At 60.0% G+C, this 57,671-nt stretch carries 52 protein-coding genes (2 of these 52 running past the window's edge); 39 read left to right on the top strand and 13 right to left on the bottom strand.

Annotated elements, in window-relative coordinates:
• On the bottom strand, positions 1-644 hold the 5' portion of the coding sequence (gene dapE / locus MKZ87_RS10725) for a succinyl-diaminopimelate desuccinylase (RefSeq protein WP_085697321.1). It extends 508 nt beyond the left edge of the window; 644 of the gene's 1,152 nt are visible here — the first part of the coding sequence; its start codon is at positions 642-644; its stop codon lies beyond the left edge, outside the window.
• Positions 645-856: 212 nt separating this feature from the next.
• Positions 857-3,448: a glycosyltransferase gene (locus MKZ87_RS10720; RefSeq protein ID WP_234204573.1), complete on the bottom strand. Its 2,592-nt coding sequence runs from the start codon at positions 3,446-3,448 to the stop codon at positions 857-859.
• Between the two features lie 274 nt (positions 3,449-3,722).
• Between MKZ87_RS10720 and tcdA the strand changes: the two genes are divergently transcribed.
• A complete protein-coding gene (tcdA, locus tag MKZ87_RS10715; RefSeq protein ID WP_039769652.1) occupies positions 3,723-4,541 on the top strand; it encodes a tRNA cyclic N6-threonylcarbamoyladenosine(37) synthase TcdA in 819 nt (272 codons plus the stop codon).
• Between the two features lie 135 nt (positions 4,542-4,676).
• Here the strand turns inward: tcdA and MKZ87_RS10710 are convergent, their stop codons facing one another.
• From MKZ87_RS10710 to MKZ87_RS10695, 4 genes are all read right to left on the bottom strand, one after another.
• Entirely contained in the window at positions 4,677-5,084 is a 408-nt protein-coding gene (locus MKZ87_RS10710; protein ID WP_227234579.1) for a SufE family protein, read from the bottom strand.
• Complete coding sequence (locus MKZ87_RS10705) at positions 5,081-6,286, bottom strand: aminotransferase class V-fold PLP-dependent enzyme (RefSeq protein ID WP_085697475.1); 1,206 nt, start codon at positions 6,284-6,286, stop codon at positions 5,081-5,083. The genes MKZ87_RS10710 and MKZ87_RS10705 overlap by 4 nt, the downstream gene beginning before the upstream one ends.
• A 108-nt stretch (positions 6,287-6,394) precedes the next feature.
• The gene (dapD, locus tag MKZ87_RS10700; RefSeq protein ID WP_085697324.1) at positions 6,395-7,429 is read right to left on the bottom strand and encodes a 2,3,4,5-tetrahydropyridine-2,6-dicarboxylate N-succinyltransferase; all 1,035 of its coding nucleotides are present in this window, start codon (positions 7,427-7,429) and stop codon (positions 6,395-6,397) included.
• Positions 7,430-7,460: 31 nt separating this feature from the next.
• Entirely contained in the window at positions 7,461-7,823 is a 363-nt protein-coding gene (locus MKZ87_RS10695; protein WP_003222107.1) for an ArsC family reductase, read from the bottom strand.
• A gap of 182 nt (positions 7,824-8,005) precedes the next feature.
• Here MKZ87_RS10695 and MKZ87_RS10690 point away from each other — a divergent pair, with 182 nt between their 5' ends.
• On the top strand, positions 8,006-9,637 hold the full coding sequence (locus MKZ87_RS10690; protein WP_266200841.1) for a Na+/H+ antiporter: 1,632 nt from the start codon (positions 8,006-8,008) through the stop codon (positions 9,635-9,637).
• A 114-nt stretch (positions 9,638-9,751) separates the two neighbouring features.
• On the opposite strand, the gene MKZ87_RS10685 is transcribed toward MKZ87_RS10690, so the two are convergent.
• The 4 genes from MKZ87_RS10685 to map form a co-directional block, all read right to left on the bottom strand.
• Positions 9,752-10,486, bottom strand: coding sequence for a M12 family metallopeptidase (locus MKZ87_RS10685; protein ID WP_266200840.1), 735 nt, complete (start codon positions 10,484-10,486; stop codon positions 9,752-9,754).
• Between the two features lie 164 nt (positions 10,487-10,650).
• On the bottom strand, positions 10,651-11,850 hold the full coding sequence (gene dapC, locus MKZ87_RS10680) for a succinyldiaminopimelate transaminase (protein ID WP_085688736.1): 1,200 nt from the start codon (positions 11,848-11,850) through the stop codon (positions 10,651-10,653).
• A 43-nt stretch (positions 11,851-11,893) separates the two neighbouring features.
• The gene (locus MKZ87_RS10675) at positions 11,894-14,596 is read right to left on the bottom strand and encodes a [protein-PII] uridylyltransferase (protein WP_085697327.1); all 2,703 of its coding nucleotides are present in this window, start codon (positions 14,594-14,596) and stop codon (positions 11,894-11,896) included.
• A gap of 40 nt (positions 14,597-14,636) precedes the next feature.
• Positions 14,637-15,419 carry a type I methionyl aminopeptidase gene (gene map / locus MKZ87_RS10670; RefSeq protein WP_039769663.1) on the bottom strand — a complete coding sequence of 261 codons (783 nt, stop codon included), beginning with the start codon at positions 15,417-15,419 and terminating at the stop codon, positions 14,637-14,639.
• 374 nt (positions 15,420-15,793) lie between these two features.
• On the opposite strand from map, the gene rpsB reads away from it, so the two are divergent.
• From rpsB to ispD, 23 genes are all read left to right on the top strand, one after another.
• Positions 15,794-16,531: a 30S ribosomal protein S2 gene (gene rpsB / locus MKZ87_RS10665; RefSeq protein ID WP_008052780.1), complete on the top strand. Its 738-nt coding sequence runs from the start codon at positions 15,794-15,796 to the stop codon at positions 16,529-16,531.
• Between the two features lie 190 nt (positions 16,532-16,721).
• Positions 16,722-17,585, top strand: coding sequence for a translation elongation factor Ts (gene tsf, locus MKZ87_RS10660; RefSeq protein WP_085688730.1), 864 nt, complete (start codon positions 16,722-16,724; stop codon positions 17,583-17,585).
• A 210-nt stretch (positions 17,586-17,795) separates the two neighbouring features.
• Entirely contained in the window at positions 17,796-18,539 is a 744-nt protein-coding gene (pyrH, locus tag MKZ87_RS10655) for a UMP kinase (RefSeq protein ID WP_011332683.1), read from the top strand.
• Positions 18,536-19,093, top strand: a complete 558-nt coding sequence (frr, locus tag MKZ87_RS10650) for a ribosome recycling factor (RefSeq protein WP_065259188.1) — start codon at positions 18,536-18,538, stop codon at positions 19,091-19,093. Before pyrH ends, frr begins: the two co-directional genes overlap by 4 nt.
• Before the next feature lie 14 nt (positions 19,094-19,107).
• Positions 19,108-19,863 carry a polyprenyl diphosphate synthase gene (gene uppS / locus MKZ87_RS10645; protein WP_085697328.1) on the top strand — a complete coding sequence of 252 codons (756 nt, stop codon included), beginning with the start codon at positions 19,108-19,110 and terminating at the stop codon, positions 19,861-19,863.
• Positions 19,863-20,669 carry a phosphatidate cytidylyltransferase gene (locus MKZ87_RS10640; protein ID WP_007954781.1) on the top strand — a complete coding sequence of 269 codons (807 nt, stop codon included), beginning with the start codon at positions 19,863-19,865 and terminating at the stop codon, positions 20,667-20,669. The genes uppS and MKZ87_RS10640 overlap by 1 nt, the downstream gene beginning before the upstream one ends.
• Positions 20,666-21,856 carry a 1-deoxy-D-xylulose-5-phosphate reductoisomerase gene (gene ispC / locus MKZ87_RS10635; RefSeq protein WP_266200834.1) on the top strand — a complete coding sequence of 397 codons (1,191 nt, stop codon included), beginning with the start codon at positions 20,666-20,668 and terminating at the stop codon, positions 21,854-21,856. Before MKZ87_RS10640 ends, ispC begins: the two co-directional genes overlap by 4 nt.
• A gap of 53 nt (positions 21,857-21,909) precedes the next feature.
• A complete protein-coding gene (gene rseP, locus MKZ87_RS10630; RefSeq protein WP_266200833.1) occupies positions 21,910-23,262 on the top strand; it encodes a sigma E protease regulator RseP in 1,353 nt (450 codons plus the stop codon).
• Positions 23,263-23,336: 74 nt separating this feature from the next.
• Positions 23,337-25,712, top strand: coding sequence for an outer membrane protein assembly factor BamA (gene bamA, locus MKZ87_RS10625; RefSeq protein WP_085702585.1), 2,376 nt, complete (start codon positions 23,337-23,339; stop codon positions 25,710-25,712).
• A gap of 45 nt (positions 25,713-25,757) precedes the next feature.
• Positions 25,758-26,261, top strand: a complete 504-nt coding sequence (locus MKZ87_RS10620) for an OmpH family outer membrane protein (protein ID WP_003222140.1) — start codon at positions 25,758-25,760, stop codon at positions 26,259-26,261.
• A gap of 3 nt (positions 26,262-26,264) precedes the next feature.
• On the top strand, positions 26,265-27,320 hold the full coding sequence (gene lpxD, locus MKZ87_RS10615; RefSeq protein WP_085697332.1) for a UDP-3-O-(3-hydroxymyristoyl)glucosamine N-acyltransferase: 1,056 nt from the start codon (positions 26,265-26,267) through the stop codon (positions 27,318-27,320).
• 106 nt (positions 27,321-27,426) lie between these two features.
• A complete protein-coding gene (gene fabZ, locus MKZ87_RS10610; protein WP_003222142.1) occupies positions 27,427-27,867 on the top strand; it encodes a 3-hydroxyacyl-ACP dehydratase FabZ in 441 nt (146 codons plus the stop codon).
• Positions 27,864-28,640 (top strand): acyl-ACP--UDP-N-acetylglucosamine O-acyltransferase, encoded by a 777-nt coding sequence (gene lpxA / locus MKZ87_RS10605; protein ID WP_085697333.1) that lies wholly within the window; start codon positions 27,864-27,866, stop codon positions 28,638-28,640. Before fabZ ends, lpxA begins: the two co-directional genes overlap by 4 nt.
• A 2-nt stretch (positions 28,641-28,642) precedes the next feature.
• Positions 28,643-29,773 (top strand): lipid-A-disaccharide synthase, encoded by a 1,131-nt coding sequence (gene lpxB, locus MKZ87_RS10600; protein ID WP_085697334.1) that lies wholly within the window; start codon positions 28,643-28,645, stop codon positions 29,771-29,773.
• A gap of 11 nt (positions 29,774-29,784) precedes the next feature.
• Complete coding sequence (gene rnhB, locus MKZ87_RS10595; RefSeq protein WP_139834830.1) at positions 29,785-30,411, top strand: ribonuclease HII; 627 nt, start codon at positions 29,785-29,787, stop codon at positions 30,409-30,411.
• 76 nt (positions 30,412-30,487) lie between these two features.
• On the top strand, positions 30,488-34,009 hold the full coding sequence (gene dnaE, locus MKZ87_RS10590; protein ID WP_085702588.1) for a DNA polymerase III subunit alpha: 3,522 nt from the start codon (positions 30,488-30,490) through the stop codon (positions 34,007-34,009).
• Positions 34,010-34,148: 139 nt separating this feature from the next.
• The gene (locus tag MKZ87_RS10585) at positions 34,149-35,096 is read left to right on the top strand and encodes an acetyl-CoA carboxylase carboxyltransferase subunit alpha (protein ID WP_064379018.1); all 948 of its coding nucleotides are present in this window, start codon (positions 34,149-34,151) and stop codon (positions 35,094-35,096) included.
• Positions 35,097-35,243: 147 nt separating this feature from the next.
• Positions 35,244-36,572, top strand: a complete 1,329-nt coding sequence (gene tilS / locus MKZ87_RS10580; protein WP_085702589.1) for a tRNA lysidine(34) synthetase TilS — start codon at positions 35,244-35,246, stop codon at positions 36,570-36,572.
• A gap of 274 nt (positions 36,573-36,846) precedes the next feature.
• A complete protein-coding gene (locus tag MKZ87_RS10575) occupies positions 36,847-38,478 on the top strand; it encodes a CTP synthase (protein ID WP_085697338.1) in 1,632 nt (543 codons plus the stop codon).
• Between the two features lie 5 nt (positions 38,479-38,483).
• Complete coding sequence (gene kdsA, locus MKZ87_RS10570; protein WP_085697339.1) at positions 38,484-39,329, top strand: 3-deoxy-8-phosphooctulonate synthase; 846 nt, start codon at positions 38,484-38,486, stop codon at positions 39,327-39,329.
• 156 nt (positions 39,330-39,485) lie between these two features.
• Positions 39,486-40,775, top strand: coding sequence for a phosphopyruvate hydratase (gene eno, locus MKZ87_RS10565; RefSeq protein ID WP_085702590.1), 1,290 nt, complete (start codon positions 39,486-39,488; stop codon positions 40,773-40,775).
• A gap of 171 nt (positions 40,776-40,946) precedes the next feature.
• On the top strand, positions 40,947-41,225 hold the full coding sequence (gene ftsB / locus MKZ87_RS10560) for a cell division protein FtsB (RefSeq protein WP_085697341.1): 279 nt from the start codon (positions 40,947-40,949) through the stop codon (positions 41,223-41,225).
• Positions 41,222-41,929 carry a 2-C-methyl-D-erythritol 4-phosphate cytidylyltransferase gene (gene ispD / locus MKZ87_RS10555; RefSeq protein ID WP_085702591.1) on the top strand — a complete coding sequence of 236 codons (708 nt, stop codon included), beginning with the start codon at positions 41,222-41,224 and terminating at the stop codon, positions 41,927-41,929. Before ftsB ends, ispD begins: the two co-directional genes overlap by 4 nt.
• Here the strand turns inward: ispD and MKZ87_RS10550 are convergent.
• Positions 41,926-42,822 carry a LysR substrate-binding domain-containing protein gene (locus tag MKZ87_RS10550; protein ID WP_007954817.1) on the bottom strand — a complete coding sequence of 299 codons (897 nt, stop codon included), beginning with the start codon at positions 42,820-42,822 and terminating at the stop codon, positions 41,926-41,928. The genes ispD and MKZ87_RS10550 overlap by 4 nt on opposite strands.
• Before the next feature lie 115 nt (positions 42,823-42,937).
• Between MKZ87_RS10550 and MKZ87_RS10545 the strand changes: the two genes are divergently transcribed.
• The 8 genes from MKZ87_RS10545 to rpoS all read left to right on the top strand — a co-directional run bounded on the left by MKZ87_RS10545 (position 42,938) and on the right by rpoS (position 50,144).
• A complete protein-coding gene (locus MKZ87_RS10545) occupies positions 42,938-44,050 on the top strand; it encodes an S-(hydroxymethyl)glutathione dehydrogenase/class III alcohol dehydrogenase (protein WP_085702592.1) in 1,113 nt (370 codons plus the stop codon).
• 55 nt (positions 44,051-44,105) lie between these two features.
• Complete coding sequence (gene fghA, locus MKZ87_RS10540) at positions 44,106-44,951, top strand: S-formylglutathione hydrolase (protein WP_085697344.1); 846 nt, start codon at positions 44,106-44,108, stop codon at positions 44,949-44,951.
• A 43-nt stretch (positions 44,952-44,994) separates the two neighbouring features.
• Positions 44,995-45,468 carry a 2-C-methyl-D-erythritol 2,4-cyclodiphosphate synthase gene (gene ispF, locus MKZ87_RS10535; protein ID WP_085702593.1) on the top strand — a complete coding sequence of 158 codons (474 nt, stop codon included), beginning with the start codon at positions 44,995-44,997 and terminating at the stop codon, positions 45,466-45,468.
• The gene (gene truD, locus MKZ87_RS10530) at positions 45,465-46,523 is read left to right on the top strand and encodes a tRNA pseudouridine(13) synthase TruD (RefSeq protein ID WP_011332702.1); all 1,059 of its coding nucleotides are present in this window, start codon (positions 45,465-45,467) and stop codon (positions 46,521-46,523) included. Before ispF ends, truD begins: the two co-directional genes overlap by 4 nt.
• Entirely contained in the window at positions 46,511-47,260 is a 750-nt protein-coding gene (gene surE / locus MKZ87_RS10525) for a 5'/3'-nucleotidase SurE (protein ID WP_085702594.1), read from the top strand. Before truD ends, surE begins: the two co-directional genes overlap by 13 nt.
• 41 nt (positions 47,261-47,301) lie before the next feature.
• On the top strand, positions 47,302-47,937 hold the full coding sequence (locus MKZ87_RS10520; RefSeq protein WP_170844894.1) for a protein-L-isoaspartate(D-aspartate) O-methyltransferase: 636 nt from the start codon (positions 47,302-47,304) through the stop codon (positions 47,935-47,937).
• 211 nt (positions 47,938-48,148) lie between these two features.
• A complete protein-coding gene (locus MKZ87_RS10515) occupies positions 48,149-49,030 on the top strand; it encodes a peptidoglycan DD-metalloendopeptidase family protein (RefSeq protein ID WP_085702595.1) in 882 nt (293 codons plus the stop codon).
• A 106-nt stretch (positions 49,031-49,136) separates the two neighbouring features.
• Positions 49,137-50,144, top strand: a complete 1,008-nt coding sequence (rpoS, locus tag MKZ87_RS10510; RefSeq protein ID WP_007954831.1) for an RNA polymerase sigma factor RpoS — start codon at positions 49,137-49,139, stop codon at positions 50,142-50,144.
• A gap of 488 nt (positions 50,145-50,632) precedes the next feature.
• Here the strand turns inward: rpoS and fdxA are convergent, their stop codons facing one another.
• Together fdxA and mutS are read right to left on the bottom strand one after the other, a co-directional pair.
• The gene (fdxA, locus tag MKZ87_RS10505) at positions 50,633-50,956 is read right to left on the bottom strand and encodes a ferredoxin FdxA (RefSeq protein WP_007908827.1); all 324 of its coding nucleotides are present in this window, start codon (positions 50,954-50,956) and stop codon (positions 50,633-50,635) included.
• A 163-nt stretch (positions 50,957-51,119) separates the two neighbouring features.
• Positions 51,120-53,702, bottom strand: a complete 2,583-nt coding sequence (gene mutS, locus MKZ87_RS10500) for a DNA mismatch repair protein MutS (protein ID WP_085702596.1) — start codon at positions 53,700-53,702, stop codon at positions 51,120-51,122.
• Between the two features lie 210 nt (positions 53,703-53,912).
• Here mutS and MKZ87_RS10495 point away from each other — a divergent pair, with 210 nt between their 5' ends.
• The 6 genes from MKZ87_RS10495 to MKZ87_RS10470 form a co-directional block, all read left to right on the top strand.
• A complete protein-coding gene (locus MKZ87_RS10495; protein ID WP_085702597.1) occupies positions 53,913-54,647 on the top strand; it encodes an XRE family transcriptional regulator in 735 nt (244 codons plus the stop codon).
• Positions 54,648-55,169: 522 nt separating this feature from the next.
• Positions 55,170-55,508 carry a phage holin family protein gene (locus tag MKZ87_RS10490; protein ID WP_085647806.1) on the top strand — a complete coding sequence of 113 codons (339 nt, stop codon included), beginning with the start codon at positions 55,170-55,172 and terminating at the stop codon, positions 55,506-55,508.
• Positions 55,509-55,580: 72 nt separating this feature from the next.
• Entirely contained in the window at positions 55,581-56,102 is a 522-nt protein-coding gene (locus MKZ87_RS10485) for a hypothetical protein (RefSeq protein ID WP_085702598.1), read from the top strand.
• Positions 56,103-56,105: 3 nt separating this feature from the next.
• Positions 56,106-56,714, top strand: coding sequence for a phage baseplate assembly protein V (locus tag MKZ87_RS10480; RefSeq protein ID WP_085702599.1), 609 nt, complete (start codon positions 56,106-56,108; stop codon positions 56,712-56,714).
• Positions 56,715-56,728: 14 nt separating this feature from the next.
• Entirely contained in the window at positions 56,729-57,061 is a 333-nt protein-coding gene (locus tag MKZ87_RS10475; protein WP_085702600.1) for a phage baseplate protein, read from the top strand.
• A protein-coding gene (locus MKZ87_RS10470; RefSeq protein ID WP_085702601.1) for a baseplate J/gp47 family protein crosses the window boundary here: on the top strand, positions 57,058-57,671 show its 5' portion. Its footprint extends 382 nt past the window's final position; the window shows 614 of its 996 coding nt (coding positions 1-614); it begins with the start codon at positions 57,058-57,060; its stop codon lies off the right edge, out of view. Before MKZ87_RS10475 ends, MKZ87_RS10470 begins: the two co-directional genes overlap by 4 nt.

Raw genomic sequence — 57,671 nt, 5'->3', positions numbered from 1 at the left:
GCGAGGTGGATCGGGTTCTTCGCCAGGTGCGGATAGGCCACGTGGCCCTGCACGCCGCGCACGGTCAGTTTGGCGCCGAGGGAGCCGCGACGACCGTTCTTCACCACGTCGCCCACCAGCGTGGTGCTCGATGGCTCGCCGACGATGCACCAGTCCAGTCGCTCGTTACGGGCTGCCAGACGTTCCACCACCGCCTTGGTGCCGTGATGCGCCGGGCCTTCTTCGTCGCTGGTGATCAGGAACGCGACCTTGCCCTTGTGATCCGGGTAGTCGGCGACAAAACGCTCGGCTGCCACAGTCATCGAGGCCAGGCTGCCTTTCATGTCCGCCGCGCCACGACCGCAAAGCATGCCGTGCTCGTCGATCACCGCGTTGAACGGGTCGATCTGCCAGGCGGTCACCGGGCCGGTCGGCACCACATCGGTGTGACCGGCGAAGCACAGCACCGGGCCGTCGCCTGTGCCGTGAGTCGCCCAGAAGTTATCCACATCTTCGATGCGCATCGGTTCCAGCTGGAAACCGGCATCGCCCAGGCGCTGCATCATCTGCTTCTGGCAATCGGCGTCGACCGGCGTCACGGACGGACGGCGGATCAGGTCGATGGCGAGTTGGAGGGTCGGCGAAAGGTCGGCGTGGGCCGTCATGGAAAACTCCGGATGCTGTAAATGTGGGAGCGAGCTTGCTCGCGATGACGATGTCCTGTTCAACATAAGTGTTGAATGTGACGGACTCATCGCGAGCAAGCTCGCTCCCACAGGTCTAGTGGCAGGCCATCGGGGCCTTGGCCCTGCAAAATGGCGGTTATCTTAAAGCAAAACGGCGACCATTGGCCGCCGTTTAGTGCATCCGCAAGGATTTAGACCACCGGTGCCGGTTCAGGCGCAGCCGCAGGTTTTGGCAGCGACGACAGGAACGCCATGATCAGCGCCGCCACGTACGGCAGCGACTGCACCAGCAGCATGGCCACCCAGAAGCGCATGTCGTTGCTCGGAATGCCCTGCACCAGGTAGATCCCCAGCGCCGCGCCCCACAACAGCAGCATGATGAACAGCTCTTCCCGGGCCTCGGAAATCGCCACCCAGAAGCCATGGTTGTCAGCGTTTTTCGGGGTGCGGAAGAACGGAATGCTGCTGGTGAAGAAGCCATACAGCACCGCTTTGGCGATGGTGTGCGACAACGCCAGACCTGCCAGTGCCGCGCAGAACGCATCCTTCAGGTTCACGCCCACGGCGCGACGGTAGAGGAAGATGATCTTGCCGACCTTGAACACGAACAGCGCCAGCGGCGGAATCGCGAAGATCAGCAGCGGCGGGTCGACCCGTTGCGGCACGATGATCATCGCCGCCGACCACAACAGTGCGCCGACGGTGAAGAAGATGTTCATGCCGTCCGCGACCCATGGCAGCCAGCCCGCGAGGAAGTGGTAGCGCTGGCCGCGAGTCAGTTCGGTGTCCTTGCCGCGCAGCAGGCTGCGGGTGTGACGCTTGATGATCTGGATCGCACCATAGGCCCAGCGGAAACGCTGCTTCTTGAAGTCAATGAAGGTGTCCGGCATCAGACCCTTGCCGTAACTGTCGTGGTAGTACGCCGCCGACAGGCCTTTTTCGAATACCCGCAGACCGAGTTCGGCGTCTTCGCAGATGCACCAGTCGGCCCAGCCCAGTTCTTCCAGAACCGAACGACGGGTCATGGTCATGGTGCCGTGCTGGATGATCGCGTCGCGATCGTTGCGAGTGACCATGCCGATGTGGAAGAAGCCTTTGTATTCGGCATAGCAGAGCTTCTTGAAGGTGCTTTCGTTCTGGTCGCGGTAATCTTGCGGCGACTGCACCACGGCGATTTTCGGGTCGGCGAAGTGCGGCACCATGTGCTTGAGCCAGTTCGGGTGCACGCAGTAGTCGGAGTCGATCACCGCGATCACTTCGGCGTCCTTGGCAGTGTGCGGAATCAGGTAGTTCAGCGCGCCGCCCTTGAAACCGGCCAGGGGCGAGACGTGGAAGAACTTGAAGCGCGGGCCGAGGGTTTCGCAGTAGTCGCGCACCGGTTCCCAGACCGCCGGGTCCTTGGTGTTGTTGTCGATGATCAGGACTTCAAAGTCCGGATAGTCGAGGTTGGCCAGGGCGTCGAGGGTCTGTTTGACCATCTCCGGCGGCTCGTTGTAGCACGGCACGTGGATCGAGACTTTCGGGCGGTAGTCCGAATCGCCGACCACCGGCAGGAATTCACGGCGACGCTTGTGAATCCACACCGCCTCGGCCAGTTCGTGGGCCTCGGTCAACAGCACGATGAACACCCCGAGCGCACCGAGCGCCAGCAGGAAGCCCACCGTCAGGCTGAACCACGTGCTGTATTGCTGACTGTAGTCGTAACCGATCCACACCAGCACCGAACCGCAGAGGAACGCGATAAAGGTCAGGAAGGTACGGCCGCGCTGGCGCAGGGCCGAGCCGTCGATCATCAGCAGAGTCAGCGACAACAGCGCCAGCACCACCGAACCGATGGCCAGCACGCGCCATTGCGGGATCGCCACCACCGGGCCTTCGAAGTTGAATTTCTGCTGACGCGCGGCGTTGAATACGCCCCAGTAAGCGCCGACCGAACCTTCGTCGCTGGCCTTCCAGGGTTGGTCAAACGCTTCGATCACGAAGTAGTTGAAGCCCTGGCGGTTGAGCTTGTTGACCAGCGTGCGCAGGTAGATCGCCTGATCCGCCGGCGACGCATCGGCGCCACCGCGCATGCGGCCGTTGCTCGGCCAGCCCACCTCGGACAGCAGCAGCGGTTTTTTCGGGAACATCTTTTTCAGGTCGCGGGCGCGGTCGAAAACGAACTGCCCGGCCTTGTCCACCGGGATGAATTCCCAGTAGGGCAGAACGTGCGCGGCGATCAGGTCGACGTGCTTGGCCAGCTCCGGGTGTTCTTCCCAGACGTGCCACTGTTCGGAGGTGGTCACCGGCACTTTCACGGCCGCGCGCACCCGGTCGAGCAGTACGCTGAGTTCTTTGGCGGTGATTTCCTTGCGGAAGATCGCCTCGTTGCCGACCACTACGCGAACCACGCTGCGTGAGGTATTGGCCAGTTCGATGGCGCGGGTGATTTCCCGCTCGTTGCGTTCCTGGTCGGGGCTGATCCAGATCCCCAGGGTCACGCGCAGTCCGAATTCTTCCGCCAGTTTCGGGATGTCCTGCAGGGAACCGTCGACCGAGTAGATACGGATGTTGTCCGTCAGCTTGCTCATGATCTCCAGGTCGCGGCGCATTTCATCGTCGGACGGATACTGATCTTTCTGTGGGAACTGTCCCTGCTGGAACGGTGAATAGGAGAAACCGGAGATCTGCTCCGGCCAGTTCGGCGCGGAGACGGGGCGATTGATTAGCGCCCAGAAACCGGTGAACAGGGCGGCGATTGCCAGAACCACCACCAGGTTGAGTCCAAATTTACGCGATGACATAGCTGTGTCGGGTTCCAAAGGCTGTGGAACGAAGGGTCGGCTGGTTGACGCCAAGAGGGCGCGCATCCTACACCGGCAGTTCGCCGAGTCCTACAAAAGACAGGGAAATGCCGGATGTTGGGCAATCCAACCCGACTTAAGTTCTTTCGTTTCAGCGTGTAAGACAAATCTTTGTTACGTACAGCGTTAATTAAAGCAGGCGTGTTCGCCGTTCATAGCGCAAAGATGCTCTTGGCCGCCGACGGCCCTATAATGCGCGCCGGTTTTCAGGGTAATGGTCATGAGTACAGAAGATCCGCGGTTTGCAGGCATCGCCCGTTTGTATGGCATCGAGGGTCTTGAGCGCCTGCGTGCAGCCCATGTGGCGATAGTCGGCGTTGGCGGCGTCGGTTCCTGGGCGGCGGAAGCGATGGCCCGCTGTGGGGTGGGCGAGATTTCGCTGTTCGACCTCGACGACGTCTGCGTCAGCAACGCCAACCGTCAGTTGCACGCGCTGGACAGCACCGTCGGCAAGCCCAAGGTCGAAGTGATGGCCGAGCGTCTGCGCGGTATCAACCCGGACTGCAAGGTGCACGCGGTGGCGGACTTCGTCACCCGCGACACCATGGCCGAATACATCACGCCGAACATCGACTGCGTGATCGACTGCATCGACGCCGTCAACGCCAAGGCTGCGCTGATCGCCTGGTGCAAGCGCCGCAAGATCCAGATCATCACCACCGGCGGCGCTGGCGGGCAGATCGATCCGACGCTGATTCAGGTCTGCGACCTCAACCGCACCTTCAACGATCCGCTGGCCTCGAAAGTGCGCTCAACGTTGCGCCGCGACTACGGCTTCTCGCGTACCGTGACCCGTCACTACAGCGTGCCGTGTGTGTTCTCCACCGAACAACTGCGCTATCCGAAGCCGGACGGCAGCATTTGCCTGCAGAAGAGTTTTGTCGGTGACGGCGTGAAGCTGGACTGCGCCGGCGGGTTTGGTGCGGTGATGATGGTGACGGCGACATTCGGCATGGTCGCGGCGACCAAGGCGGTGGACAAGATTGTGGCGGGTGTCCGGCGCCCGGCGGATCGAGTCAAGCCTCAGGCCTGACCAGTGACCGATCGTTCCCACGCTCCGCGTGGGAATGCAGCCCGGGACGCTCCGCGTCCCAAATCAAGAGCCGAGCGCGGAGCGTCCGTTGAGGCATTCCCACGCAGACGGTTCGACGCCTCGACGTGTTAACGATCAGTCAAGAGCGAGTTCACGCATCCGCTGCAACACGGCATTCAAGCCATTGCTGCGCGACGGCGACAACTGCCGCGACAGTCCCAATTGATTGAACCAGTCCGGCAGATCCACCTGCTGCAATTCGCCGGCGGTCAAACCGTTGACCCGCAACAGCAACAACGCGACCAACCCGCGAATCATCCGCGCATCGCTGCTGGCCGCAAACTGCCAGCGGCCGTCGCGCAACTCGCCAACCAGCCACACCTGACTTTCACAGCCGTGCACCCGATTGGCCTCGCATTTGTCTGCGTCGCTCAGCAGCGGCAGGCGATCACCAAACTGCATCAACAGCCGCGCACGCTGTTCCCATCCAGCGGCGTTCTGAAACGTTTGCAGCGCTTCGGCGGCTTCGACCGGCAGGCTCATCGCAACAACTCCAGCGCCTGATCCAGCGCTTCAAAAAACCGCTCCAGATCTTCGGAATCGTTGTACAGCGCCAGCGACACACGAATCGCCCCGGCCAGCTCGAAACGTTTGAGCAGCGGCATCGCGCAGTGATGCCCGGCACGCACGGCGATGCCTTGTTCGGTCAGCAAGTGCGCGAGATCGGCGTTGTGCACGCCTTCGACGACAAAACTGGCCAGCGCCAGCTGCGGTTTGCCCAGCAGACGAATGCCATTGCGAGCGGCGAGGCCACGCAACAGGTAATCGTGCAGTGCGGCTTCGTGGGCGGACACCGCGTCCTGATCAAGGCCGGCCAGATAGTCGAGGGTCGCACCGAGGCCGATCACGCTGGCAATCGGCGGCGTTCCGGCCTCGAAGCCCAGTGGCGCCGGGCGGAAACGTGCGTCGTGGTAATTGGCTTCCAGCACCATTTCGCCACCGAACTGCCACGGGCGAAGTTGCTCCAGCGCCGGGTTGCGTCCGAACAGCACGCCGAGGCCATCGGGGCCGTAAAGCTTGTGGCTGGAAAACACATAAAAGTCGCAACCCAGCGCCTGCACGTCATGCCGGCCATGGACCACGCCTTGAGCGCCATCGACCACGGTCAGCGCGTTATGCGCCTTGGCCATCGCCAGCAGCGCCGGCAGCGGTTGCCACGCGCCAAGCACGTTGGACAACTGGCTGACCGCCAGCAAACGAGTGCGCGGGCCGATCAGGTGAACGGCGGCAGCGAGGTCGATCACGCCGTCATCGTCCAGCGGCAGGATTACCAGCTTCAGGTCGCGACGTTGGGCCAGTTGCTGCCATGGGAGCAGGTTGGCGTGATGCTCCAGGGCGCTGATGACAATTTCATCGCCCGGATGGAAAAGATGTTCCAGGCCATACGCCAGGAGGTTCAGCGCACTGGTGGCGCCGTGGGTGAAGATGATCTGCCCGCTGTCACCGGCATTCAGCCACTGGGCAACCTTCAGGCGACTGTCCTCGAACGCCTGCGTGGCGTGGGCGCCGGGCAGGTGCTGGGCACGGTGCACGTTGGCTGCGCCATTGGCGTAGTAATGCGCCAGCGCATCGAGCAGGGCCTGGGGTTTTTGCGTGGTGGCGGCGTTGTCCAGGTAAGTCTGGTCTTGCCGTTGCAGGGCGGCGATGGCCGGGAAATCGGCGCGCCAGGGGGAGGGAATCATCATCTGGTATACGCCTGACCCTGTGGGAGCGAGCTTGCTCGCGAAGGCGTCCTTGAGGACGCCAAAAAGCTTCGCGAGCAAGCGCGCTCCCACAGGTTATCAATGTGCTGCTTAGTTGTGAGCGTGCAGCGCTTCGTTCAGTTCGATCGCCGATTTGTGGGTCTTGCACTCCACGGCGCCGGTTTCCGAATTGCGACGGAACAGCAGGTCGGTCTGACCGGCCAGTTCACGGGCCTTGACCACTTTGACCAGGTTGTTGTGCTCGTCCAGCAGTGCAACCTTGGTGCCGGCGGTCACGTACAAGCCCGACTCCACGGTGTTGCGGTCGCCCAACGGGATACCGATACCGGCGTTGGCGCCGATCAGGCAGCCTTCGCCGACCTTGATCACGATGTTGCCGCCGCCCGACAGGGTGCCCATGGTCGAGCAGCCGCCGCCCAGGTCCGAACCCTTGCCGACGAACACGCCAGCGGAGACGCGGCCTTCGATCATGCCCGGGCCTTCGGTGCCGGCGTTGAAGTTGATGAAACCTTCGTGCATCACGGTAGTGCCTTCGCCCACGTAGGCGCCCAGGCGCAGTCGTGCGGCGTCAGCGATACGCACGCCGGCCGGTACCACGTAGTCGGTCATTTTCGGGAACTTGTCCACCGAGAACACTTCCAGCAATTCGCCACGCAGACGGGCTTCGAGTTGCAGCTCGGCCAGTTCGCTCAGGTCGATGGCGCCCTGGCTGGTCCAGGCCACGTTCGGCAGCAGCGGGAAGATCCCGGCCAGGCTTACGCCGTGCGGCTTGACCAGACGATGGGACAGCAGGTGCAGCTTCAGGTAAGCCTCAGGGGTGGAAGTCAGCTGAGTGTCTTCGGCCAGCAGGGTCGCGACCAGCGGCTTGTGGCTTTCAGCCAGACGGGTCAGCAGCTTGCCTTGTACCGCGTCGATGCCTTTCACGGCTTCAGCCAGTTGCGCAGCCTGGGCGGTGGTGAAGGTGATGGCCTGGTTGCCTTCGGTGTAGCCGAGGATCGGTGCAACAGCGGCAACCAGTTCGGCCGAAGGGTTCAACAGTGGCTGAGCGTAGAACACTTCCAGCCACGCGCCTTGACGGTTCTGGGTGCCGACACCGAAGGCGATACTGAACAGGGAGTTGGACATGTGAATACCTCTACAAAAAGTGACGGGCTGCTTACTTGAGTGCGGCCGCGTAGATATCTGGCTTGAAGCCAATCAGGGTTCGGTCACCGAGATCGAGCACCGGACGCTTGATCATCGAGGGTTGAGCGAGCATCAGCTCGATGGCTTTCGACTGGTCGAGATCGGCTTTGCGTTCGTCGTCGAGTTTGCGAAAGGTCGTGCCTGCGCGGTTCAACACCGTTTGCCAGCCATGCTCGTCGCACCATTGGGTCAGGTGCTCACGGTCAATGCCGGCGGTCTTGTAATCGTGGAAGTCATAGCTGACAGCGTGTTCATCGAGCCAGGTGCGCGCCTTTTTCATGGTGTCGCAGGCTTTGATGCCGAAAAGGTGCAACGTTTTGCTTGAAACGGTCAAGGAATCGCCCCCTTTACAGGTGCTGGAAAAAAATGGTGTCGGATTATGCCATGACCAGACGGTTTCGCGGCGCCGAGGTTGCTTCTGCTGAGGGTGCCTGCGACATAGGTGCAACGGTCATTCACAGCCTGAGCGGCTAATATGGCAGTTCAACGCTGTCGATTGTCCGGGATTTCCGCTTTATGCAAACCGCTTATACCGTCCTGATCCTGCTGATGCTGGTCAGTGTCTCGCGCCTGGTTGGACGGGTGATTCCGCTGCCGCTGCCACTGGTACAGATCGCCGCCGGTGCCTTGCTGGCCTGGCCGACCCTCGGTCTGCACGTGGCCCTTGATCCCGAACTGTTCCTGTTTCTGTTCTTGCCGCCGCTGCTGTTTTCCGATGGCTGGCGCATGCCCAAGCGTGAACTGTGGCGCTTGCGCGGCCCGGTACTCACGCTGGCGGTCGGGTTGGTGCTGTTTACCGTGGTCGGGGCCGGTTACTTCATTCACTGGTTGCTGCCGACGATTCCGCTGCCGGTGGCCTTCGCGCTGGCGGCGGTGCTGTCCCCGACCGACGCCGTGGCGGTCTCGGCGATTTCCCAGAACCGCTTGCCCACGCCGCTGATGCACATGCTGCAGGGCGAGGCGTTGATGAACGATGCGTCGGGTCTGGTGACGTTCAAATTCGCGCTGGTAGCGGCGGTCACCGGTGCGTTTTCCCTGGCCAATGCCAGCCTGACCTTCGTGCTGGTCGCGGTCGGCGGGCTGGCGGTCGGCGTGGCGCTGAGCTGGCTGGTCGGCCGGTTGCGCGCCTGGATGATCGCCCGGGGCTGGGACGATCCGGCGACCCACGTGGTGTTCATGTTGCTGTTGCCGTTTGCCGCTTACGTGCTGGCCGAACGGCTTGGCGCGTCAGGCATTCTTTCGGCGGTGGCGGCGGGGATGATGCAGAGCTGGCTCGATCTGCTGCCGCGCCAGACCAGCACCCGGTTGCTCAACCGCAGCGTCTGGTCGTTGCTGGAGTTCGCCTTCAACGGTTTGATCTTTCTGCTGCTCGGCCTGCAACTGCCGGACATCATTAAAGCGGTGGTCAGCCACGAGACGTCATTGTGGCCGACCCTGTTCTATCGCTGTCTCGATGTGGTGGCGATTTTCCTGGCGCTGGTGTTGTTGCGCTTCATCTGGGTGCAGAGCATCTGGCGGCTGTCGGTGTTGCTGCGCCGCGTGCGCGGCAAGGGTGATCTGACGCAAGTGCCGACGGCCCGGTCCTGCTGGCTGCTGACCGTCGGTGGCGTGCGCGGGGCGGTGACCCTGGCAGGTGTGATGTCGGTACCGATGCTGATGGGTGGCGAGGCGTTCCCCGAGCGCGATCTGCTGATCTTCATCGCCGCCGGGGTGATCCTGTTGTCGCTGGTGGCGGCCTGTATTGCGCTGCCTTTGCTGTTGCGCGGCATCGAAAAGAGCCCGGACGACAAGCGCCGCCAGGAAGTGCGCGACGCCTGGCGCAAGACGGCGGAAGCGGCGATCCATGCGCTGGAGACCGAAGAGGTCAACCCGCAGGACGCCGCGCAAGCCGCGCTGGCAGCGGAGCTCAAGGCGCGGATCATGTCCGAATACCGCCATCAACTGGAAGTCTTCAATGACTCGGCCGAAGCCCAGGCTCTGGCGTTCCAGATGGATCTGCTGGAGCGTCGTCTGCGACTCAAGGCACTGCGTGCGCAACGCCTCGAGTTGTACAGCCTCAGCCGTCAGCACCAGATTGGTGACGACGTGTTGCGTGAGGTGCTGGGCGAGCTGGACTTGAGTGAGGCGAATCTGGGGCAGGTCAAATAAGCCACTGACGCGCCTCGGATATCAGTCGACCGATGTTCGATGTCAGTGGGTGCGGTTCAGTTCAAGTTCGCCAGGCGCTGCGCGTGGCGAACTTTTGCGTATGAAGCGTCCGGTTTATTTTGGATAAAGCAGCTTCATCAACTGTTTGTCTTTTTTGCTGATCTTGCGGTTTATCGGAACTTCCCAGTCGCCGATCGTCAGGTCGTTCGATACGGGGTGATGCATGATCGAACGCTTGTCGTAGGCAAGATAAAGCGCATCCCGCGTATCAAAGGACGCGAACAGGTTGTAGTCGACCTGTTCGCGGGTCAGTGGATTCATTTCCCGATTCTGATAAAACGCGTACACCTTGGGTTTATCCCATGGAATATTGGCTTGTGGGTGCTGATGCTCATGCATGGCGCCCAGCGCATGGCCGAACTCGTGCATTACGATGACCTCGAAGTCGGCATGGTCCGGCGTGACGCCCAGGTTCATTGTCGGATGGTCGGGATGAATCAGAAGTGCATCGGTGCCCAGCATTGAACTGTTGTCATTGTTTCGGGTGGCGATGCGGATATCACCCTTCAGATCGTCGACGAATTCAAACTTGAGATTGATATAAGGCAGCCATTTGCTGGCTGCATTGATAATCCCTGTTTTACGAGCGGCATCGGGTGCATCCATGAACGCGATTTTCAACGTGCGACCATTGGCCCAGAGTTTCGAGTAATCGACCACGGAGCGTTTGCGGCGAGTGCCGGGTGTGGTTGGGGTGCCGGCATTCGCCGGGTTCTCGTTGATGGCGGCTGTGTAAGCAGCCTGATCGTCAGGCCACTGAATCAGTTGGCAATCCAGAAGTTCTTTCATTGTTCACTTCTTCCTTGAAGTTGAAGATCAATTTCAGTTGATGCGCAAAAGGGCGCGGCTCAAGACTAACGTCTGGCTGCGCAAAAGCGAGGTATGAAAAACGGAGGAAGTGTTGCGTGATATTTGACCGCCCGTGCCGGATTGCCCGGCACGGGCGAAACACATTACTTGTGGCGCAGGACGAAGTCGCGGATGCGCTCGGCTGCCTCGACGCATTCCGCCAGCGGCGCAACCAGCGCCATGCGTACGCGCCCGGCACCCGGATTGACGCCATCGACGTCACGGGACAGGTACGAACCCGGCACCACAGTCACGTGCTCTTCGGCAAACAGATCGCGGCAGAATGCGGCATCGTCGCCCTGCACATTCGGCCACAGGTAAAAGCTGCCATCGGGGCGTTGCACGTCCATCACCGGGCTGAGGATCGCCAGCACCGCATCGAACTTCTCGCGATACAACGCACGGTTGGCGCGTACATGCACTTCATCGTTCCACGCGGCAACGCTGGCCAGCTGGGTCTGAACCGGCATCGCGCAACCGTGGTAGGTGCGATACAGCAGGAAACCCTTGAGGATGTCGGCATCACCGGCAACAAAGCCCGAGCGCAGGCCCGGCAGGTTCGAGCGCTTGGACAGGCTGTGGAACACCACGCAACGCTTGAAGTCCTTGCGACCCAGTTCGGCGCAGGCACTGAGCAGGCCCGGCGGTGGCGTCTGCTCGTCGAAGTACAGTTCGCTGTAGCACTCGTCGGCGGCGATCACGAAGTCGTATTCGTCGGCCAGGGCGATCAGCTTTTTCAGCACGTCGACCGGGATCAGCGCGCCGGTCGGGTTGCCCGGCGAGCACAGGAACAGGATCTGGCAGCGCTTCCAGATGTCCGGCGAAACCGCGTCGAAGTCCGGGTTGAAGCCGTTCTCGTCCAGGCACGGCAGGTAGTGCGGCTTGGCGCCGGCGAGGAACGCCGCGCCCTCGTAGATCTGATAGAACGGATTCGGGCTGACCACCAGCGCGTCGTCGCCACGGTTGACCACGGTCTGGGTAAAGGCGAACAGTGCTTCACGGGTGCCGTTGACCGGCAGCACGTTGCGCGCCGGGTCGATCCAGCCGCCCGGCACGTTGAAACGACGCTCGCACCAGGCGGCGATGGCTTCGCGCAGGGCCGGGATACCGAGAGTGGTCGGGTACACCGCCATCTGATCCAGATTGTTCGCCAGCGCCTCGGCGACAAAGCTTGGCGAGCGGTGCTTCGGTTCACCGATGGACAGTGCGATCGGGCGCTTGTCCGGGTTTGGCGTGACGCTGCCGAGCAGGGCGCGGAGCTTTTCGAACGGGTAGGGCTGAAGCTGGGACAGAGCGTTGTTCATCGGTGCGGGATCTCGTGCAAAGCGATTGAAGCCGGGCGCGCAATCAAATGCTGATGCGCGACAGTTTGATATCGGGTTCCTGATTGACGCTCAGCTGTTCGACGATGGCATCCTGCAGGCGGCTGCACAGCAGCGGGTCGGACAGCGGTTGATTGTGGGCGTCGGTGATGAAGAACACGTCTTCCACCCGCTCGCCCAGGGTGGCGATCTTGGCGTTCTGCAGTGACAGGTCGAACTCGAGGAAAATCCCGCCGACCCGTGCCAGCAGGCCCGGGCGATCTGGTGCAGTGAGTTCCAGTACCGTTACCGGGCGCTGGGCGTCGTTGTGGATCGTCACCTGCGGGGCGAACGCGAAATGCTTGAGCTGGCGCGGCACCCGACGCTGGATGATCGTCGGGTAGTCGGCCGGGTTGCGCAGGGCTTCGGTCAGGCCTTCGCGAATCTGTTTGACCCGGACCGGATTGTCGCCGATCGAGTCGCCATCGGTATCGAGCACGATGTAGGTGTCGAGGGTGAACTGACTGCTGGACGTGATGACCCGGGCGTCGTGAATGTTCAGGTTGAGCTGGTCCATCGCGGCCACGGTCACGGCGAAGAAGTCGTGCTGGTCCGGCGCATAGATGAAGATCTGCGTGCCGCCCTCGAATTCGCGCTGGGTCGTTTCCTTGATCAGCACCAGCGGACCGCCGTCGGCCGGTTGCTGGAGGATGGCGTCGGTGTGCCAGGCCACATCGCCGGCGGTGTGACGCAGGAAGTAGTCGTCGCCCAGTTGCGCCCACAATTGCTCGACGTCGTCGGGATCGGTGCCGCCGCGTACCAGGATGTCCAGCGCTGCGCTCTGGGTCTGGCGGATCTGCTCTTCGCGATCCACCGGATTCTCCAGCCCGCGGCGCAGGGCACGCTTGGTTTCGGTGTAGAGCTGGCGCAACAGGCTGGCACGCCAGGAATTCCACAGGGTCGGGTTGGTCGCGTTGATGTCGGCCACGGTCAGCACGTACAGGTAGTCCAGGCGAGTTTCGTCACCGACCGCCAGCGCGAAGTCATGGATCACCTGCGGATCGGACAAGTCTTTGCGCTGGGCGGTGGTCGACATCACCAAGTGGTTCTGCACCAGCCAGACGATCAGGCGGCTGTCCCACACCGGCAGCTGGTGGCGCTGGCAGAACGCCTCGGCATCCACTGCGCCGATATCCGAGTGGTCGCCGTGCCGGCCCTTGCCGATGTCGTGATACAGACCCGCCATGTAGATCAGTTCGGGTTTCGGCAGTTTGGCCATGAGCTTGGCGGCCAGCGGGAATTTTTCCGACACCTGTGAGTACTGCAGTTTGCGCAGGTGTTTGATCAGGTTCAGCGTGTGCGCATCGACCGTATAGATGTGGAACAGGTCATGCTGCATCTGCCCGACGATGAAACCGAACTCCGGCAGATAACGCCCGAGAATGCCGTAACGGTTCATCCGCCGCAGGTTGCGATGGATGCCGATCTTGCACTTGAACAGCTCGATGAACAGGCTGGTGTTGCGGATGTCGTTGCGGAAGTTGTCGTCGATCAGGTGACGGTTTTCCCGCAACAGGCGAATGGTGTCGGCGCGTACGCCTTTGATCTCCGGCTGCTGGGCCATCAGCACGAAGATCTCGAGCATGGCGAACGGCGTGCGGCGGAATACGTTGTCGTTGCGAGCCTCGATGTAGCCGTCGTGCAGCTGGAAGCGCGAGTTGATCGGCTGCGGCGGCGCTTCGTCTTCCGGCGCGAGGATGACTTCCTCGAAGTGCTGGATGATCAGGTCGCTGAGCTGGGCGATGCTCATCACGACGCGGAAGTACTGCTGCATGAAGTTTTCGACGGCCTGTTTGGCGTCGTCGCCTTCAAAACCCAGCAGTCCGGCAATGGTGCGCTGGTGATCGAACAGCAGACGATCTTCGGCGCGACCGGCGAGCATGTGCAGGGCGTAACGCACCTTCCAGAGGAATTCCTGAGAGGACGCGAGCAAGGCGTTTTCACTTTCGACCAGAAACCCTTCACCGGCCAGGGCGCGCAGGTTCAGGGTGCCGTACTGACGACGGGCCACCCACAGAATCGTCTGAATATCCCGTAGTCCACCGGGCGAGCCTTTGACGTTGGGTTCCAGGTTGTATTCGGTGTCGTTGTACTTGTGGTGGCGAGCCTTCTGCTCGGCGCGCTTGGCCAGGAAGAAATCCTTGCTCGGCCACATGTGCGCAGTGCTGGTGACATCGAGCATGCGCTGGCGCAGGCGCTCGGGGCCGCAGATGGTGCGGCTTTCCATCAGGTTGGTGACCACCGTCAGGTCGGCGCGGGCCTCTTCGGCGCACTCGTCGACCGAGCGAACGCTCTGACCGACTTCCAGGCCGATGTCCCACAGCAGCGTCAGAAAGCGCTCGATGGAATCGCGGAAGATTTCGTGGTCGGCGCTGTCCAGCAGGATCAGCAGATCGATGTCGGAGTACGGGTGCAACTCACCGCGACCATAGCCGCCGACCGCGACCAGCGCGATGTCGGCGTCTTCGCTCCAGTCGAACTGGTCCCAGGCCTTTTGCAGAATGTTGTCGACGAACCACGCCCGATCTTCGATCAGTCGCCGGATATCGCGGCCGGCGCGAAAACGTGCATCGAGCACTTCGCGGGCCTGGCGGATCGCTTTCTTGAATGCCGCGATGGGACTCGCTTTCAGGGCCAGTTCAGCCTGGAACTGACCGCGGTCGAAGAGTTCGGGATCCACCTGCGGCATCGATTGGCTTTCCTTCTATAGGCTGGGAACGGTGTCTGGATCAGGCCGAGATGCGCGGGATGGTGTCGTCGCTGCGCAGGGTGAAGATCTCATAGCCGGTGTCGGTAACAAGCAAAGTGTGTTCCCACTGCGCCGACAGCTTGCGATCCTTGGTGATCGCGGTCCAGCCGTCGCCCAGTACTTTGGTGTCGGCCTTGCCCTGGTTGATCATCGGCTCGATGGTGAAAGTCATGCCGGCCTTCAGTTCCATGCCGGTGCCGGCACGGCCGTAGTGCAGGATCTGCGGTTCTTCATGGAACACCTTGCCGATGCCGTGACCACAGAATTCACGCACCACCGAGAAGCCGTTCTTTTCCGCGTGCTTCTGGATGATTTCGCCGATGTCGCCGAGGCGGCAGCCGGGTTTGACGATTTCGATCGCCTTGTACATGCATTCCTGAGTGACCTGGGACAGACGCTCGGCCCAGACCGGCACGGTGCCGACGTGGAACATGCGGCTGGTGTCGCCGTGGTAACCGTCTTTAATCACGGTGACGTCGATGTTCAGGGTATCGCCGTTTTTCAGCGGTTTGTCGTTCGGGATGCCGTGGCAGACCACGTGGTTGATCGAGGTGCAGATCGACTTCGGGTAGCCCTTGTAGTTGAGCGGGGCAGGGATGGCCTGCTGCACGTTGACGATATAGTCGTGGCAGATCTGGTTCAGCTCATCGGTGGTCACGCCCGGCTTGACGTGCTCGGCAATCATTTCCAGCACATCGGCGGCCAGTTTGCCGGCGACACGCATGCCAGCGATGTCCTCGGGGGTTTTGAGGGTGACGGTCATACAGGCTCTCTCTGCGCTCGGCGGCGCTTGCTGATACGAACAGGGGCGCGGCTGCTGATATTGCGGCCCCGAAAAACGCGATTCTAACAGACCGAAGGCGCAAATCTGCGCCTGCGTGCATCGCTTCTCTCTATACAATGTGGCGCATTGTCCCGATTCCAAGGGGCTGGCGTGCATGTCGCTGACGGGATTGCAGATTCCGGGTTCCGTTTGCGCCGTCCCTGTGGTATAAAATGCGCCGCTTTCCGGGGATAGCCCCGAGAGCATTAACCCACACACGTGTCGACACGATGGCCTGGGTGCCTTTGATCCTCGGATCAATGGTTGGTCATTGGGATACGTGGAGGCCCAACCCGACTTATCAAGGAACTATCATGTCCCAAGTCAACATGCGCGATATGCTGAAGGCCGGTGTGCACTTCGGTCACCAAACCCGTTACTGGAATCCGAAAATGGGCAAGTACATTTTCGGCGCGCGTAACAAGATTCACATCATCAACCTTGAAAAAACCCTGCCAATGTTCAACGAAGCTCTGACTTTCGTAGAGCGTCTGGCCCAGGGCAAAAACAAGATTCTGTTCGTCGGCACCAAGCGTTCCGCTGGCAAGATCGTTGCTGAAGAAGCAGCACGTTGCGGCTCGCCGTACGTCGATCACCGCTGGTTGGGCGGCATGCTGACCAACTTCAAGACCATCCGTGCTTCCATCAAGCGTCTGCGTGACCTTGAAGTACAAGCCGAAGACGGTACTTTCGCCAAGCTGACCAAGAAAGAAGCGCTGATGCGCACTCGCGATCTTGAGAAGCTGGACCGCTCCCTGGGCGGCATCAAGGACATGGGCGGTCTGCCAGACGCACTGTTCGTGATCGACGTTGACCACGAGCGCATCGCGATCACCGAAGCCAACAAGCTGGGCATCCCGGTCATCGGCGTTGTCGATACCAACAGCAGCCCTGAAGGCGTTGACTACATCATCCCAGGCAACGATGACGCAATCCGCGCTATCCAGCTGTACATGGGTTCGATGGCTGACGCAGTAATCCGCGGTCGCAACAACGTTGCTGGCGGTACTGTAGAATTCGCAGCTGAAGAAACTCAGGCTGCAGCTGAGTAATTGACGCCCTGGCGTTGACTCAGTAAGCAAAAAGGGGGCTTGGCCCCCTTTTTGCCACCTCGAAAACCATTTGTCGGCAGCGCAGCTACAGCATCTGTAACGTGCAGCGGCTACAAGGTGGTTCGGGAAGAATTGAACGCCCGTTCGATCGGGTGGAATGGTTGAAAACCTATCCAAGAGGAATTTGAAAATGGCAGCAATTACTGCAGCGTTGGTCAAAGAACTGCGCGAGCGTACCGGCGAAGGCATGATGGATTGCAAGAAAGCCCTGGAAAAGGCTGGCGGCGACATCGAAAAAGCCATTGATGACATGCGTGCTTCGGGCGCGATCAAGGCTGCCAAGAAAGCCGGCAACGTTGCCGCTGAAGGCGCTATCGCCGTCAAGGCTGACGGCAAGTCCGCCGTTCTGCTGGAAGTGAACTCGCAGACCGACTTCCTGGCCCTGCAGGACGACTTCAAGAACTTCGTCAGCGAAAGCCTTGAAGAAGCGTTCGCTCAGAAGCTGACTGACGCGGCTCCGCTGATCGCTTCGCGTGAAGCTGCTCGTGAAGCCCTGGTTGCCAAGTGTGGCGAAAACGTCAACATCCGTCGTCTGGCGCGTGTTGAGGGTGACGTTGTAGGTGCTTACCTGCACGGCAACAAGATTGGTGCAGTGGTTGTTCTGAACGGCGGCGACGTCGACCTGGCCAAGAATATCGCCATGCACGTTGCAGCTTCGAACCCAGAGTTCCTGGACGCGTCGGAAATCTCCGCCGAGGCCATCGAGCGCGAGAAGAACGTATTCCTGCAACTGAATGCCGACAAGATCGCTGGCAAGCCGGAAAACATCGTTGAGAACATGATCAACGGTCGTATTACCAAGTTCAAAGCCGAAGCCTCGCTGAAAGAGCAAGCTTTCGTCATGAACCCGGAAGTCAAGGTTGGTGAGCTGGCCAAGAAAGCCGGTGCTGAAATCGTTTCCTTCACTTACTTCAAAGTAGGCGAAGGCATCGAGAAGCCGGTTGATGACTTCGCTGCCGAAGTTGCCGCTCAAGTGGCTGCCGCCAAGCAGTAAGACGGTTTTTCAACTGTCGCCCGAAAGAGGCTGCCCGCTCACGCGCGCAGCCTCTTTTCAGATAGGGTTACCAATTTTTATTGGTTTCCCCTTGGAACTGACTTACAAAGCCATGTTCCGATGGCGCTGAAGCAGCGCCAAGCTAGAGTGAACGCCAGCTGTAAACAGCTCGCAAAGAATTTTTAAAATACGCCGCAGGAGAGATTCGCAATGGCTCAGCAGGGCAGTGGTTATCAGGCTCGCTATAAACGCATTCTACTCAAGCTTAGCGGCGAGGCCCTGATGGGCTCGGAAGAGTTCGGGATCGATCCGAAAGTGCTGGATCGCATGGCACTGGAGGTCGGCCAACTGGTCGGCATCGGCGTTCAGGTCGGTCTGGTGATCGGCGGTGGCAACCTGTTCCGCGGTGAAGCGCTGAGCAAGGCCGGCATGGATCGGGTCACGGGCGACCACATGGGCATGCTGGCCACTGTGATGAACGCTCTGGCCATGCGCGACGCGCTGGAACGTGCCAATATCTCGGCCATCGTGATGTCGGCCATCTCCATGGTCGGTGTGACCGATCACTATGACCGTCGCAAGGCCATGCGCCACCTGAACTCAAAAGACGTGGTGATTTTCGCGGCCGGTACCGGCAATCCGTTCTTTACCACGGATTCGGCAGCCTGCCTGCGCGCCATTGAAATCGACGCAGACGTCGTGCTCAAGGCGACCAAGGTCGATGGCGTGTACACCGCTGATCCGTTCAAAGACCCGCATGCCGAGAAGTTCGATCATCTGACATACGATGAAGTACTGGATCGCAAGCTGGGTGTAATGGATCTGACGGCTATCTGCCTGTGCCGCGATCACAAGATGCCGCTGCGGGTATTCAACATGAACAAGCCGGGCGCCCTGCTGAACATCGTGCATGGTGGCGCTGAAGGCACTCTGATCGAGGAAGTCCAACAATGATCAACGAAATCAAGAAAGACGCCCAGGCGCGCATGCACAAGTCGCTGGAGTCGCTGAACCACGCATTCGGTCAGATCCGTACCGGCAAGGCCCACCCAAGCATCCTGGGAAGCGTGATGGTGCCTTATTACGGTTCGGATACCCCGTTGAGCGGTGTTGCGAGTGTCACCGTGAAAGACAACCAGACCCTGCAGGTCGTGCCGTTCGAGCGCAACATGCTCGGCGCAATCGACAAGGCCATTGGCAGCGCCGGTCTGAACCTGAATCCGACCAACCTGGGTGAGCTGCTGCTGATCAAGATGGCGCCACTGACCGAGGAAACCCGCAAGGGCTTCACGAAGCAGGCGCGTGCCGCTGCCGAAGATGCTCGCGTTGCGGTACGCAACATTCGTCGCGACGCCATGGGAGAGCTGAAAAAACTGTCCAAGGACAAGGAGATCAGCGAGGACGAAGAGCGTCGTGCAAGTGCCGAGATCGACAAGCTGATCAAGGACTTCGAAGCTCAGATCACCAAGGCGACTGACGAAAAAGAAAAAGACCTGATGGCCGTTTAAGGGTCGAGTTTTTAATGGACAAGACCAAGCAGACTGCGCCGTCCGCGGTGCCGCGCCATGTCGCGATCATCATGGATGGCAATAATCGCTGGGCAAAAAAACGCTTTATGCCGGGTGTTGCCGGGCATAAAGCGGGCGTGGATGCTGTGCGGGCGGTGATCGAGGTGTGTGCCGAGGCCAAGGTCGAGGTGCTCACCCTGTTCGCCTTTTCCAGTGAAAACTGGCAGCGCCCGGCCGATGAGGTCAGCGCCTTGATGGATCTGTTCTTCAAGGCGCTGCGTCGTGAGGCCAAGCGCCTGAACGACAACAACATCAGCCTGCGCATTATCGGTGACCGAACGCGATTCCATCCGGAGCTTCAGGCCGCCATGCGTGAAGCGGAAGCGATGACTGCCGGTGCCAACCGATTCATTCTGCAGATCGCCGCCAACTACGGCGGTCAGTGGGATATCGCGCAAGCGGCGCAGCGTCTGGCGCGTGAGGTTCAGGCCGGTCATCTGCGGCCGGAAGACATCACGCCGGATCTGCTGCAGACCTGTCTGGTCACCGGTGATCTACCGTTGCCAGACTTGTGCATTCGCACTGGCGGCGAGCACCGCATCAGCAACTTCCTCTTGTGGCAGCTGGCATACGCCGAGTTGTATTTCTCCGACCTGTTCTGGCCGGACTTCAAACACGAAGCCATGCGCAATGCGCTGGCCGATTTCGCTTCGCGCCAGCGTCGTTTCGGTAAAACGAGCGAGCAGGTCGAAGCTGGAGCCCGGGTTTAATGCTTAAACAACGCATCATCACTGCGCTGATTCTGCTGCCGATCGCTCTGGGCGGATTTTTTCTGCTCGAAGGCTCCGGTTTTGCCCTGTTCATCGGTCTGGTCGTGAGCCTGGGCGCCTGGGAATGGGCGCGTCTGGCCGGCTTCACTGCGCAGGCATTTCGTGTCGGCTACGCCGCGGTGGTCGCGCTGATGCTGTTCGTCATGTACATCCTGCCGGGGCTGGCGCCATGGGTGCTGGGCGCTTCGGTGATCTGGTGGGCACTGGCAACATGGCTGGTGCTGACGTACCCGCGTTCCAGCGAGCGCTGGTCCAGTGCCGCCAGCAAACTGGTGATCGGATTGCTGATTCTGTTGCCCGCCTGGCAAGGGCTGGTGCAGATCAAGCAATACCCGCTCGGCAACTGGCTGATCATGGCCGTGATGGTACTGGTCTGGGGCGCTGACATCGGGGCGTATTTTTCCGGTCGCGCGTTCGGCAAGCGCAAGCTGGCGCCACAAGTCAGTCCCGGCAAAAGCTGGGAGGGCGTGTATGGCGGTCTGGCGCTGAGTCTGGTCATCACCACCCTGGTCGCGCTGTTCCGTGACTGGACGGTAGCGCAACTGTTCAAGGGCTTGATCGGTGCTGCGGTGATTGTCTTCATCTCGGTGGTGGGCGACCTCACTGAAAGCATGTTCAAGCGTCAGTCCGGCATCAAGGACAGCAGCAATCTGCTGCCTGGCCATGGTGGCGTGCTGGACCGCATCGACAGTCTGACGGCGGCGATACCGGTGTTCGCGGTGCTGTTGTGGATGGCGGCGTCGTGAGTCGCCCGCAGCAGATTACCGTCCTGGGTGCGACTGGCTCGATCGGTCTGAGTACCCTGGATGTCATTGCCCGGCATCCGGAGCGCTATCAGGCTTTCGCCCTGAGCGGTTTTACCCGCCTGAGCGAACTGTTTGCCCTGTGTGTTCGCCATCTCCCGAAATATGCAGTAGTGCCGGAAGTCGTCGCTGCTCGTAATCTTCAGGACGATTTGCATGCGGCGGGCCTGTCGACGCAGGTGCTGGTCGGTGAGGAAGGCCTGTGTCAGGTCGCTGCCGCGCCGGAAGTGGATGCCGTCATGGCCGCCATCGTCGGTGCTGCCGGTTTGCGCCCGACTCTGGCGGCTGTCGAGGCAGGCAAGAAAATTCTTCTGGCCAACAAGGAAGCGCTGGTCATGTCCGGCGCCTTGTTCATGCAGGCGGTGCGCAAAAGCGGTTCGGTTCTGTTGCCGATCGACAGCGAGCACAACGCGATTTTTCAGTGCATGCCGCAGGACTTTGCTCGCGGGCTGAGTAACGTTGGAGTCCGTCGGATTTTGCTGACGGCCTCTGGTGGCCCTTTCCGGCAGACGCCGATGGCCGAGCTGGCGCATGTTTCACCCGATCAGGCGTGTGCGCACCCGAACTGGTCGATGGGGCGCAAGATCTCGGTGGATTCGGCCAGCATGATGAACAAAGGGCTCGAGTTGATCGAGGCCTGCTGGTTGTTCGATGCCAAGCCTTCGCAAGTCGAGGTGGTGATTCATCCGCAGAGCGTGATTCATTCGCTGGTCGATTATGTGGACGGCTCGGTGTTGGCGCAGTTGGGTAACCCCGATATGCGCACTCCGATTGCCAACGCCCTGGCCTGGCCTGAGCGCATTGATTCGGGCGTGGCGCCGCTGGATCTGTTCGCCGTTGCGCGCCTGGATTTCGAAGCTCCCGACGAAGAGCGCTTTCCGTGCCTGCGTCTGGCGCGCCAGGCTGCCGAGGCCGGAAACAGCGCCCCGGCCATGCTCAATGCGGCGAATGAAGTGGCGGTTGCCGCGTTTCTCGACGGACGGGTTCGCTATCTGGAAATCGCGAGTATCATCGAGGAAGTCTTGAATCTCGAGCCGGTAGTGGCGTTGAACGATCTCGATGCGGTGTTTACCGCGGACGCGACTGCCAGGGCATTGGCCGGGCAGTGGTTGAAGCGTCACGACCGATAGGTCTTGCAACACATGGCTTCACGCGGCACTGGACAGGATTGCGGAGAAAGTAGATGAGCGCGCTCTATATGATTGCCGGCACCCTGATCGCTCTGGGTGTGCTGGTCACCTTTCACGAATTCGGCCATTTCTGGGTCGCGCGTCGCTGTGGCGTCAAGGTTCTGCGTTTTTCCGTGGGCTTCGGCATGCCGCTGTTGCGCTGGCATGACAAGCAGGGCACCGAATTTGTGGTTGCGGCCATTCCGCTGGGTGGCTACGTCAAGATGCTCGACGAGCGCGAAGGCGAAGTGCCGGCCGATCAGCTTCATCAGTCATTCAATCGCAAGTCTGTTCGTCAGCGCATCGCCATTGTTGCGGCCGGCCCGGTGGCCAACTTTCTCCTCGCACTGGTGTTCTTCTGGGTGCTGGCCATGCTCGGCAGCGAACAGATTCGCCCGGTCATTGGTTCGGTGGAGCCGGGCAGCATCGCCGCAACGGCCGGGCTGAGCGCGGGACAGGAAATCGTCGCGATCGACGGTGAACCAACCTCGGGCTGGGCTGCAGTCAACCTGCAATTGGTGCGCCGACTGGGGGAGAGCGGTTCTCTGCAATTGCTGGTGCGCGATCAGGGTTCCACGGCGGATTCGCCTCGGGTGCTGGCACTTGATAAATGGCTCAAGGGGGCTGATGAGCCGGATCCTATTCGCTCCCTCGGTATTCGCCCTTGGCGCCCGGCCCTGCCGCCGGTGCTGGCCGAACTCGATCCGAAAGGCCCGGCCCAGGCGGCCGGACTGAAAACCGGTGATCGTCTGCTGACGCTCGATGGCAAGGCGCTGGATGACTGGCAACAGGTGGTCGACACCGTTCGTACGCGTCCTGATACCAAAATCGTGCTGCACGTAGAGCGTGACGGTGTTCAAATCGACGTCCCTCTGACACTGGCCGCGCGTGGCGATAAAAAGTCGCCAAGCGGTTACCTGGGGGCAGGTGTGAAGGCTGTCGACTGGCCGCCGGAGATGATCCGCGAGGTCAGTTACGGGCCTTTGGCAGCGATTGGCGAGGGGGCCCGTCGTACCTGGACCATGAGCGTCCTGACGCTGGATTCACTGAAGAAAATGCTCTTCGGCGAGCTCTCGGTAAAAAACTTGAGTGGACCGATAACCATTGCTAAAGTGGCGGGCGCTTCTGCCCAGTCGGGCGTCGCTGATTTCCTGAATTTCCTTGCTTATCTGAGTATTAGCCTGGGGGTTCTGAATTTGCTGCCCATTCCTGTACTGGATGGGGGGCATTTGTTGTTTTATCTGATCGAGTGGGCGCGTGGTCGTCCCTTGTCGGATCGGGTGCAAGGTTGGGGGATACAGATCGGTATCAGCTTGGTGGTCGGAGTGATGTTGCTTGCTCTGGTCAACGATCTGGGTCGACTGTAACGCTTCGCTGAATTGCGAATCTGCCGCATTTTGCGGCAGTTTGTTTATTGCCAGTTGGAATAAGAAAGGACTTCATGAAACGTCTGCTGCTAACTGCGGTTCTCACCGTATTGATGATCGCCGAAGTTCACGCCGAGTCCTTCACTATCTCTGATATTCGCGTCAATGGCCTCCAGCGGGTCTCCGCGGGTAGCGTCTTTGGTGCCTTGCCGTTGAACGTCGGCGAGCAGGCGGATGATCGTCGCCTGGTGGAATCCACTCGTGCGTTGTTCAAAACCGGTTTCTTTCAAGATATCCAGCTGGGCCGCGAAGGCAACGTTCTGGTGATCACTGTCGTCGAGCGTCCCTCGGTCGCCAGTATCGAGATCGAAGGCAACAAGGCGATCTCCACCGAAGACCTGATGAAGGGCCTCAAACAATCCGGTCTGGCCGAAGGCGAAATCTTCCAGCGCGCGACCCTCGAAGGTGTTCGTAACGAGCTGCAACGTCAATATGTTGCGCAAGGTCGTTACTCGGCTACCGTCGATACAGAAGTGGTCTCGCAGCCGCGCAACCGTGTCGGTCTGAAAGTGAAGATCAACGAAGGCACCGTCGCAGCCATTCAGCACATCAACGTGGTAGGCAACACGGTTTTCCCCGAGGAAGACCTGACCGACCTGTTCGAACTGAAAACCACCAACTGGCTGTCGTTCTTCAAGAACGACGACAAGTACGCCCGTGAAAAGCTGTCCGGTGACCTGGAGCGTCTGCGCTCCTACTACCTGGACCGCGGCTATATCAACATGGATATCGCTTCGACCCAGGTGTCGATCACCCCGGACAAGAAGCACGTCTACATCACCGTCAACGTTAACGAAGGCGAAAAGTACACCGTTCGTGACGTCAAACTCAGCGGTGACCTGAAAGTCCCTGAAGACCAGGTCAAGTCGCTCTTGCTGGTGCAGAAAGGTCAGGTGTTCTCGCGCAAGCTGATGACCACCACGTCCGAACTGATCACCCGTCGTCTGGGTAACGAGGGTTACACCTTCGCCAACGTCAACGGCGTGCCACAACCGCACGACGAAGATCACACCGTCGATATCCTGTTTGCTGTCGATCCGGGCAAGCGTGCCTACGTCAACCGCATCAATTTCCGTGGCAATACCAAGTCCGAGGACGAGGTGCTGCGTCGTGAAATGCGTCAGATGGAAGGTGGCTGGGCTTCGACCTACCTGATCGACCAGTCCAAGACTCGTCTGGAGCGTCTGGGCTTCTTTAAAGAAGTCAACGTTGAGACCCCGGCCGTGCCAGGTGTCGACGACCAGGTTGACGTGAACTACAGCGTTGAAGAACAGGCTTCCGGTTCGATCACCGCCAGCGTCGGTTTCGCCCAGAGCGCCGGTCTGATCCTCGGTGGTTCGATTACCCAGAACAACTTCCTCGGTACTGGTAACCGTGTGAGCGTGGGCCTGACCCGCAGCGAATACCAGAGCCGCTACAACTTCGGCTACGTTGACCCCTACTGGACCGCTGATGGCGTGAGCCTGGGTTACAACGCGTTCTACCGCACCACCGACTACAAAGACCTCGACGTCGACGTAGCGAGCTATGCGGTAGACAGCCTGGGTGCCGGCGTGAACGTGGGCTACCCGATCAGCGAGACTTCGCGTCTGACCTTCGGTCTGTCCGCTCAGCAGGACGAGATCAAGACGGGTACCTACACCGTTGACGAGATTTTCGACTTCGTTAACAAGGAAGGCGACAAGTACCTGAACTTCAAGGCTTCGGCCGGCTGGTCCGAATCCACCTTGAACAAGGGTGTACTGCCGACTCGCGGTCGTTCCCAGAGCCTGACGCTGGAAACCACCATTCCAGGCAGCGATCTGTCGTTCTACAAACTTGATTACCGTGGCCAGCTGTTCCAGCCGATCAGCGAAAACTACACCCTGCGTCTACACACCGAACTGGGTTATGGCGACGGTTACGGTTCGACCGACGGCTTGCCGTTCTATGAAAACTACTATGCTGGTGGTTTCAACTCGGTCCGTGGTTTCAAAGACAGCACCCTTGGCCCGCGAAGCACGCCAAGTACGGGTAGTAACCCAGGCACCCTGAGAGACCCGGACCAGGATCCGCTGCCGTTCGGTGGTAACGTCCTGATCCAGGGCGGTGTTGAAGTTCTGTTCCCGCTGCCGTTCGTCAAGGATCAGCGTTCCCTGCGTACTTCGGTATTCTGGGATGTCGGTAACGTATTCGACTCCAAGTGTTCCGATACTACGAACGCCAACGGTACGAAATCGAACACCCAATGCAACGACATCAGTCTGAGCAACATGGCCAGTTCCGTCGGTGTCGGCGTAACCTGGGTCACCGCACTGGGCCCGCTGAGTTTTGCGCTGGCGATGCCGATCAAGAAACCGGATGACGCTGAAACTCAAGTGTTCCAATTCTCCCTCGGCCAGACGTTCTAAGCGTCTGACCCAAGACAACGACAATGGATTTTGTAGGAGTGCATCGTGCGTAAGTTGACTCAATTGGTTCTTCTGGCCTCCGTACTGGTGGCAGGTCCGGCATTTGCCGACATGAAAATCGCTGTTCTGAACTATCAGATGGCTCTGCTGGAATCTGACGCGGCCAAGAAATACGCCGTGGACGCCGAGAAGAAGTTCGGCCCGCAACTGACCAAGCTCAAGACCCTGGAGAGCAGCGCCAAGGGCATTCAGGACCGTCTGATGGCCGGTGGCGACAAGATGCAGCAAGGCGAGCGCGAGCGTCTGGAGCTCGAGTTCAAGCAAAAGGCCCGTGACTTCCAGTTCCAATCCAAGGAACTGAACGAAGCCAAGGCTGTTGCCGACCGCGAAATGCTCAAGCAACTGAAGCCGAAACTGGATAGCGCAGTGGAAGAAGTTATCAAGAAAGGTGGTTTTGACCTGGTGTTCGAGCGTGGCGCAGTCATCGATGTCAAACCTCAGTACGACATCACGCGCCAGGTTATCGAGCGCATGAATCAGCTGAAGTAACCCATGACCGTGACCATCAAGCTCGGCCAGTTGGCCGAGCTCCTCGGCGCTACCCTGAGTGGCGACCCCGAGAAGCAAATTACTGGGCTAGCCACCTTGCAGGAGGCTGGCCCAGCTCAGTTGAGCTTTCTGGCAAACCCTCAATACCGTAAATACCTGGCTAACTCGCAAGCCGCGGCCCTGTTGCTCAAGGCTGCCGACGCCGAAAGTTATGCCGGTGATGCGCTGGTGGTGCCGGATCCTTATCTGGCTTACGCACGCATTTCCCATTTGTTCGATCCGAAGCCCAAGGCAACTGCCGGCGTTCACTCGACGGCGGTGATTGCCGAGGATGCCGTGGTCGATCCGAGCGCCAGTATCGGTCCCTTCGTGGTGATCGAGTCCGGTGCGCGAATCGGCGCAGACGTAACGCTCGGTGCGCATTGCGTCGTCGGTGCCCGAAGCGAAATCGGTGAGGGCGGCTGGCTGGCACCCCGGGTCACGCTGTATCACGACGTACGCATCGGCAAACGTGTGGTGATTCAGTCCGGTGCCGTGCTTGGCGGTGAAGGCTTCGGCTTTGCTAACGAGAAGGGCATCTGGCAGAAAATCGCCCAGATCGGTGGCGTGACCATCGGCGACGATGTGGAGATCGGCGTGAATACCGCCATCGACCGCGGCGCACTGGCCGATACCGTGATCGGCAATGGCGTGAAGCTAGACAACCAGATTCAGATCGCCCACAACGTGCAGGTCGGTGACCACACCGCCATGGCCGCGTGCGTGGGGATTTCCGGCAGCACCAAGATCGGCAAGCACTGCATGCTCGCCGGGGGGGTTGGCCTGGTAGGGCACATCGATATTTGCGACAACGTATTCCTGACCGGAATGACCATGGTGACCCACTCGATTACCGAGCCGGGTGCCTACTCTTCCGGCACAGCTATGCAACCTGCGGCCGAATGGCGTAAAAGCGCGGCCCGTATTCGTCAGCTCGATGACATCGCGCGACGTTTGAAACAGCTGGAAAAGCGGTCCGGGGAAGTGACCCCTGACGGTAATGCTTCATCTGAAGGCTGATACCATTTCCATATCAAGTGTGCACAGCCTCTGGACTGCCTCCTTGATTTGCTAGAGGAGTGCGCGTCAGTCGCGCTCCCAATCTTTACATAGGCTTCCCCCCGAAATGATGGACATCAACGAGATTCGCGAATACCTGCCTCACCGTTACCCGTTCCTGCTGGTGGACCGGGTAGTGGAGCTGGATACGGAAGGCAAGCGCATTCGCGCCTACAAGAATGTCAGCATCAACGAACCGTTCTTCAATGGTCACTTCCCTGCGCACCCGATCATGCCGGGCGTGCTGATCATCGAAGCCATGGCTCAGGCTGCCGGGATCCTTGGTTTCAAGATGCTTGACGTGAAACCCGCCGACGGCACCCTCTACTACTTCGTCGGTTCCGACAAACTGCGCTTCCGCCAGCCAGTGCTGCCGGGCGATCAGTTGATCCTCGAAGCCAAGTTCATCAGTTGCAAGCGTCAGATCTGGAAGTTCGAATGCCAGGCTTCGGTCGATGGCAAGCCGGTCTGCTCGGCTGAAATCATCTGTGCGGAACGCAAGCTATGAGTTTGATTGACCCTCGCGCAATCATCGATCCGTCGGCCGTCCTGGCTGATGGCGTCGAGGTCGGCCCGTGGTCGATCATCGGTGCAGGTGTGGAAATCGGCGAGGGAACGGTCATCGGGCCACACGTGATCCTCAAAGGTCCGACCCGTATCGGCAAGCACAACCGCATCTACCAGTTTTCCTCGGTAGGCGAAGACACGCCGGACCTGAAATACAAGGGCGAAGAAACCCGCCTGGTGATTGGTGACCACAACGTCATCCGCGAAGGCGTGACGATTCACCGTGGCACCGTTCAGGATCGGTCCGAAACGACCCTGGGCGATCACAACCTGATCATGGCCTATGCCCACATCGGCCATGACAGCGTCATCGGCAATCACTGCATCCTGGTCAACAACACCGCGCTGGCCGGCCATGTGCACGTCGCTGACTGGGCGATTCTGTCCGGTTTCACCCTGGTGCATCAGTATTGCCATATCGGCGCCCACAGCTTTTCCGGCATGGGCACTGCGATCGGCAAGGATGTACCAGCGTTCGTCACCGTATTTGGCAACCCGGCCGAAGCGCGCAGCATGAACTTCGAGGGCATGCGCCGTCGCGGTTTCAGCGAAGACGCCATTCACGCTCTGCGCCGCGCGTACAAAACCGTGTATCGCCAGGGTCTGACAGTCGAACAGGCGCTGGCCGAACTGGCCGAACCCTCTGCCCAGTTCCCGGAAGTCGCGATGTTCCGTGACTCCATCCAGTCGTCGACTCGCGGCATCACCCGCTGACCATGGCCAATCTGCGTATTGCGCTGGTGGCGGGGGAGGCTTCCGGTGACATTCTGGGCGCCGGGCTGATGCGCGCCCTCAAGGCACAGCATCCTGCGGTGGAGTTCATCGGTGTCGGCGGTCCGTTGATGCAGGCCGAGGGCCTGACCTCCTATTTTCCGATGGAGCGTTTGTCGGTCATGGGGCTGGTGGAAGTCCTGGGGCGGCTGCGTGAACTGCTCAAGCGCCGCAAGGACCTGATCGCGACGCTTATCGCTGAAAAACCGGATGTATTCATCGGCATCGATGCGCCGGACTTCAACCTCAATATCGAACTCAAGCTGCGTCAGGCCGGGATCAAGACCGTGCACTACGTCAGCCCTTCGGTGTGGGCATGGCGGCAGAAGCGGGTCCTGAAGATCCGCGAAGGCTGCGACCTGATGCTCACGCTGCTTCCATTCGAAGCCAGATTCTACGAAGAGAAGGGCGTGCCGGTGCGGTTCGTCGGCCATACGCTGGCCGACACCATTCCACTGGAGGCCGATCGCAGCGCGGCGCGTGCCGAACTCGGTCTGCCGGACGGTCCGCTGGTGGCTTTGATGCCCGGCAGTCGGGGCGGCGAAGTCAGTCGTCTGGGTGCGCTGTTCCTCGATACCGCCCAACGTCTGCGTGCCATGCGTCCCGGCGTGCGTTTCGTCATACCGTGCGCCAACCCCGAGCGTCGTGCCCAGCTCGAAGAGCTGCTGGCCGGTCGCGATCTGCCGGTGACCCTGCTCGATGGCAAATCCCATCTGGCCTTGGCAGCTTGCAATGCGGTACTGATCGCGTCGGGTACGGCAACCCTGGAAGCGCTGCTGTACAAGCGTCCGATGGTCGTGGCCTACCGGCTTGCGCCCCTGACGTTCTGGATTCTCAAACGCATGGTCAAGAGTCCGTACGTGTCCCTGCCGAACCTGCTGGCTCAGCGATTGCTGGTCCCGGAATTGTTGCAGGATGATGCGACGGTCGAAGCGCTTGCCCAGACCCTGTCGCCGTTGATCGACGGTGGCGAAGAGCAGACTCGTGGCTTCGACGAGATCCATCGCACTCTGCGCCTGGACGCTTCCAATCAGGCGGCTGACGCCGTTCTGAACCTGATCGGGCAAACACGATGAGCAAGACAAGCATGCAGATGGGCCTGGATTTCACCTTGGTCGCCGAAGTCGAAGAACTGGTGGCCGGTGTCGACGAAGTCGGTCGCGGCCCGTTGTGCGGTGCGGTCGTCACGGCGGCGGTGATCCTCGACCCGAGCCGCCCGATTCTCGGTCTCAACGACTCGAAAAAACTCACCGAAGCCAAGCGCGAAAAGCTTTACGACGAAATCTGCGAGAAGGCTTTGAGCTGGTGCATCGCCCGCGCCGAAGTCGAAGAGATCGACGAACTGAACATCCTTCATGCCACCATGCTGGCGATGCAGCGCGCGGTCGCCGGCCTGCACATCCAGCCGAAACTGGCGATGATCGATGGCAATCGCTGCCCGAAACTGCCGATGCGTTCCGAAGCGGTGGTCAAGGGCGACAGCAAGGTCCCGGCCATCGCCGCGGCCTCGATTCTGGCCAAGGTCAGTCGCGATCGCGAGATGACGGCGTTCGAATTGATCTATCCGGGTTACGGCATCGGTGGCCACAAAGGTTACCCGACGCCCGTTCATCTGGAAGCGCTGGTGCGTTTGGGGCCGACGCCGATTCATCGGCGTTCTTTTGCCCCGGTTCGGCAGGCTTATGAAGCGCTGGAAGGCCTGACGCCGGTTTAGCGGCGAGGCTGATGTTTTATTCGAGGCCCGGTACAATCCGGGCCTTGTTGTCTCTATGTAACTGGACAGGATCACTATGCCGGCTTCATTCGTTCATCTACGCCTGCACACTGAATACTCCCTGGTCGACGGGCTGGTGCGGATCAAGCCGCTGGTCAAGGCCTTGACCAGCATGGGCATGCCGGCCGTTGCGGTGACCGATCAGAACAACATGTGTTCGCTGGTCAAGTTCTATAAAAACACCATGGGCGCCGGGATCAAGCCGATCTGCGGCGCCGACCTGTGGCTGTCGAACAAGGACCCCGATGGTCCGCTGAGCCGCATCAGCCTGCTGGTCATGAATGCCCAGGGCTATCGCAACCTGACCGAGCTGATTTCCCGTGGCTTCATCGAAGGTCAGCGCAACGGCATGATCATCATCGAGCGCGAATGGGTCGCCGAGGCCAACGAAGGCCTGATCATGCTGTCCGCCGCCAAAGAGGGCGAGATCGGCATGGCCATGATCGGCGGCAATCCCGCCGAGGCCGAAACCCTGACGCGCGAATGGATGGCGGTGTTCCCGGATCGTTTTTATCTGGAAGTCCAGCGCACCAACCGTCCGAACGATGAAGAACAGCTGCACGGCGCCGTCGCCCTGGCCGACAAGCTCGGTGCTCCGCTGGTCGCCACCAACGATGTGCGGTTCATCAAGCAGGAGGATTTCGAGGCTCACGAAACCCGCGTCTGCATCGGCGAAGGCCGGGCCCTCGACGATCCGCGCCGTTCAAAGAACTACAGCGACCAGCAGTATCTGAAAAGCGCCGAGGAAATGGCCGAGCTGTTCAGCGACCTGCCGGATGCGGTGGAAAACACCGTCGAGATCGCCAAGCGCTGCAACATCGACGTGAAGCTGGGCAAGCACTTCCTGCCTGACTACCCGATCCCCGATGGCATGACCATCGACGAGTATTTCCGCAAGGTGTCGTTCGATGGTCTGGAAGAGCGCCTCAGCGTGCTGCTGCCCAAGGACACCACCGAAGATTACGAGGCCAAGCGTCAGGTCTACGTCGACCGGCTGAATTTCGAGCTGGATATCATCATCCAGATGGGGTTCCCCGGTTATTTCCTGATCGTGATGGACTTTATCCAGTGGGCCAAGAACAACGGCGTGCCGGTGGGGCCGGGCCGGGGGTCGGGTGCCGGATCGCTGGTGGCCTATGTACAGAAGATCACCGACCTCGACCCGTTGGAATATGACCTGCTGTTCGAACGTTTCCTCAACCCGGAACGGGTATCGATGCCCGACTTCGACGTCGACTTCTGCATGGATGGTCGCGACCGGGTGATCGATTACGTGGCCGAAAAATACGGTCGCAACGCTGTAAGCCAGATCATCACTTTCGGTTCCATGGCGGCGAAGGCTGTGGTCCGCGACGTTGCGCGGGCCCAGGGCAAGTCGTTCGGCCTGGCGGATCGCCTGTCGAAGATGATTCCGTTCGAAGTCGGCATGACCCTGGAAAAGGCCTACGAACAGGAAGAAATCCTGCGCGACTTCATCAAGGTCGATGAAGAAGCGGCGGAAATCTGGGAAATGGCACGCAAGCTCGAAGGTGTGGTGCGTAACGTCGGTAAGCACGCCGGTGGTGTGGTGATCGCGCCGACCAAACTGACCGACTTCTCGCCGATCTATTGCGACGAGGCCGGCGACGGTCTGGTAACCCAGTTCGACAAGGACGACGTCGAGGCAGCGGGTCTGGTGAAGTTCGACTTCCTCGGCTTGCGGACCCTGACGATCATCGACTGGGCGCTCAAGACCATCAACCGCGACCGCGCCAAGGTCAACGAGCCACCGCTGGACATCGCGTTTATCCCGCTCGATGACAAGCCGACTTATCAGCTGCTGCAAAAAGCTGAAACCACCGCGGTGTTCCAGCTTGAATCCCGTGGCATGAAAGAGCTGATCAAAAAGCTCAAGCCCGACTGCCTCGAAGACCTGATCGCACTGGTGGCCCTGTTCCGTCCGGGCCCGCTGCAATCGGGCATGGTGGATGACTTCATCAACCGTAAGCACGGTCGCGCGGAACTGGCGTACCCACACCCGGATTACCAGTACGAAGGCCTGCAACCGGTGCTGGCGCCGACGTACGGCATCATCCTGTATCAGGAACAGGTGATGCAGATCGCCCAGGTCATGGCCGGTTACACCCTCGGTGGTGCGGACATGCTGCGTCGGGCGATGGGTAAAAAGAAACCTGAGGAAATGGCCAAGCAACGCGGCGGTTTCATCGAGGGTTGCGCGAAGAACAACATCGACGCGGATCTGGCCGGTAACATTTTCGACCTGGTAGAGAAATTCGCCGGTTACGGCTTCAACAAATCCCACTCCGCCGCCTACGGTCTTGTGTCGTACCAGACTGCCTGGCTGAAGGCTCACTACCCGGCGCCGTTCATGGCTGCGGTACTGTCGGCGGATATGCACAACACCGACAAGGTCGTGACCTTGATCGAGGAAGTGCGCACGATGAAGCTGCGGCTCGACGCGCCGGACGTGAACACTTCGGAGTTCAAGTTCACGGTGAACGACGAAGGCCGCATCGTGTATGGTCTGGGCGCAATCAAAGGCGTCGGCGAAGGCCCGGTGGAGGCGATCACCGAGGCCCGTCAGGCCGGTCCGTTCAAGGATCTGTTCGACTTCTGCGCCCGGGTCGACCTCAAACGCATCAACAAGCGCACGCTGGACGGTCTGATCCGCAGCGGCGCGCTGGATCGCCTCGGTCCGTTCTTCCATGACGAGCAAAAGGCTTATCAGGCCAATATCGACCGCAATCGCGCGGTCTTGCTGGCGGCGATGGAAGAAGCCATCAAGTCGGCCGAACAGACTGCGCGCACCCGAGACAGTGGTCATGCCGACCTGTTTGGCGGGTTGTTCGTCGAGGAAGACGCAGACGTTTACGCGCTGCATCGCAAGGCCAAGGAGTTGACCCTCAAGGAACGCCTCAAGGGTGAAAAGGACACTCTTGGCCTGTACCTGACCGGCCATCCGATCGACGAATACGAAGGTGAAATCCGCCGGTTTGCCCGTCAGCGCATCATCGACCTGAAACCGGCCCGCGACACCCAGACCGTGGCGGGGATGATCATTGCCCTGCGGGTGATGAAGAACAAAAAGGGCGACAAGATGGGCTTCATCACCCTCGACGACCGCTCCGGGCGGATCGAGGCGTCGCTGTTCGCCGATGCGTTTCACTCCGCGCAATCGCTGCTTCAGACCGATGCGATGGTGGTGGTCGAAGGTGAGGTCAGCAACGATGACTTCTCCGGTGGCCTGCGGCTGCGGGTCAAGCGGGTGATGAGCATGGAAGATGCGCGCACCAACCTCGCCGAGAGTCTGCGCCTGAAGTTGCAGACCCAGGATCTTAAAGGCGATCAGCTACGCTGGTTGGGTGATTTGCTCAAGCGTCATCGCGGGGCGTGCCCGATCACCATGGAATACACCAGTCCCGATGCGAAGACCTTGCTGCAGTTTGGCGAGACCTGGCGGATCGACCCGGCGGATGCCTTGATTCAAGCCCTGCGTGACCAGTTCGGGCGAGACAACGTCTTCCTCCAATACCGTTGACCGGCAGGTGCCATCAAAGCGCCTGCCCACAACCTGAATTTTTAATCTCGACCTCAGCGCGCCTCTCCCTTAAGGTAGGGCGCGAATAGACAACCGGCCGGCCCAAGCTCATTTGGGACACGACCCAAGACGGACGCCTATGAACCCGAATTTTCTAGATTTCGAACAGCCGATCGCCGACCTGCAAGCCAAGATCGAAGAGTTGCGCTTGGTCGGTAATGACAATTCGCTGAATATCGGCGATGAGATCTCCCGCCTGCAGGACAAGAGCAAGACGCTGACCGAAGACATCTTCGGCAAGCTGACCAGCTGGCAGATCGCACGTCTGGCGCGTCACCCGAAACGTCCTTACACCCTGGACTACATCGACCACATCTTCACCGAGTTCGACGAACTGCACGGTGACCGTCACTTCTCCGACGACGCAGCCATTGTGGGCGGCGTGGCACGTCTGGAAGACCAGCCAGTGATGGTGATCGGTCACCAGAAGGGCCGTGAAGTGCGTGAAAAGGTACGCCGCAACTTCGGCATGCCGCGACCGGAAGGCTACCGCAAGGCTTGCCGCCTGATGGAAATGGCCGAGCGTTTCAAGATGCCGATCCTGACCTTCATCGACACCCCGGGCGCCTACCCAGGGATCGACGCCGAAGAGCGCAACCAGAGCGAAGCGATCGCCTGGAACCTGCGCGTCATGGCTCGTCTGAAAACCCCGATCATCGCCACCGTGATTGGTGAAGGTGGTTCGGGCGGCGCACTGGCGATCGGCGTGTGCGACCAGTTGAACATGCTGCAGTACTCGACCTACGCGGTGATTTCGCCGGAAGGTTGCGCTTCGATTCTGTGGAAAACCGCAGAGAAGGCGCCGGATGCTGCTGAAGCGATGGGTATCACCGCCGAGCGTCTGAAAGGCCTGGGCATTGTCGACAAAGTGATCAGCGAGCCTCTGGGCGGCGCTCACCGCGACCCGGCTGCGGCCGCCGCATCGATCCGCGCCGAGCTGAGCTCGCAACTGGCGATGCTGAAGAAGTTCGACAACGAAGCGCTGCTCAAGCGTCGTTACGATCGTCTGATGAGCTACGGCCTCTGATCGAACGCCATTTTGGCTGACAATGCAAAACACTGTGGGAGCGGGCTTGCCCGCGAATGCGATGTAACATTCAACAACTGTGTTGGCTGTTTCACCGCTTTCGCGAGCAAGCCCGCTCCCACATTTGGTTTGTGAAAAGGTAGATAAATGGGTCAGCCCTCGATTGATTTGCCTTCCAGGCTTCTGCGCAGTCTCACGCCCTGGCTCGATGCGGCTCATTGGCGTATCGCTTTCTCGGGCGGCCTCGACTCCACCGTCCTGCTGCACCTTCTGGCAACTCTCGCCAAATCCGAATCCCTTCCGCCGCTACGCGCAATCCATGTTCATCACGGTCTTCAGGCCGCGGCCGATGCGTGGCCGGCGCATTGCCAGGCTGTCTGTGATGCCTTGGGCATTCCATTGCAGATTGTTCACGTGACTGTGCAAAAGGGCGCCAGCCTTGAGCGTGCGGCGCGGGATGCTCGTTATGCGGCATTCACTTCGGCGACTCGGATCAATGATGTCTTGATGACGGGCCAGCACCGCGACGATCAGGCCGAAACGCTGTTGTTCCGCCTGCTGCGTGGCGCCGGTGTGCGCGGGCTGTCCGGAATGCCGGCCACGCGAGCGCTGGGGCAGGGCAGTCTGGTTCGGCCGTTGCTCGACGTCACGCGTTCAGAGCTGCAAGCCTACGCACAGGACCATGGCCTGCTCTGGGTCGAGGATCCGTCGAATCAGGATCGACAGTTTTCGCGCAACTACCTGCGCCACCAGGTCATGCCGCTGCTGGCTGGTCGCTGGCCTCAGGCTCACGCCAGCATGGCCCGCAGTGCGGCGCATCTGCGTGAGGCGCAAGGCTTGCTCGATGAGCTGGCGCAAATCGATCTGGCTCAAGCGAGCATGCCCGGTGGTTTCGAGTGGTCAGGATTGCCATCACTGGAGTTTGCGGCGATCGCGGGCTTGTCCGATGCCCGTCAACGAAACGCTCTCAGTCACTGGCTTGAGCCGCTGACCCGACTGCCGGATACCGACCATTGGTCGGGTTGGATCGACCTGCGCGATGCCGGTAACGATGCCGCTCCGGTGTGGCGTCTGGCGGATGGCGAGCTGCATCGAAGCGTCGGTCGTCTGTGGTGGCTCAGCGGGCAATGGTTGCGTACGCCGGTGGTCAGCGGCAGCTGGCACGACCTGTCGTCAGCGCTACGCTTGCCCCATAACGGGCATGTCATGTTCATCGGCCAGACTCCCGTGGGGCCGCTGCAAATCCGCTACCGTCAGGGCGGCGAGGTGATGGATCTGGCAGGGCGCGGTCATCGCGATCTCAAGCGCCTGCTCAATGAGCGCGCGGTGCCGGGTTTCGTGCGTGGCAGATTGCCGCTGCTGTTTCGCGATGAAGAATTGCTCGCCGTGGCGAACCTGCCGGGGCTCGACGGCAGTGCGCTGCAAGGCTGGCGATTGCATTGGCAGCCTTCGGACGAAGATCAAGGTTTGAGATGAAGGGGGCATTCCGGTAGACTACGCTCCCTTCTTGATACAACTTCTGTGGATTCGCCTGAATTGCAGGAGTTGCCGATTACCAAGCAGTCTTTGCTGGGCGATTCCAAAAAATGTGTAGCGAGCAACGTACCGGTGTTTCCACTTCCGGTCTGTCCCAACGCGGCGGTTTTTTTGAAAGGTGCACTGTGATTAATGCAGGTGATCGGGGGCTTCGGCCTTCCTTCGCTTTCCCCGGCGGCTCGGACCGCTTTAACGCAGACTTCTAGGGTTTTTCATGACGCGCTACATATTCGTCACGGGCGGTGTTGTTTCTTCTTTGGGGAAAGGCATTGCATCGGCTTCATTGGCGGCCATCCTGGAGGCGCGGGGGCTTAAGGTCACCATGCTGAAGCTGGATCCGTACATCAACGTCGACCCGGGCACCATGAGCCCGTTCCAGCACGGTGAAGTGTTCGTCACCCACGACGGCGCCGAGACCGACCTGGACCTGGGCCACTACGAGCGGTTCATCCGCACGACCATGACCCAGAACAACAACTTCACCACCGGCCGTGTCTACGAGCACGTGCTGCGCAAAGAGCGCCGTGGTGACTACCTGGGTGCAACCATCCAGGTGATTCCGCACATCACCGACGAAATCAAGCGTCGCATCATCAAGGGTGCCGGCGATGCCGACGTGGCCCTGGTGGAAATCGGCGGTACCGTTGGCGACATCGAATCGCAACCGTTCCTCGAAGCCATTCGCCAGTTGCGTGTGGAAGTCGGTTCCAAGCGCGCGATGCTGATGCACCTGACCCTGGTTCCGTACATCGCCACCGCTGGCGAAACCAAGACCAAGCCAACCCAGCACTCGGTAAAAGAGCTGCGTTCGATCGGTCTGCAGCCAGACGTGCTGATCTGCCGTTCCGACCATCCGGTGGATGTGTCGTCGCGTCGCAAGATCGCGTTGTTCACCAACGTTGAAGAACGTGCGGTGATCTCCCTGGAAGACGTCGATACCATCTACAAGATCCCGGCCGTGCTGCACGCTCAGGGTCTGGACGATTTCGTCGTCGAGCGATTCGGCCTGCAATGCAACGGCGCCGACTTGTCCGAGTGGGAAAAGGTCGTCGATGCCAAGCTCAATCCAGAGCACGAAGTCACCATCGCGATGGTCGGCAAGTACATGGAACTGCTGGACGCCTACAAGTCGCTGATCGAAGCGATGAGTCACGCCGGCATCACCAACCGTACCAAGGTCAACCTGCGCTACATCGATTCCGAAGACATCGAGAACCAGGGCACCGCGCTGCTGGAAGGCGTCGACGCGATCCTCGTTCCGGGCGGCTTCGGTCTGCGTGGCGTGGAAGGCAAGATCACTGCCGTTCAGTACGCTCGCGAAAACAAGGTTCCGTACCTGGGTATTTGCCTGGGCATGCAAGTGGCGGTCATCGAGTTCGCCCGTAACGTGCTGGGCTGGAAAGATGCCAACTCCACCGAGTTCGATCGCGCCAGCGGCCATCCGGTTGTCGGTCTGATCACCGAGTGGGAAGACGCCACCGGCGCCGTTGAAGTGCGTACCGAAGCGTCCGACCTGGGCGGCACCATGCGCCTCGGCGCTCAGGAATGCCTGCTCGAACCCGGCTCCAAGGTGCACGACTGCTACGGCAAGGATGTGATTGTCGAGCGTCACCGTCACCGTTACGAAGTGAACAACAACCTGCTGCCGCAGATCATCGAGGCCGGCCTGAAGATTTCCGGTCGTTCTTCCGATGCCGCGCTGGTTGAAGTGGTCGAAGCACCGGATCATCCATGGTTCGTCGCTTGCCAGTTCCACCCAGAGTTCACCTCGACGCCACGCGATGGCCATCCGCTGTTCAGCGGCTTCGTCAAAGCAGCATTGGCTCAACACCAGAAGAAGGCGTAACCCCGATGGCACAGAAAATCATCCGCGTCGGCGACATCGAGATTGCCAACGACAAGCCCATGGTGCTGTTCGGTGGCATGAACGTGCTGGAAAGCCGTGACATGGCCATGCAGGTTTGCGAAGAGTATGTGAGGGTCACCGAAAAACTCGGTATCCCTTACGTGTTCAAGGCCAGTTTCGACAAGGCCAACCGTTCTTCTGTGACCTCCTATCGCGGTCCTGGCCTGGAAGAGGGTATGCGCATCTTCCAGGACATCAAACAAGCCTTCGGCGTGCCGATCATCACCGACGTCCACGAGCCTGACCAGGCCGCGGTTGTCGCCGAGGTCTGCGACATCATCCAGCTGCCGGCCTTTCTGTCGCGCCAGACCGATCTGGTTGTCGCGATGGCCAAGACCAATGCCGTCATCAACATCAAGAAAGCCCAGTTCCTCGCACCTCAGGAAATGAAACACATCCTGAACAAGTGCGTGGAAGCGGGTAACGATCAGTTGATCCTCTGCGAGCGCGGTTCGAGCTTCGGCTACAACAACCTCGTGGTCGACATGCTCGGCTTCGGCATCATGAAGCAGTTCGAGTACCCGGTATTCTTCGACGTGACCCATTCGCTGCAGATGCCGGGCGGTCGTTCCGACTCCGCCGGCGGTCGCCGCGCCCAGGTCACCGACCTGGCCAAGGCTGGCATGAGCCAGTCGCTGGCGGGCCTGTTCCTTGAGGCGCACCCGGATCCGGACAACGCCAAATGCGACGGCCCTTGCGCCTTGCGTCTGGACAAACTGGAGCCATTCCTGGCCCAGCTCAAAGCCCTGGACGAACTGGTGAAGAGTTTTCCGACGGTAGAAACCGCGTAAACCTCAATTCTCCGGTAAAGTACCGCACGATTTGTCGCTCATGCCCTCGGGTATGAGCGTTGTCGTCTGCAAGCTGCCCGTTGCACAACACTTGCCGACGGTAAAAAGATTTCCTCTAGCTGCGTCGTTTTCGTCAACTTTGGAGTGTTTACAACAATGGCAAAAATCGTCGACATCAAAGGTCGTGAAGTTCTCGACTCCCGTGGCAATCCCACCGTGGAAGCGGACGTGCTTCTCGACAACGGCATCATCGGCAGCGCCTGCGCGCCGTCCGGTGCATCCACTGGCTCGCGTGAAGCACTCGAGCTGCGTGATGGCGACAAGAGCCGTTATCTGGGCAAGGGCGTGCTCAAGGCGGTAGCCAACATCAACGGTCCGATCCGCGATCTGCTGCTGGGCACCGACCCAAGCGACCAGAAAGCCCTGGATCACGCGATGATCAAGCTGGACGGTACTGATAACAAAGCGACCTTGGGCGCCAACGCCATCCTCGCCGTCTCCCTGGCGGCGGCCAAGGCAGCTGCACAGGATCAGGACCTGCCGCTGTACGCTCACATCGCCAACCTGAACGGCACCCCGGGCGTTTACTCGATGCCGGTTCCGATGATGAACATCATCAACGGTGGCGAACATGCCGACAACAACGTCGACATCCAGGAATTCATGGTTCAGCCGGTCGGCGCCAAGTCTTTCTCGGAAGGCCTGCGCATGGGCACCGAGATTTTCCATCACCTGAAAGCCGTTCTGAAGGCCCGTGGCCTGAGCACTGCCGTGGGTGACGAAGGCGGTTTCGCGCCGAACCTGGCTTCCAACGAAGACGCGCTGAAAGTGATTTCCGAAGCCGTTGCCAACGCTGGTTACAAGCTGGGCACCGACGTGACACTGGCTCTGGACTGCGCGGCCAGCGAGTTCTTCGAAGACGGCAAGTACAACCTGTCCGGCGAAGGCCAGGTGTTCACCGCTGAAGGTTTCGCCGACTACCTCAAAGGTCTGACTGAACGTTACCCGATCATCTCGATCGAAGACGGTCTGGACGAGTCCGATTGGGCTGGCTGGAAGATCCTCACCGACAAGATCGGCGCCAAGACCCAACTGGTTGGCGACGACCTGTTCGTGACCAACACCAAGATCCTGAAAGAAGGCATCGACAAGAAGATCGCCAACTCGATCCTGATCAAGTTCAACCAGATCGGCACCCTGACCGAAACCCTGGAAGCCATCCAGATGGCCAAGGCTGCCGGTTACACCGCCGTGATCTCGCACCGTTCGGGCGAAACCGAAGATTCGACCATCGCCGACCTGGCCGTGGGTACTTCGGCTGGCCAGATCAAGACCGGCTCTCTGTGCCGTTCCGACCGCGTTTCCAAGTACAACCAACTGCTGCGTATCGAAGAGCAGTTGAATGGCAAGGCCAAGTACAACGGTCGCAGCGAGTTTCGCGGCTGAGCAGTAAATGATAGAAAGACACCGGATTGTGTCGGAAAAGTCGTGACAGCGATGGATTTGCCACTAATCTGATGCCTTATATGCACAAGCCTGGATATTCCAGGCTTCGTGCTATCAGATGCTTCAAAGTTTTGACGTGGCTGTCTTTTTTCACTGGATACCTGATATTCGATGCGCAGTCCTTACTGGTTGTTTCTCGTCTTGCTCTTGCTGCTGGCCGGTCTGCAGTACCGCCTGTGGGTGGGCAATGGCAGTCTGGCGCAAGTCGCCGAACTGAATCAGCAGATTGCTGAACAGCACGCCGAGAACGAAGCCTTGCTGGAGCGCAACCGGGTGATGGACGCTGAAGTCAGCGAGTTGAAGAAAGGCATGGAGACCGTTGAAGAGCGGGCTCGTCACGAACTGGGCATGGTCAAGGACGGCGAAACCCTTTACCAGTTGGCCCAATGATCGATTCCCTGCCGGCCTTCTGGGCCGTGATTCCTGCCGCGGGCATCGGTGCCCGTATGGCCGCGGACCGTCCCAAGCAATATCTGCAACTGGGCGGGCGCACAATTCTCGAACACAGCCTCGGCTGTTTCCTCGATCACCCGAGCCTCAAGGGGCTGGTGGTCAGTCTTGCCGTCGATGACCCTTACTGGCCGAACCTGGCCAGCGCCAGCGATCCGCGAATTCAGCGGGTCGACGGTGGAGCCGAACGTTCCGGCTCGGTACTCAATGCCTTGCTTCATCTGCATGCCCAAGGTGCCGACGATGAGGATTGGGTGCTGGTGCACGATGCGGCACGGCCCAATCTGAGCCGTGACGATCTCGACAAACTGCTCGCTGAACTGGCAAACGATCCGGTCGGCGGCTTGCTGGCCGTGCCGGCGAAGGACACCCTGAAACGGGTCGACAAACACGGTCGAGTGTTGGAAACCGTGGATCGCAGCGTGATCTGGCAAGCCTATACGCCGCAGATGTTCCGACTCGGTGCCTTACACCGGGCTTTGGCTGACAGTCTGGTGGCGAATGCAGTCATCACCGATGAAGCTTCGGCGATGGAGTGGGCCGGGTTGGCGCCGCGCCTGATCGAAGGCCGAGCGGATAATCTGAAAGTCACCCGCCCCGAAGATCTCGAATGGTTGCGCCAGCGCTGGGCCAATCGTCGTTAAATCCGGTACTCCGGCCGTTCGGCCAAACCTTCCTTGAGAAAATCCACCAGCTTGCGCACCTTGGGCGACAAGTGCCGCTGCTGTGGATACAACGCCCACACTGCCGTATTCGGCGGTTGATGCGCCTCCAACAAAGAAATCAACGCACCGCTGTGCAGATGTTCCAGCACGTAATAGTCCGGCAGCTGACACAATCCGACGCCTTGTAAGGCTGCATCCAGCACTGCTTGCCCACTGTTGCAGCGCCAGTTTCCCTGCACCCGTTGGGAAAATTCCCGCCCGTTTTGTTCAAGCTGCCAGATGTCCGAGCTGCCGATCAGGCAATTGTGTCGCCCTAGTTCCGACAGGCTGTGTGGGCGCCCGTACCGTTCCAGGTAGGAGGGCGACGCACACAAATACATGCGCCGCGGTGCCAGTCGGGTCGCCACCAGCCGGGAATCCTGAAGACGACCGAGGCGGATCGCCAGGTCCAGGCCTTCGTGCACCAGATCGAGTTGGCGGTTGGTCAGTTCAATGTCGATGCGCAATTGCGGGTAATGCCCCATGAACCGGGTCACCAGCGGCACGATGAAGCGTTCGCCATACGCCACGGCGCAGGTCATACGCAGCATGCCTTTGGGTTCGCTGGTCAGGTCGCCGACTGCGCGCAACGCTTCTTCGCGACCGTCCTGCAGGCGCTGACAATGTTGCAGAAAGGTCTGGCCGGCTTCGGTCAGTGTGACGCGCCGGGTGCTGCGGTACAGCAGTCGCGTCTGCAAACGCTCTTCCAGTCGTACGATTTGTCGACTGATGTGCGAGGAAGAAACGCCCAGGCGTTCGGCAGCCGCGGTGAATTGGCTGCATTCGGCAACGGCGACGAACTCGTCGATGCCTTCCCAGCGGTTTTCAGACATCGGGATTATCCCTGTATGGCAATAATGTTTTGCTTTTGCCCGGATTATTCATCAAGCGGCGCTGGACTACACTCCTTGTCTGGTTTTTATTCAATGGATTCACTGGAGAGTCAGCATGATCAAGTCGCGCGCCGCCGTTGCCTTCGAGGCCAAGAAGCCGCTGGAAATCGTAGAAGTCGATGTCGCCATGCCCAAGGCCGGTGAAGTGTTGCTGCGCGTGGTGGCTTCCGGGGTTTGCCACACTGACGCTTACACCCTGTCCGGTGCTGACCCGGAAGGTATCTTCCCGTCGATCCTCGGCCACGAGGGTGGCGCCATCGTTGAAGCGATCGGCGAAGGCGTGACTTCCGTGGCCGTCGGCGACCACGTCATTCCGCTGTACACCCCGGAATGCGGTCAGTGCAAGTTCTGCAAGTCGGGCAAGACCAACCTGTGTCAGGCCATTCGCACCACCCAGGGCAAGGGCCTGATGCCGGACGGCACTTCGCGCTTTTCCTACAAGGGTCAAACGATTTTCCACTACATGGGTACCTCGACGTTCTCCGAGTACATCGTGCTGCCGGAAATCTCCGTGGCCAAGATCTCCAAGGATGCGCCGCTGGAAAAGGTCTGCCTGCTCGGTTGCGGCGTGACCACCGGGATCGGTGCGGTGATCAACACCGCCAAGGTCAAACCGGGCGACACCGTGGCCATCTTCGGTCTCGGCGGTATCGGTCTGTCGGCGGTGATTGGTGCAGTGAAGGCCAAGGCTTCGCGCATCATCGCCATCGACATCAACCCGGCCAAGTTCGAAATCGCCAGGCAACTGGGTGCCACCGACTGCGTGAACCCGAAAGACTTCGATCGTCCGATCCAGGAAGTGATCGTCGACATGACCGATGGCGGCGTCGACTTCTCCTTCGAATGCATCGGCAACGTGCAACTGATGCGCGCAGCCCTCGAGTGCTGTCATAAAGGCTGGGGCGAGTCGGTGATCATCGGCGTGGCCGGTGCTGGCCAGGAAATCGCCACCCGTCCATTCCAGTTGGTGACCGGTCGCGTCTGGCGCGGTTCGGCGTTCGGCGGCGTGCGTGGCCGTACCGAATTGCCAAGCTATGTCGACATGGCACAGAGCGGCGAAATCCCGCTGGACACCTTCATCACCCACACCATGGGCCTGGAAGACATCAACAAGGCCTTCGACCTGATGCACGAAGGCAAGAGCATCCGTACCGTCATTCATTTCTGATCAATCGCGATGCCACGGTTGCCAGTGTGCAGCCGTGGTTGCGTAGGAGTCCTACATGAGTCTGGAAAACATCTCCTGTCAGAAAAGTTTCGGCGGCTGGCACAAACGCTATCGGCATCGCTCCGAGGTGCTGGGCTGCGACATGGTGTTCGCCGTGTACCTGCCGCCGCAGGCAGAGCAGGGCGGCAAGTTGCCGGTGCTGTACTGGCTGTCGGGCCTGACCTGCACGGACGAGAACTTCATGCAGAAAGCCGGCGCGATGCGCATGGCGGCCGAGCTTGGCCTGATCATCGTGGCGCCGGACACCAGCCCGCGTGGCCCGGATGTACCGGGTGATCCCGACGGGGCCTGGGATTTCGGTCTCGGTGCCGGGTTCTATCTGAATGCCACGCAGGAACCATGGTCGCGTCACTATCGGATGCATGACTATGTCGTGCAGGAATTGCCTTCACTGGTTGAAGCGCATTTCCCGGCCTCGGACAAGCGCAGCATCAGCGGCCACTCCATGGGCGGTCACGGTGCGCTGGTCTGTGCGTTGCGCAATCCGGGACGTTACCAGTCGGTGTCAGCGTTTTCGCCGATCAACAATCCGATGGATTGCCCGTGGGGTCAGAAAGCGTTCAGCCGCTATCTGGGCGAAGACCGTTCGAAATGGCGCGAATGGGATGCCTGTGCACTGATCGCCGACGCGGACGAGAAACTGCCTTTGCTGGTTGATCAGGGTGACCGCGACGACTTCCTCGCCACCCAGCTCAAACCCGAAGCCCTGCAACAAGCGGCAAAGCAAGCGGGTCATCCGCTGACGTTGCGCCTGCAACCGGGCTACGACCACAGCTATTTCTTCATTGCGAGCTTCATTGACGACCACTTGCAGCATCACGCGCGCGCTCTGAAGGGTTAATGCAGGTAGAATCACGCCCTGACAAAATTCGGGGCGTTTTTTTATGCGTATTGGCCACGGCTATGATGTGCACCGTTTCGCTGAAGGCGATTTCATTACTCTGGGCGGCGTGCGAATCGCACACGGCTTCGGGCTGCTCGCTCACTCCGACGGTGACGTCCTGCTGCACGCCTTGAGCGATGCCTTGCTCGGCGCGGCTGCGCTGGGTGATATCGGCAAGCATTTCCCGGACACCGACCCGCAATTCAAGGGCGCCGACAGTCGTGTGCTGCTGCGGCATGTGGTCAGCCTGATCCACGCCAAAGGCTGGAAGGTCGGCAACGTCGACAACACCATCGTTGCTCAGGCCCCCAAAATGGCCCCCCATATCGAATCGATTCGCGCGCTGATTGCCGCGGATCTGCAAGTAGAACTGGATCAAGTGAACGTGAAAGCCACCACCACCGAGAAGCTCGGTTTCGTCGGTCGCGAAGAAGGCATTGCCGTGCATTCCGTTGCCTTGTTGTTGCGCGCATGAACGAACTGCAACTGCTCGGCCCGCGGGCCTATGGTGACGCCCTTGGCACCGCCGTACTGAAAGCCATCGCCGAAGATTTCCAGGTCGATGAAGTGCTCGACATTCCCTTCAGCGGTGATGGTGAGCACCTGTGGATCTGGGTGGAAAAGCGCGGTCTGAACACCGAAGAAGCGGCACGACGCATCGCCAAGGCTGCCGGCGTGCCATTGCGTACGGTCAGCTATGCCGGCCTGAAGGATCGTCAGGCGCTGACCCGTCAGTGGTTCAGCGTGCAACTGCCGGGCAAGGCTGATCCGGATCTGTCGGCGGCGGAAAACGATACGCTGAAAATCCTCAAGACCACTCGACACAAGCGCAAGCTGCAACGCGGTGCGCATTCGGCCAACGGTTTCACCTTGCGCCTGACCCAGTTCAATGGCGACAAAGCCGCCATCGACGAGCGTCTGCAACTGATCGCCAAACAAGGTATCCCGAACTACTTCGGCGCTCAGCGTTTCGGCCATGATGGCGGCAATGTCGTCGATGCCCGTTCGTGGGCGGCGCGCAAGGCACTGCCGGAGCAGCGCAACGTGCGTTCGCGCCTGCTGTCGACCGCGCGCAGTTTTCTGTTCAATCAGGTACTCGCGGCGCGGGTGGCCGATGGCACCTGGCAACGTGCCCAGGTCGGCGATCTGCTGGCGTTCACCGACAGCCGCAGCTTTTTTCCGGCAGGTGAAGCCGAGTGCAGTGACCCGCGTCTGGCGATTCTCGACCTGCACCCGACCGGCCCGCAGTGGGGCGAAGGTGACTCGCCGGCGGCCGGGGTTGTCCATGATCTGGAGCAGGGGATTGCCGCACGCGAGGCGGATCTGCGTGATTGGTTGATTAATGCCGGTATGAGCCACGAACGTCGCATCCTGCGGCTGCCCATTGGCGGGTTGACGTGGCATTATCCCGAGCCTGACATTCTGCAACTGGAATTCGTCCTCCCGGCCGGATGCTTCGCCACCGTATTGGTGCGCGAACTCGTTGATCTGGTGCCGGTGGGGCAGACGGACAGCCCATGCGTATTCTGATTTCTAACGATGATGGGGTGACTGCGCCCGGTCTTGCCGCGCTTTATGCTGCGCTGGCGGATTACACCGAGTGCGTGGCTATCGCCCCGGAACAGGACAAGAGCGGTGCCAGCAGTTCGCTGACACTCGACCGTCCGTTGCACCCGCAATACCTGGACAACGGTTTTATCAGCCTCAATGGCACGCCGACCGACTGCGTCCACCTGGGGCTCAACGGTTTGCTGGAACGCGTGCCGGACATGGTGGTTTCGGGCATCAACCTCGGCGCCAACCTGGGTGATGACGTGCTGTATTCCGGAACGGTGGCAGCCGCCCTCGAGGGCCGCTTTCTCGAGCGCCCGTCGTTTGCCTTCTCGCTGGTTTCGCGGCTGGTCGACAACCTGCCTACGGCGGCCTACTTTGCGCGCAAACTGGTCGAAGCCCACGCCGTGCTCGATCTGCCACCGCGCACAGTGTTGAACGTGAACATTCCTAATCTGCCGATCGATCGCATTCGCGGCATTCAACTGACCCGTCTCGGCCATCGCGCCCGTGCGGCGGCACCGATGAAAGTCGTGGACCCGCGCGGCAAGGCCGGTTATTGGATTGCGGCGGCAGGTGACGCGGAAGACGGCGGCCCGGGTACCGATTTCCATGCGGTGATGCAGGGTTACGTATCCATTACTCCGTTGCAGCTCGATCGCACCTTCAATGATGCCTTCAGAAGTCTCGACGGCTGGCTGGAGGGGCTCAATTAATGGCTCGTGAACAAGACGACAGGCTGCGCAGCGGCATCGGGATGACGTCCCAGCGAACCCGAGAGCGCCTGATCCAGCGTCTTTACGAAGAGGGTGTTTCCAACGCCAGCGTGCTGGAAGTGATCCGTCGGACCCCGCGACACCTGTTTGTCGATGAAGCGCTGGCGCACCGTGCCTATGAGGACACCGCACTGCCGATCGGCAACAACCAGACCATTTCCCAGCCTTATATGGTGGCGCGCATGAGCGAACTGCTGCTGGAGGCCGGGCCGCTGGATAAGGTACTGGAGATCGGCACCGGTTCCGGTTATCAGACGGCGGTGCTGTCGCAACTGGTCGAGCGGGTGTTCTCGGTGGAGCGCATCAAGGTGCTGCAGGATCGGGCCAAGGAACGCCTGGTCGAGCTCAACCTGCGCAACGTAGTGTTTCGTTGGGGCGATGGCTGGGAAGGCTGGCCGGCGCTGGCGCCGTACAACGGCATCATTGTCACTGCGGTGGCGACCGATGTGCCTCAGGCTTTGCTGGATCAACTGGCACCGGGCGGGCGGATGGTAATCCCGGTCGGCTCGGGTGAAGTGCAGCAATTGATGCTGATCGTGCGCGAAGAAAACGGCTTCTCCCGGCACGTTTTGGGGGCGGTACGTTTCGTGCCATTGCTCAACGGTCCGCTGGCCTGAGCATTTGTTCCAGGATGCTGAATTCCTGTCGAACGTGCCTGTCTTACAGCGGCAGTGAATGTTTAAACAGGATGGATCGTCTACAGGCAAACGTGTGCGCCGAGCGATAGCGCTTCTATAAAGGTAAAGCCGGTTGCGCCCGTTATACTTGCGAAGTTTCATGCCGGAATCGGCACTCCACATTTTTCAGCCACCACAAAGGGAGCGGCGGGTGAGTCTCACAGTCATTGCGCAGCGTATGGGTAACACGAGCTTTCAGCGCCTGGTGACTGGCCTTGTCTTGAGCACCTTGCTGGTCGGTTGCTCCAGCACAAAATCGAACAACGTCCGGGTCGTCGATCGCAACAATTCGGTGGCCCAGCGTCCGGTCGTAACGACCGGGCAGTATGTAGTCCGTCCGGGCGATACGTTGTTTTCCATCGCTTTTCGCTACGGCTGGGACTACAAAGCCCTCGCCGCCCGGAACAATATTCCTACGCCATACACGATACATCCGGGTCAGACGATTCGCTTCGACGGTCGCACCGGTTCAACGCCGACGGCGGTCGTCAGCAACTCCGGTTCTTCAGCGTCTTCGTCCAGCAAAACCACGGTTATCCGGCGTCAGGCAAATGGCACGACGACCACCACAACCACCGGTTCCGGGGCCGCTTCCACGGCGGTTGTACCGTCCGTCGCCAGCAAGCCCGCGCCTGCTCCACTGCCTCCACCGGGCCCGGCCCCGACCGGCTGGGGATGGCCATCTAATGGCATTCTGATTGGTAAATTCTCTTCAAACGGTAGTTTGAATAAAGGAATTGATATCGCCGGAGATTTGGGACAGCCTGTTTTAGCTGCGTCTGATGGGACGGTGGTTTACGCCGGGAGTGGCTTAAGGGGCTACGGCGAATTAGTCATCATCAAACACAGCGAAACCTACGTCAGTGCTTACGGACACAACCGTCGGCTGTTGGTACGGGAGGGGCAGCAGGTCAAGGTCGGACAGACAATTGCCGAAATGGGGTCAACGGGTACAGACCGGGTGAAACTGCATTTTGAGATTCGCCGACAAGGTAAACCTGTAGATCCGCTGCAGTTCCTGCCAAGACGTTGATTTGCAGACCAGCCTGTTTCTTCACGTAGAGGGGACAGGCTCCAGCGTTGCCAAGGATAAAGGCGCCGCTTGAGCTTGGGGTCGAACTCACCAAAGGACTATAACAATGGCTCTCAGTAAAGAAGTGCCGGAGTTTGACATCGACGATGAGGTTCTCCTGATGGAGACCGGCATCGATTCGGATTCGATGTCGAATGATGAAGGGGCTGCTCCACCTTCCGTTCGTGCCAAATCCAAACACTCCGCTTCACTTAAACAACACAAGTACATCGATTACACTCGGGCACTCGATGCCACGCAGCTGTACCTCAACGAAATCGGCTTTTCCCCACTGCTCTCCCCGGAAGAAGAAGTTCATTTTGCGCGCTTGTCGCAAAGTGGCGACCCTGCCGGGCGCAAGCGCATGATTGAAAGTAACCTGCGGCTGGTGGTCAAAATCGCCCGGCGTTACGTCAATCGGGGGCTGTCGCTGCTGGATCTCATCGAAGAGGGCAACCTCGGACTGATCCGCGCGGTGGAAAAGTTCGATCCCGAGCGTGGCTTCCGCTTCTCGACCTACGCGACCTGGTGGATCCGTCAGACCATCGAACGCGCGATCATGAATCAGACCCGGACCATCCGGTTGCCGATCCATGTGGTCAAGGAGCTCAACGTGTACCTGCGGGCCGCACGGGAGCTGACGCAAAAGCTCGACCACGAACCCTCACCCGAAGAAATCGCCAACCTGCTGGAAAAACCGGTGGGCGAGGTCAAGCGCATGCTGGGCCTGAACGAGCGGGTTTCTTCGGTCGATGTCTCGCTGGGTCCGGATTCGGATAAAACCCTGCTGGACACCCTGACGGATGATCGTCCGACCGATCCATGTGAACTGCTGCAGGATGACGACCTGTCGCAGAGCATTGATCAATGGCTCTCGGAACTGACCGACAAGCAACGCGAGGTGGTCGTGCGCCGCTTCGGCTTGCGCGGCCACGAGAGCAGCACGCTGGAAGATGTAGGCCTGGAGATCGGCCTGACCCGGGAACGGGTGAGACAGATCCAGGTGGAAGGCCTCAAACGCCTTCGGGAAATTCTCGAGAAAAACGGCCTGTCGAGCGAGTCGCTGTTCCAATAAGCCGCCCGCGTGACCGCTATGCAAAAAGCCCCGACTGGTTCGGGGCTTTTTATTTGCGCTCTGGAAGCGGGAGGTTTTCCCGCCTTGTAGGTTTACTTTGTAAGCCTTTGCTGACTGTATCGTAAGTGTTCGTTATTTTTACCCTGCCGCTGAAGGCTATTGCGCTCGTTTTATATTCATAATCTATTGATTTATATGGTTATTTTTCAATGTTAAAGGCTTGTGACCAAGGATTAGTACGCTGGCGGCCAGTTGTGCCCATCGGCGAAATCTCTAGTATCTGGGTTGTGTCGACGGATAGACGCGCCCTTCAAGGAAGAGGGGAATGGACATCGCAGGACGCGATTCATCAGGACGATGAAAAGGAACACAGGGAATAGGGAAAAAATGTGGGCGGGTCAAACCGCCCCTTTTTTTGCCTGAAAAAAGCCAAATCCGAAAAAGCAAAAAGGCCCGCGAGGGGCCTTCTCTTCAAAACGCGGAACAGATCAGCGTTCGAGGTCTTTGATCTTGCCTTTGACGCCATCCCACTCTTCGGCATCCGGCAGCGATTCTTTTTTCTCGGTAATGTTCGGCCAGATCTCGGCCAGCTCTACGTTCAGCTGAATGAATTCCTGCATTTCTTCCGGAACTTCGTCCTCGGAGAAAATGGCCACGGCCGGGCATTCCGGTTCGCACAGAGCGCAGTCGATGCACTCGTCCGGGTGAATGACCAGGAAGTTCGGGCCTTCGTAGAAGCAGTCCACCGGACAGACTTCTACGCAGTCGGTGTACTTGCACTTGATGCAGTTGTCGGTGACGACGAAGGTCATTTCTAATTTTCTCCTCAGGCGGCGGCAGCGTTGCCCCTTCACGGTTGGGGTCGCCAGGTTCGGGAGCGATGTCTGCCAGCCAGGCTATTAGCCAGCAGCATCCCGAACCGCGCGAGATTCTAACAGCTTGAAGCCGTTTGCGTTATATCCGGTTCGTCGGTGCTTATATCCGGTTCTTTAGTGCATAGAGCATTTCGAGTGCACGACGCGGTGTGACGTCATCCAGATCCAGTTTGGCCAATTCATCCAGCACCGGATGCGGAAGGCTGGCAAACATATCGCTCTGCTGCGGCGTCGCCGGTTTGCCCTTGGCCGCCGGCTTCGGCGCTTCATGGGGCAGTGCGGTGTCTTCCAGGCGGCTCAGATGCTCGCGAGCACGCAAGATGACTTCGCTCGGTACACCGGCCAGTTGCGCCACAGCCAAACCGTAGCTTTGGCTGGCTGGGCCTGGCAACACATGGTGCAGGAACACGATGCGTTCGTTGTGCTCGGTCGCATTGAGGTGCACGTTGGCCACCAACGGTTCGGCCTCTGGTAACACGGTCAGTTCGAAATAGTGCGTCGCAAACAGAGTATAGGCACGCAGCTGAGCCAGTCGCTCAGCCGCCGCCCATGCCAGCGACAAACCGTCGAAAGTGCTGGTGCCGCGACCGACTTCGTCCATCAGCACCAGGCTGCGCTCGGTTGCGTTGTGCAGGATGTTCGCGGTTTCGCTCATTTCCACCATGAAGGTCGAGCGACCACCGGCGAGGTCATCGCTGGAACCGATCCGGGTGAAGATCCGGTCCACCAGCGACAGTTCGCAACTGGCGGCCGGCACGAAGCTGCCGATGTGTGCCAGCAGCACGATCAGTGCAGTCTGGCGCATATAAGTGGATTTACCGCCCATGTTCGGGCCGGTGATCACCAGCATGCGAGTGTTGTCATCGAGGCTAAGGTCGTTGGCCACGAACGGCGTGGTTAACACTTGCTCGACCACCGGGTGGCGGCCCTGGGAGATGCGCATGCACGGTTCGCTGACGAACGTCGGGCAATTCAGGTCGAGATTCAGCGCACGTTCGGCGAGGTTGCTCAACACATCCAGTTCGGCCAGGGCACCAGCAGTGTCCTGCAGCGGCGGCAACTGGCTGATCAGGTCTTCCAGCAGCGCTTCGTACAGCATTTTCTCGCGAGCCAGGGCGCGGCTCTTGGCCGACAGCGCCTTGTCTTCGAACTCTTTCAGTTCTGGCGTGATGAAGCGCTCGGCACCCTTGAGGGTCTGGCGTCGGATGTAATCCGCCGGCGCCGATTCAGCCTGTTTGCTCGGCAACTCGATGAAATAGCCGTGAATGCGGTTGTAGCCGACTTTCAGGTTGGCCAGACCGGTGCGGGCCTTTTCCCGGGCTTCGAGGTCAATCAGGAACTGGCCGGCGTTTTCGCTCAGCGATTGCAGCTCGTCGAGTTCGCTGTCGTACCCGGTTTTAAGCACGCCGCCGTCACGGATGACCGCCGGCGGGTTGTCGATAATGGCTTTTTCCAGTAGCGCCGCCAGTTCCGGATAAGTGCTGGTAGTGGTCGCCAGGCGTTGCAGGTGCGGCGCCTCAAGATCGGTCATCGCCGCTTGCAGTTCAGGCAGTGCGCCGAGTGCATCACGCAGACGAGCGAGGTCGCGAGGGCGGGCATTGCGCAGGCCGATCCGCGCCAGAATCCGCTCAATGTCGCCGATTTCCTTGAGCTGCGGTTGCAGGTTTTCAAAGCGATAGCGGTCGAGCAGGCAAGTGATCGAGCTCTGGCGAGCCAGCAGCACGGTCAGGTCGCGCAGTGGGCGATTGAGCCAGCGGGTGAGCAGACGGCTGCCCATGGCGGTCTGGCAACGGTCGACCACCGATTGCAGGGTGTTGTCGCGGCCACCGGCCAGGTTGGTATCGAGTTCGAGGTTACGACGGCTGGCGCCGTCCAGCACCACGGTATCGTCCAGCCGCTCATGGCGCAGGCTGCGCAGATGGGGCAGGGCGGTGCGTTGGGTTTCCTTGGCATACGCCAGCAGGCAACCGGCGGCACCGATCGCCAGGGTCAGGGTTTCGCAACCAAAGCCTTTCAGGTCCTGGGTGGAAAATTGCTGGCAGAGACTTTTCAGCGCCGAATCGCGCTCGAAATCCCACGGCGCACGGCGACGAACGCCACGGCGTTTTTCCGCCGGCAGATCCTTCGGCCAGTCATCCGGGATCAACAGCTCGACCGGGTTGACTCGCTCCAGCTCCGCCAGCAGATTTTCCCAGCCCTTGATCTCCAGCACCGTGAAGTTGCCGCTGGTGATGTCCAGCACGGCCAGGCCGAACAGACGCTCGTCGCCCAGCACCGCCGCGATCAGGTTGTCGCGACGCTCATCGAGCAGCGCCTCGTCGCTGACCGTACCCGGCGTGATAATGCGCACTACCTGACGTTCCACCGGTCCTTTGCTGGTGGCCGGGTCGCCGACCTGCTCGCAGATCACCACCGACTCGCCAAGCTTGACCAGTTTCGCCAGGTAACCTTCCGCCGCGTGGTAAGGAATCCCGCACATCGGAATCGCCTGCCCCGCCGACTGTCCGCGGGCGGTCAGGGTGATGTCCAGCAACTTGGCTGCCTTCTTCGCGTCCTCGTAGAAGATCTCGTAGAAGTCGCCCATGCGGTAGAACATCAGCTGGTCCGGGTGCTGATTCTTCAGGCGCCAGTACTGCTGCATCATCGGAGTGTGGGAGGACAGGTCGGAGACGGCTTTATTCATCGGATTGTCAGGCAACTCGTTCAAAGGTGTGGGGCAAAAGCGCGGCAGTGGCCGGGCTTTTCCGCGATGGGCGCAAGGTTACCATGGGCGGTCTGTGGTCCGCAGGCATCGCGGCCGGGTGACACCTAACTGGCGCAAAAACGTCGACTATGCACGATTTATGCAAATCAGCATTTGTCTTCGCGAAAAACTTCAAGCACTATGCGCGTTATGCAAAAACGCAACGTATCTACCGTCTTAAGAGCACTGCTCGACCAGCACGGGATCTCCCCCACGGAGCTCCACCGTCGCACCGGCGTGCCTCAATCCACGCTCTCGCGGATTCTCAGCGGGAAGATCGTCGATCCTTCGGATAAACACATCTCGAAGATTGCCGAGTACTTTTCCGTGAGCACCGATCAGTTGCGCGGGCGCGCGGATGTTGCGCCCGCCGCCAACACCGGACGCGACGAGTTGCATTCCGAACTCAAGGACATAAGCCTGTGGGACGATGACACGCCCGTCGATGACGACGAGGTGTCGGTGCCCTTTCTTCGCGAGGTTGAATTGGCTGCTGGATCAGGAAGATTCGTCATCGAAGAGAGCGAACGCTCCAGCCTGCGCTTCGGCAAGCGCAGCCTGCGCCATAACGGTGTGCAGTTCGATCAGGCCAAATGCGTGACGGTACGCGGCAACAGCATGTTGCCGGTGCTGCGCGACGGCGCCACGGTCGGGGTCAACGCCGGCAAGTGCGGGATCGGCGACATCATCGATGGCGATCTTTATGCGATCAACCACAACGGTCAATTGCGAGTGAAGCAGCTCTATCGCCTGCCTACCGGTATCCGTCTGCGCAGCTTCAATCGCGATGAACACCCGGACGAGGACTACAGCTTCCAGGATATGCAGGAAGAGCAGATCGTCATCCTCGGTCACGTCTTCTGGTGGGGCATGTACGCCCGGTAACCTGATTCCTTTCTGACAAAACCCGCCTCTGCGGGTTTTTTTTCGCCTGTAGAAAACCGGCCAACCCTTGAACGGCGGGGCTTTCATGCATCCGCGCATTTCTTGTGCATAAATAAATGCATTTACGCATTGACTGTATATGCATCCATGCATATTCTTGCCACCAAGCCGCTCGACAAAGCGGCTGGCAACAACAGCTCTTTAGTTCCACAAGAACAGGCAGCGATGAACCGGCCTCAACGGTTCAGAGGGTTGGCAACTGACCCGGGTGTGCAGCGTAAAGCACCAGAAACAGTTATCCGGCGGGCAGGGACCGCGGTCGGAAAAACAATTTGAATGGACTCGTACCGCGCCAGTAGCGCCGAAAAGTCAGCTTCCTTCACGTACACAGGATTGAAGGAAGGCAAAGGAGTGCATTACTGAAAAGCCCGGCGAAATGCAGGGCTTTTTGGAATGCCTGCCTCAAGAGAAAACGATTGAACCCAACACACAACACTCATCCATCACACCAGGAGGCGTGACATGACAAACGAGCAACAAGCGTTGGCGGACATGCCGATCTGGCTGGTCATCCTCCTTGCCGTCGTGGGCGGGGTGTCCGGGGAAATGTGGCGCGCCGACAAGGAGGGCGCTCGTGGCTGGCCACTGCTTCGGCGTCTGGCCCTGCGCTCCGGCGCCTGCATGATCTGCGGCGTTTCGGCGATCATGCTGCTGTACGCCGCCGGCATGTCGATCTGGGCTGCCGGGGCATTTGGTTGCCTGACGGCCATGGCCGGTGCCGACGTGGCCATCGGCCTTTACGAACGCTGGGCCGCCAAGCGCATTGGCGTCTGCGAAGTTCCCCCGCGCGATCCGCAATAACCCCTCACTTTCCTGTCTCGCTGCACGCTGTGCGGCGGGACTTCGCGTGGACATCAGAAAAGGAGGTCAAGCATGCCCACACCGATCCAGCAGCCTTCGCAGCTGTTCACGGCAATCGCCACAGCCTTGCGTAACAGCGTCGATCTGAATGTGCAGGTCGGTCATCACGATGACTTCACGGCCCCCGGCGACAAAGCCTGGGTGCTGATCGACATCGAGCGAAATGCACCGGGAGAGCGCGCCGCCAACGGGCGCATTGCTCATGTGCTCACGTTGACGCTGCAAGTGATTCCGGCGGTTTCCGCTACAGCGTTTGCCGCGTGCGATCTCATCGCCGCCCTGAAGAACCTGGTCACCGACAACCGCTGGGGCCTGTCCGGCGATCAATGCGATCTGCCGATGAACATCGATGGAATGCCGTCGTTGCTCATCCGCGCCGACCAGCCAAACAAAGCCTGGACCCTGTCGTTCAATCAGACCCTTTACCTGGGCCCGACCCTGCTCGACGACCCGCTCGGCACGCCGAAATTCGCCCGCACCTGGGAAGTCAGTGACATCGACGACCCCGACCAATACACCTCGCTGGAGGCCTGACCGATGTTCGACGCGTTACTGCGAATGCAACTGGGCCCGATCATCGAACGCCTGGCGGAAATGGACGCCGAGATCGACGACCTGCACCGGCGCGCCGAGAGTTATTGCCGCATCGGCATCTGCCAGGACGTCGATGCCGCGAGCAATACCTGCCGGGTCAGCCACGGTGGACTGCTCACCCCGGCCATCAAATTCTTCAACCCCAGCGCCGGCGCGCAGAGCGAGTCGCGGATCCCGACGGTGGGTGAGCAGTGTCTGCTGTTCAACTACGGCAGCGGCGAAAGCGGCGCCCAGAGCGTGGCGTTGTTCGGCCTGAACAGTGACCGTTTTCCACCGGCCTCCACCGTACCGACGCTGACGCGACGTGTTCATCAGGACGGCAGCGAAAGCGGTTACGACGACGCCACACACACACTGCACTGGCAAAACGGTCCGGCAGCCTTCAGCGGCTCTCGCGAATCGCTTGAACTAAGCATCGGCCCGGCACGGCTGGCGATGACCCCGCAAGCGATCACCCTGCAACTGGGCGCGGTCGGCCTGACCATCGACGCCTCGGGCGTGCACTTCAGCGGCCCGTTGGTGGATCACCAGGGCCGCGTCATCAGCCCCTGAATCAAGAGCTTCCCATGATCGGAATCGATAGAGACAGCGGGGCCACGGTCGACGACTGGCTGCAATTCGTGCAGCGCGCGACCCGGGCCCTGACCACGCCGCTGGGCACCCGGCAAAAAAGGCCCCTTTATGGTTCGTTGATCCCCACGTTGCTGGGGCAAAACCTGGGCGACGACATTCTGTTGCTCGCCCAGAGCCACGCAGCCCAGGCGTTCTACAACCCGCAAAACGGCATCGGCGATTTCCAGCCCGCTGTGATCGTCGCCACCCGACAGGGCGCCGGTCTGTTGCTGCGGTTTGCCGGCACCTGGAAAAACCGCCAACAGACTTTCGAGGTCGTGACATGAGCATGTTGATCCCCGGCCAGAACCAGTTGGCCGAACCCTCCTTGATCAAGGTCGATGCCTTCGAGGATCTGCTCGCCGAGTTCAAGACTTTCGTCATCTCGTACGTCGGCGCACGCTCGCCGCAGAGCGCGGAAAAACTCAAGACCAGCCTGGACAACGAAAGCGAATTGCTGACGTTGGCCCTCGAGGCTTTCTGCGTTCGCTTGCAAACCCATGAACGCAAATACAACGCCCGGATCAAGCAGATGCTGGCGTGGTGGGCCACCGGCAGCAACCTTGATGCGCGGCTCGCGGACATGGGCCTGGAGCGCCAATTGCTCGATCCGGGCGACGCGGCGGCATTCCCGCCGGTGCCCGCGATTTACGAGAGCGACGATGACGCCCGGTTGCGCTATTACCTGGCGCCCCACGCTCCGGCCGCCGGCTCGCGGATGCAGTACCGTCGCGAGGTGTTCACCCTCGGCGAGCGGCCGGCGGTGAAAGTCGAATCCACCGATACGGGCGTGGTAAACGTCACTTACACCTTCGACCCGGATGGCCTCGCCGCGCAGGTCAAGGACGGTAATGGCCGTCGTACCGCGCCGGGTGAAGTGCAAGTCACCGTGCTTGC

The sequence above is a fragment of the Pseudomonas sp. MCal1 genome (assembly GCF_026341415.1).
GTDB lineage: Bacteria > Pseudomonadota > Gammaproteobacteria > Pseudomonadales > Pseudomonadaceae > Aquipseudomonas.
The sequence above is the reverse complement of the archived record's forward strand: the minus strand, read 5'-3'. Positions and strand labels throughout refer to the sequence as shown.

Coding starts and splice junctions, on each gene's coding strand:
- fghA (WP_085697344.1), top strand. CDS start 44,106: ATGAGTCTGGAAAACATCTCCTGTCAGAAAAGTTTCGGCGGCTGGCAC.
- ftsB (WP_085697341.1), top strand. CDS start 40,947: ATGCGCAGTCCTTACTGGTTGTTTCTCGTCTTGCTCTTGCTGCTGGCC.
- fdxA (WP_007908827.1), bottom strand. CDS start 50,956: ATGACCTTCGTCGTCACCGACAACTGCATCAAGTGCAAGTACACCGAC.
- truD (WP_011332702.1), top strand. CDS start 45,465: ATGAACGAACTGCAACTGCTCGGCCCGCGGGCCTATGGTGACGCCCTT.
- surE (WP_085702594.1), top strand. CDS start 46,511: ATGCGTATTCTGATTTCTAACGATGATGGGGTGACTGCGCCCGGTCTT.
- mutS (WP_085702596.1), bottom strand. CDS start 53,702: ATGAATAAAGCCGTCTCCGACCTGTCCTCCCACACTCCGATGATGCAG.
- rpsB (WP_008052780.1), top strand. CDS start 15,794: ATGTCCCAAGTCAACATGCGCGATATGCTGAAGGCCGGTGTGCACTTC.
- tsf (WP_085688730.1), top strand. CDS start 16,722: ATGGCAGCAATTACTGCAGCGTTGGTCAAAGAACTGCGCGAGCGTACC.
- uppS (WP_085697328.1), top strand. CDS start 19,108: ATGGACAAGACCAAGCAGACTGCGCCGTCCGCGGTGCCGCGCCATGTC.
- frr (WP_065259188.1), top strand. CDS start 18,536: ATGATCAACGAAATCAAGAAAGACGCCCAGGCGCGCATGCACAAGTCG.
- MKZ87_RS10480 (WP_085702599.1), top strand. CDS start 56,106: ATGTTCGACGCGTTACTGCGAATGCAACTGGGCCCGATCATCGAACGC.
- rnhB (WP_139834830.1), top strand. CDS start 29,785: ATGCAGATGGGCCTGGATTTCACCTTGGTCGCCGAAGTCGAAGAACTG.
- MKZ87_RS10685 (WP_266200840.1), bottom strand. CDS start 10,486: ATGAAAGAACTTCTGGATTGCCAACTGATTCAGTGGCCTGACGATCAG.
- MKZ87_RS10545 (WP_085702592.1), top strand. CDS start 42,938: ATGATCAAGTCGCGCGCCGCCGTTGCCTTCGAGGCCAAGAAGCCGCTG.
- MKZ87_RS10690 (WP_266200841.1), top strand. CDS start 8,006: ATGCAAACCGCTTATACCGTCCTGATCCTGCTGATGCTGGTCAGTGTC.
- dapD (WP_085697324.1), bottom strand. CDS start 7,429: ATGTCCAACTCCCTGTTCAGTATCGCCTTCGGTGTCGGCACCCAGAAC.
- MKZ87_RS10585 (WP_064379018.1), top strand. CDS start 34,149: ATGAACCCGAATTTTCTAGATTTCGAACAGCCGATCGCCGACCTGCAA.
- MKZ87_RS10675 (WP_085697327.1), bottom strand. CDS start 14,596: ATGCCGCAGGTGGATCCCGAACTCTTCGACCGCGGTCAGTTCCAGGCT.
- MKZ87_RS10495 (WP_085702597.1), top strand. CDS start 53,913: ATGCAAAAACGCAACGTATCTACCGTCTTAAGAGCACTGCTCGACCAG.
- MKZ87_RS10720 (WP_234204573.1), bottom strand. CDS start 3,448: ATGTCATCGCGTAAATTTGGACTCAACCTGGTGGTGGTTCTGGCAATC.
- lpxA (WP_085697333.1), top strand. CDS start 27,864: ATGAGTTTGATTGACCCTCGCGCAATCATCGATCCGTCGGCCGTCCTG.
- lpxB (WP_085697334.1), top strand. CDS start 28,643: ATGGCCAATCTGCGTATTGCGCTGGTGGCGGGGGAGGCTTCCGGTGAC.
- rpoS (WP_007954831.1), top strand. CDS start 49,137: ATGGCTCTCAGTAAAGAAGTGCCGGAGTTTGACATCGACGATGAGGTT.
- MKZ87_RS10490 (WP_085647806.1), top strand. CDS start 55,170: ATGACAAACGAGCAACAAGCGTTGGCGGACATGCCGATCTGGCTGGTC.
- ispD (WP_085702591.1), top strand. CDS start 41,222: ATGATCGATTCCCTGCCGGCCTTCTGGGCCGTGATTCCTGCCGCGGGC.
- ispF (WP_085702593.1), top strand. CDS start 44,995: ATGCGTATTGGCCACGGCTATGATGTGCACCGTTTCGCTGAAGGCGAT.
- MKZ87_RS10710 (WP_227234579.1), bottom strand. CDS start 5,084: ATGAGCCTGCCGGTCGAAGCCGCCGAAGCGCTGCAAACGTTTCAGAAC.
- pyrH (WP_011332683.1), top strand. CDS start 17,796: ATGGCTCAGCAGGGCAGTGGTTATCAGGCTCGCTATAAACGCATTCTA.
- map (WP_039769663.1), bottom strand. CDS start 15,419: ATGACCGTCACCCTCAAAACCCCCGAGGACATCGCTGGCATGCGTGTC.
- MKZ87_RS10475 (WP_085702600.1), top strand. CDS start 56,729: ATGATCGGAATCGATAGAGACAGCGGGGCCACGGTCGACGACTGGCTG.
- MKZ87_RS10485 (WP_085702598.1), top strand. CDS start 55,581: ATGCCCACACCGATCCAGCAGCCTTCGCAGCTGTTCACGGCAATCGCC.
- tilS (WP_085702589.1), top strand. CDS start 35,244: ATGGGTCAGCCCTCGATTGATTTGCCTTCCAGGCTTCTGCGCAGTCTC.
- rseP (WP_266200833.1), top strand. CDS start 21,910: ATGAGCGCGCTCTATATGATTGCCGGCACCCTGATCGCTCTGGGTGTG.
- tcdA (WP_039769652.1), top strand. CDS start 3,723: ATGGTCATGAGTACAGAAGATCCGCGGTTTGCAGGCATCGCCCGTTTG.
- dnaE (WP_085702588.1), top strand. CDS start 30,488: ATGCCGGCTTCATTCGTTCATCTACGCCTGCACACTGAATACTCCCTG.
- bamA (WP_085702585.1), top strand. CDS start 23,337: ATGAAACGTCTGCTGCTAACTGCGGTTCTCACCGTATTGATGATCGCC.
- MKZ87_RS10705 (WP_085697475.1), bottom strand. CDS start 6,286: ATGATGATTCCCTCCCCCTGGCGCGCCGATTTCCCGGCCATCGCCGCC.
- MKZ87_RS10550 (WP_007954817.1), bottom strand. CDS start 42,822: ATGTCTGAAAACCGCTGGGAAGGCATCGACGAGTTCGTCGCCGTTGCC.
- MKZ87_RS10520 (WP_170844894.1), top strand. CDS start 47,302: ATGACGTCCCAGCGAACCCGAGAGCGCCTGATCCAGCGTCTTTACGAA.
- fabZ (WP_003222142.1), top strand. CDS start 27,427: ATGATGGACATCAACGAGATTCGCGAATACCTGCCTCACCGTTACCCG.
- dapC (WP_085688736.1), bottom strand. CDS start 11,850: ATGAACAACGCTCTGTCCCAGCTTCAGCCCTACCCGTTCGAAAAGCTC.
- eno (WP_085702590.1), top strand. CDS start 39,486: ATGGCAAAAATCGTCGACATCAAAGGTCGTGAAGTTCTCGACTCCCGT.
- kdsA (WP_085697339.1), top strand. CDS start 38,484: ATGGCACAGAAAATCATCCGCGTCGGCGACATCGAGATTGCCAACGAC.
- MKZ87_RS10640 (WP_007954781.1), top strand. CDS start 19,863: ATGCTTAAACAACGCATCATCACTGCGCTGATTCTGCTGCCGATCGCT.
- MKZ87_RS10575 (WP_085697338.1), top strand. CDS start 36,847: ATGACGCGCTACATATTCGTCACGGGCGGTGTTGTTTCTTCTTTGGGG.
- lpxD (WP_085697332.1), top strand. CDS start 26,265: ATGACCGTGACCATCAAGCTCGGCCAGTTGGCCGAGCTCCTCGGCGCT.